The sequence below is a fragment of the Sinorhizobium kostiense genome, from assembly GCF_017874595.1.
GTDB lineage: Bacteria > Pseudomonadota > Alphaproteobacteria > Rhizobiales > Rhizobiaceae > Sinorhizobium > Sinorhizobium kostiense.
This window is the reverse complement of record NZ_JAGILA010000004.1, coordinates 226,307-283,801: the sequence shown is the minus strand read 5'-3', so window position 1 is coordinate 283,801 and position 57,495 is coordinate 226,307. Positions and strand designations below refer to the sequence as shown.

At 63.1% G+C, this 57,495-nt stretch carries 48 protein-coding genes, 1 other RNA gene and 1 pseudogene (2 of these 50 only partly in view); 14 read left to right on the top strand and 36 right to left on the bottom strand.

Going from position 1 to position 57,495, the window contains the following annotated elements; translation table 11 throughout:
• The 4 genes from J2Z31_RS16635 to panC all read right to left on the bottom strand — a co-directional run.
• On the bottom strand, positions 1–18 hold the start of the coding sequence (locus J2Z31_RS16635) for an AzlD family protein (protein ID WP_209602681.1). It extends 294 nt beyond the left edge of the window; 18 of the gene's 312 nt are visible here — the first part of the coding sequence; the start codon lies at positions 16–18; its stop codon lies off the left edge, out of view.
• A 3-nt stretch (positions 19–21) separates the two neighbouring features.
• Entirely contained in the window at positions 22–738 is a 717-nt protein-coding gene (locus J2Z31_RS16630) for an AzlC family ABC transporter permease (RefSeq protein WP_209602680.1), read from the bottom strand.
• 200 nt (positions 739–938) lie between these two features.
• Complete coding sequence (gene panB / locus J2Z31_RS16625; RefSeq protein WP_209602679.1) at positions 939–1,760, bottom strand: 3-methyl-2-oxobutanoate hydroxymethyltransferase; 822 nt, start codon at positions 1,758–1,760, stop codon at positions 939–941.
• A 2-nt stretch (positions 1,761–1,762) separates the two neighbouring features.
• Positions 1,763–2,638 carry a pantoate--beta-alanine ligase gene (gene panC, locus J2Z31_RS16620; protein ID WP_209602678.1) on the bottom strand — a complete coding sequence of 292 codons (876 nt, stop codon included), beginning with the start codon at positions 2,636–2,638 and terminating at the stop codon, positions 1,763–1,765.
• A 292-nt stretch (positions 2,639–2,930) separates the two neighbouring features.
• Between panC and J2Z31_RS16615 the strand changes: the two genes are divergently transcribed.
• Positions 2,931–3,338 carry a VOC family protein gene (locus J2Z31_RS16615; RefSeq protein WP_209602677.1) on the top strand — a complete coding sequence of 136 codons (408 nt, stop codon included), beginning with the start codon at positions 2,931–2,933 and terminating at the stop codon, positions 3,336–3,338.
• A 226-nt stretch (positions 3,339–3,564) separates the two neighbouring features.
• Here J2Z31_RS16615 and ligA read toward each other — a convergent pair whose 3' ends face one another.
• From ligA to J2Z31_RS16490, 25 genes are all read right to left on the bottom strand, one after another.
• The gene (gene ligA / locus J2Z31_RS16610) at positions 3,565–5,718 is read right to left on the bottom strand and encodes an NAD-dependent DNA ligase LigA (RefSeq protein ID WP_209602676.1); all 2,154 of its coding nucleotides are present in this window, start codon (positions 5,716–5,718) and stop codon (positions 3,565–3,567) included.
• Positions 5,719–5,813: 95 nt separating this feature from the next.
• Positions 5,814–7,487, bottom strand: a complete 1,674-nt coding sequence (recN, locus tag J2Z31_RS16605; protein ID WP_209602675.1) for a DNA repair protein RecN — start codon at positions 7,485–7,487, stop codon at positions 5,814–5,816.
• Positions 7,488–7,578: 91 nt separating this feature from the next.
• Complete coding sequence (locus J2Z31_RS16600) at positions 7,579–8,445, bottom strand: outer membrane protein assembly factor BamD (protein ID WP_209602674.1); 867 nt, start codon at positions 8,443–8,445, stop codon at positions 7,579–7,581.
• A gap of 347 nt (positions 8,446–8,792) precedes the next feature.
• Positions 8,793–9,746, bottom strand: coding sequence for a UDP-3-O-acyl-N-acetylglucosamine deacetylase (gene lpxC / locus J2Z31_RS16595; protein ID WP_209602673.1), 954 nt, complete (start codon positions 9,744–9,746; stop codon positions 8,793–8,795).
• A 309-nt stretch (positions 9,747–10,055) separates the two neighbouring features.
• Positions 10,056–11,813 carry a cell division protein FtsZ gene (ftsZ, locus tag J2Z31_RS16590; RefSeq protein ID WP_209602672.1) on the bottom strand — a complete coding sequence of 586 codons (1,758 nt, stop codon included), beginning with the start codon at positions 11,811–11,813 and terminating at the stop codon, positions 10,056–10,058.
• 100 nt (positions 11,814–11,913) lie between these two features.
• Positions 11,914–13,245: a cell division protein FtsA gene (ftsA, locus tag J2Z31_RS16585; protein ID WP_209602671.1), complete on the bottom strand. Its 1,332-nt coding sequence runs from the start codon at positions 13,243–13,245 to the stop codon at positions 11,914–11,916.
• Entirely contained in the window at positions 13,242–14,177 is a 936-nt protein-coding gene (ftsQ, locus tag J2Z31_RS16580; protein ID WP_209602670.1) for a cell division protein FtsQ, read from the bottom strand. The genes ftsA and ftsQ overlap by 4 nt, the downstream gene beginning before the upstream one ends.
• Complete coding sequence (locus J2Z31_RS16575) at positions 14,165–15,091, bottom strand: D-alanine--D-alanine ligase (protein WP_209602669.1); 927 nt, start codon at positions 15,089–15,091, stop codon at positions 14,165–14,167. Before J2Z31_RS16575 ends, ftsQ begins: the two co-directional genes overlap by 13 nt.
• Before the next feature lie 310 nt (positions 15,092–15,401).
• Positions 15,402–16,376 carry a UDP-N-acetylmuramate dehydrogenase gene (murB, locus tag J2Z31_RS16570; protein WP_209602668.1) on the bottom strand — a complete coding sequence of 325 codons (975 nt, stop codon included), beginning with the start codon at positions 16,374–16,376 and terminating at the stop codon, positions 15,402–15,404.
• Positions 16,363–17,787, bottom strand: coding sequence for a UDP-N-acetylmuramate--L-alanine ligase (gene murC, locus J2Z31_RS16565; protein WP_209602667.1), 1,425 nt, complete (start codon positions 17,785–17,787; stop codon positions 16,363–16,365). Before murC ends, murB begins: the two co-directional genes overlap by 14 nt.
• Complete coding sequence (murG, locus tag J2Z31_RS16560; protein ID WP_209602666.1) at positions 17,784–18,917, bottom strand: undecaprenyldiphospho-muramoylpentapeptide beta-N-acetylglucosaminyltransferase; 1,134 nt, start codon at positions 18,915–18,917, stop codon at positions 17,784–17,786. The genes murC and murG overlap by 4 nt, the downstream gene beginning before the upstream one ends.
• Positions 18,918–18,920: 3 nt before the next feature.
• Entirely contained in the window at positions 18,921–20,075 is a 1,155-nt protein-coding gene (ftsW, locus tag J2Z31_RS16555; RefSeq protein WP_209602665.1) for a putative lipid II flippase FtsW, read from the bottom strand.
• Between the two features lie 76 nt (positions 20,076–20,151).
• Positions 20,152–21,543: a UDP-N-acetylmuramoyl-L-alanine--D-glutamate ligase gene (murD, locus tag J2Z31_RS16550; protein WP_209602664.1), complete on the bottom strand. Its 1,392-nt coding sequence runs from the start codon at positions 21,541–21,543 to the stop codon at positions 20,152–20,154.
• A 6-nt stretch (positions 21,544–21,549) separates the two neighbouring features.
• Complete coding sequence (mraY, locus tag J2Z31_RS16545; protein WP_209602663.1) at positions 21,550–22,650, bottom strand: phospho-N-acetylmuramoyl-pentapeptide-transferase; 1,101 nt, start codon at positions 22,648–22,650, stop codon at positions 21,550–21,552.
• Positions 22,651–22,886: 236 nt separating this feature from the next.
• A complete protein-coding gene (locus J2Z31_RS16540; protein WP_209602662.1) occupies positions 22,887–24,314 on the bottom strand; it encodes a UDP-N-acetylmuramoylalanyl-D-glutamyl-2,6-diaminopimelate--D-alanyl-D-alanine ligase in 1,428 nt (475 codons plus the stop codon).
• 1 nt (position 24,315) lies between these two features.
• On the bottom strand, positions 24,316–25,773 hold the full coding sequence (locus J2Z31_RS16535; protein WP_209602971.1) for a UDP-N-acetylmuramoyl-L-alanyl-D-glutamate--2,6-diaminopimelate ligase: 1,458 nt from the start codon (positions 25,771–25,773) through the stop codon (positions 24,316–24,318).
• Positions 25,774–25,839: 66 nt separating this feature from the next.
• The gene (locus tag J2Z31_RS16530) at positions 25,840–27,588 is read right to left on the bottom strand and encodes a peptidoglycan D,D-transpeptidase FtsI family protein (protein ID WP_209602661.1); all 1,749 of its coding nucleotides are present in this window, start codon (positions 27,586–27,588) and stop codon (positions 25,840–25,842) included.
• A complete protein-coding gene (gene ftsL / locus J2Z31_RS16525) occupies positions 27,588–27,971 on the bottom strand; it encodes a cell division protein FtsL (RefSeq protein ID WP_209602660.1) in 384 nt (127 codons plus the stop codon). The genes J2Z31_RS16530 and ftsL overlap by 1 nt, the downstream gene beginning before the upstream one ends.
• A 6-nt stretch (positions 27,972–27,977) precedes the next feature.
• On the bottom strand, positions 27,978–29,003 hold the full coding sequence (gene rsmH, locus J2Z31_RS16520) for a 16S rRNA (cytosine(1402)-N(4))-methyltransferase RsmH (RefSeq protein ID WP_209602659.1): 1,026 nt from the start codon (positions 29,001–29,003) through the stop codon (positions 27,978–27,980).
• A gap of 14 nt (positions 29,004–29,017) precedes the next feature.
• Positions 29,018–29,458 carry a division/cell wall cluster transcriptional repressor MraZ gene (mraZ, locus tag J2Z31_RS16515; RefSeq protein ID WP_209602658.1) on the bottom strand — a complete coding sequence of 147 codons (441 nt, stop codon included), beginning with the start codon at positions 29,456–29,458 and terminating at the stop codon, positions 29,018–29,020.
• A gap of 453 nt (positions 29,459–29,911) precedes the next feature.
• An RNA gene (gene rnpB, locus J2Z31_RS16510) (RNase P RNA component class A) lies at positions 29,912–30,312 on the bottom strand.
• Between the two features lie 67 nt (positions 30,313–30,379).
• Positions 30,380–31,567 (bottom strand): NAD(P)/FAD-dependent oxidoreductase, encoded by a 1,188-nt coding sequence (locus J2Z31_RS16505; RefSeq protein WP_209602657.1) that lies wholly within the window; start codon positions 31,565–31,567, stop codon positions 30,380–30,382.
• A 181-nt stretch (positions 31,568–31,748) separates the two neighbouring features.
• On the bottom strand, positions 31,749–32,279 hold the full coding sequence (locus J2Z31_RS16500; RefSeq protein WP_209602656.1) for a lytic transglycosylase domain-containing protein: 531 nt from the start codon (positions 32,277–32,279) through the stop codon (positions 31,749–31,751).
• A gap of 226 nt (positions 32,280–32,505) precedes the next feature.
• Positions 32,506–33,267, bottom strand: coding sequence for an N-acetylmuramoyl-L-alanine amidase (locus tag J2Z31_RS16495; protein WP_209602655.1), 762 nt, complete (start codon positions 33,265–33,267; stop codon positions 32,506–32,508).
• Positions 33,264–33,971: a J domain-containing protein gene (locus J2Z31_RS16490; RefSeq protein WP_209602654.1), complete on the bottom strand. Its 708-nt coding sequence runs from the start codon at positions 33,969–33,971 to the stop codon at positions 33,264–33,266. Before J2Z31_RS16490 ends, J2Z31_RS16495 begins: the two co-directional genes overlap by 4 nt.
• 435 nt (positions 33,972–34,406) lie before the next feature.
• Here J2Z31_RS16490 and J2Z31_RS16485 point away from each other — a divergent pair, with 435 nt between their 5' ends.
• Complete coding sequence (locus tag J2Z31_RS16485; protein WP_209602653.1) at positions 34,407–35,621, top strand: pyrophosphate--fructose-6-phosphate 1-phosphotransferase; 1,215 nt, start codon at positions 34,407–34,409, stop codon at positions 35,619–35,621.
• A gap of 292 nt (positions 35,622–35,913) precedes the next feature.
• Entirely contained in the window at positions 35,914–36,888 is a 975-nt protein-coding gene (locus J2Z31_RS16480; protein ID WP_209602652.1) for a lytic transglycosylase domain-containing protein, read from the top strand.
• 91 nt (positions 36,889–36,979) lie between these two features.
• On the opposite strand, the gene J2Z31_RS16475 is transcribed toward J2Z31_RS16480, so the two are convergent.
• Positions 36,980–38,347 carry a serine hydrolase domain-containing protein gene (locus J2Z31_RS16475; protein WP_209602651.1) on the bottom strand — a complete coding sequence of 456 codons (1,368 nt, stop codon included), beginning with the start codon at positions 38,345–38,347 and terminating at the stop codon, positions 36,980–36,982.
• Positions 38,348–38,547: 200 nt separating this feature from the next.
• On the opposite strand from J2Z31_RS16475, the gene J2Z31_RS16470 reads away from it, so the two are divergent.
• From J2Z31_RS16470 to J2Z31_RS16445, 6 genes are all read left to right on the top strand, one after another.
• Positions 38,548–39,798, top strand: coding sequence for a DUF3419 family protein (locus tag J2Z31_RS16470; RefSeq protein WP_209602650.1), 1,251 nt, complete (start codon positions 38,548–38,550; stop codon positions 39,796–39,798).
• Positions 39,795–40,466 (top strand): class I SAM-dependent methyltransferase, encoded by a 672-nt coding sequence (locus tag J2Z31_RS16465; RefSeq protein WP_209602649.1) that lies wholly within the window; start codon positions 39,795–39,797, stop codon positions 40,464–40,466. The genes J2Z31_RS16470 and J2Z31_RS16465 overlap by 4 nt, the downstream gene beginning before the upstream one ends.
• 288 nt (positions 40,467–40,754) lie before the next feature.
• Positions 40,755–41,540 carry a glycoside hydrolase family 25 protein gene (locus tag J2Z31_RS16460; RefSeq protein ID WP_209602648.1) on the top strand — a complete coding sequence of 262 codons (786 nt, stop codon included), beginning with the start codon at positions 40,755–40,757 and terminating at the stop codon, positions 41,538–41,540.
• A gap of 114 nt (positions 41,541–41,654) precedes the next feature.
• A complete protein-coding gene (locus J2Z31_RS16455; RefSeq protein ID WP_209602647.1) occupies positions 41,655–42,857 on the top strand; it encodes a lytic murein transglycosylase in 1,203 nt (400 codons plus the stop codon).
• 112 nt (positions 42,858–42,969) lie between these two features.
• Entirely contained in the window at positions 42,970–43,908 is a 939-nt protein-coding gene (locus J2Z31_RS16450) for a DMT family transporter (protein ID WP_209602646.1), read from the top strand.
• 857 nt (positions 43,909–44,765) lie between these two features.
• Entirely contained in the window at positions 44,766–44,996 is a 231-nt protein-coding gene (locus J2Z31_RS16445; RefSeq protein ID WP_209602645.1) for a DUF1127 domain-containing protein, read from the top strand.
• 149 nt (positions 44,997–45,145) lie between these two features.
• Here J2Z31_RS16445 and metF read toward each other — a convergent pair whose 3' ends face one another.
• From metF to J2Z31_RS16425, 4 genes are all read right to left on the bottom strand, one after another.
• Positions 45,146–46,090 (bottom strand): methylenetetrahydrofolate reductase [NAD(P)H], encoded by a 945-nt coding sequence (gene metF, locus J2Z31_RS16440; protein WP_209602644.1) that lies wholly within the window; start codon positions 46,088–46,090, stop codon positions 45,146–45,148.
• Positions 46,091–46,092: 2 nt separating this feature from the next.
• Entirely contained in the window at positions 46,093–47,115 is a 1,023-nt protein-coding gene (locus J2Z31_RS16435; RefSeq protein WP_209602643.1) for an ArsR/SmtB family transcription factor, read from the bottom strand.
• A gap of 496 nt (positions 47,116–47,611) precedes the next feature.
• Positions 47,612–49,261: an energy-dependent translational throttle protein EttA gene (gene ettA, locus J2Z31_RS16430; protein ID WP_209602642.1), complete on the bottom strand. Its 1,650-nt coding sequence runs from the start codon at positions 49,259–49,261 to the stop codon at positions 47,612–47,614.
• A gap of 123 nt (positions 49,262–49,384) precedes the next feature.
• The gene (locus tag J2Z31_RS16425; RefSeq protein ID WP_209602641.1) at positions 49,385–50,155 is read right to left on the bottom strand and encodes a ribonuclease T2; all 771 of its coding nucleotides are present in this window, start codon (positions 50,153–50,155) and stop codon (positions 49,385–49,387) included.
• 193 nt (positions 50,156–50,348) lie between these two features.
• On the opposite strand from J2Z31_RS16425, the gene J2Z31_RS16420 reads away from it, so the two are divergent.
• From J2Z31_RS16420 to J2Z31_RS16410, 3 genes are read left to right on the top strand one after another with little or no spacing between them, the layout of a single operon-like run.
• Positions 50,349–51,293, top strand: coding sequence for an alpha/beta fold hydrolase (locus tag J2Z31_RS16420; protein WP_209602640.1), 945 nt, complete (start codon positions 50,349–50,351; stop codon positions 51,291–51,293).
• The gene (locus J2Z31_RS16415) at positions 51,290–52,240 is read left to right on the top strand and encodes a DMT family transporter (RefSeq protein WP_209602639.1); all 951 of its coding nucleotides are present in this window, start codon (positions 51,290–51,292) and stop codon (positions 52,238–52,240) included. Before J2Z31_RS16420 ends, J2Z31_RS16415 begins: the two co-directional genes overlap by 4 nt.
• 45 nt (positions 52,241–52,285) lie before the next feature.
• Positions 52,286–53,932 carry a thiamine pyrophosphate-binding protein gene (locus J2Z31_RS16410; protein WP_209602638.1) on the top strand — a complete coding sequence of 549 codons (1,647 nt, stop codon included), beginning with the start codon at positions 52,286–52,288 and terminating at the stop codon, positions 53,930–53,932.
• 129 nt (positions 53,933–54,061) lie between these two features.
• On the opposite strand, the gene J2Z31_RS16405 is transcribed toward J2Z31_RS16410, so the two are convergent.
• Positions 54,062–54,400, bottom strand: a complete 339-nt coding sequence (locus J2Z31_RS16405) for a TIGR01244 family sulfur transferase (RefSeq protein WP_209602637.1) — start codon at positions 54,398–54,400, stop codon at positions 54,062–54,064.
• Positions 54,401–54,472: 72 nt separating this feature from the next.
• Positions 54,473–55,308 (bottom strand): annotated as a pseudogene (locus J2Z31_RS16400) (DUF4432 family protein).
• Positions 55,309–55,572: 264 nt separating this feature from the next.
• Here J2Z31_RS16400 and J2Z31_RS16395 point away from each other — a divergent pair.
• Complete coding sequence (locus J2Z31_RS16395; RefSeq protein WP_209602636.1) at positions 55,573–56,991, top strand: L,D-transpeptidase family protein; 1,419 nt, start codon at positions 55,573–55,575, stop codon at positions 56,989–56,991.
• 145 nt (positions 56,992–57,136) lie between these two features.
• Positions 57,137–57,495 carry the 5' end (the start) of an NAD(P)/FAD-dependent oxidoreductase gene (locus tag J2Z31_RS16390; protein ID WP_209602635.1) on the top strand. The gene runs 931 nt beyond the window's last position, so only the first 359 of its 1,290 coding nucleotides appear in the window; its start codon is at positions 57,137–57,139; its stop codon lies off the right edge, out of view.

Below are 57,495 nucleotides of genomic sequence, written 5' to 3'. Positions count from 1 at the left end.
GTGCTGGCTTGCGTCCATGGCTCAGTTCCCCTGCTCCACCGGCTCGCCTTCTGTCTCTGCCCGCTCGCTCGGAAAGCAGGCGGCGAGCACGACGCCGGCGAGTGCGCCGATGCTGACATGCCATGGAGAACCGACAAAATGTATCGCGGCGACGGATGCGACCGCGCTGGTCGCCACGACCGGCAGGAAACGGTCCCGCTTACGGAAGCCGAGCACCAGCCCGAGGAAGTAGATCGGCAGGAGCACGTCGAGCCCGATCGCTTGCGGATCGCCGACCATCTGCCCGAAGACCGCCCCGATCGCCGTGGTGACAAGCCAGAGGAAATAGATGATCAGCGCGAAGCCCAGATACCAGGAAAAAGTCACCGGAAGGCCGCGCTCCGCCCGCCTTTCGCTCTCGGCATATTGCGGATCGATCAGCAGGAAAAAGGCGAAGAACTTCTGAAGGGGCGTGTAGTGCCGGATGTGCCTGGCGATCGAAGCCGAATAGAGCACGTGTCGGAAGTTGACGGCGAAGATCGAAAGCACGATCAGCCACGGCTGGACGTTGTTGCCGAAAAGCTCGATGCCGACCATCTGGCTCGCGCCGGCATAGACCGTGGCGCTCATGAACACCGCATCCGCGATGGAAAAGCCGTTATCGACCGCCAGCGCTCCGAACAAGGCGCCAAAGGGCGATGCCGCCACAATGACCGGGAAGCCCTGGCGCAAGCCCTCGCGGAAATCGCCGTTGTTCATGAGTATCCTCCCCGTCGGGCCCGATGCCTGCTTCGTCGGGACAGATAGGGGTTGCCGTCGGCCACGACAATTCAATTGCGCTGATACAAAGATCGATTCTGCTGATGGCTGCACCAAAGCGGCGCGCGTCTTGTCAGACGCGCAAGCTCGGGTCAGACCTGGTCAGACCCGAGAAGGGGGCAGGATTGCGATCGCGCCGCTCAGCGCTTCACCTGGAACGTATGCTCGATGCCTGGGAAAGTGCGCGCCCTCACCTCTTTCGCATAATCCTCCGCCGCCTTGGAGATTGTCGGGGCGAGCTCGGCGAAGTGCTTGACGAAACGCGGCTTGAAATCGTTGAAGAGCCCGAGCATGTCGTCGGAGACGAGGATCTGGCCGTCGCAGGCGGGCGACGCGCCGATGCCGATCGTCGGGGCGCGCAAGGTTGCTGTGATCTCGCGAGCGACCGGCTCCACCGTGCCCTCGATGACGATCGCGAAGGCGCCGGCGTCATCGATCGCCTTGGCGTCACGGCGAATCTTCGCCACTTCCTTGTCGTTGCGCCCGACCGACCGGTAACCGCCGGTCGTATTGACGAGCTGCGGCATCAGCCCGACATGGCCGAGCACCGGAATGCCGCGGCTGACGAGGAAATCGACGGTCTCCGCCATCTCCGCCCCGCCCTCGAGCTTGACCGCGCTGCAGCCGGTTTCCTTCAGCACGCGCGCCGCGCTGCGGAAGGCCTGCTCCTTCGATTCCTGATAGGAGCCGAAGGGCAGATCGACGACGACGCAGGCGCGCTCTGCGCCACGCATCACCGCCTGCCCATGGGCGATCATCATGTCGAGCGTCACCCCGACCGTGGTGTCGAGGCCATAGAGCACCATACCGAGCGAGTCGCCGACGAGCAGGAAATCGACGTGCGGATCGAGGAGCCGCGCGATCGGCGTCGTGTAGGCCGTGAGGCTAACGATCGGGCGCTCACCCTTCAGGGCTTCGATATTGGCGGGACTGAGCCGCCGTTTCGTGGTCTGGACGCTCATTGTCAGGCAACCTTTGCTAAACGGGCGGTTTTCGGAGCGATCACGCGATTGTCGAGCAGCTTCGTCGTGCCGAAGCGGACGAAGAGGAGAAGGAGAACCGGTTTGTCTGCGATAGTACCGATCGGCTCGAGCGTCTCCGGGTCGCGCAGCGCCACCACCTCAGGGCGCGCGAGCGGCTCGCTCGAGAGGAATTCGGTGACGCCTTTCTCCACTGCCGCCGGGTCGGTCAGGCCGCTCGCGATCAACCGCTCGGCTTCTTCGAGCGCCTTCGGCACGATTGCCGCCGCGCGGCGCTCCTCGGCGGTGAGATAGACATTGCGCGAAGAACAGGCGAGACCGTCGGCCTCGCGCACGGTTGGCACGCCGACGACCGCCACCGGCTGCGCCAGGTCTTCCACCATGCGGCGGATGATCTGCAACTGCTGGAAGTCCTTCTCGCCGAAATAGGCGCGGTCGGGCTGGACGATATTGAAAAGCTTGGTGACGACGGTCGCAACACCGGCGAAGTGCCCCGGCCTCACCGCCCCTTCGAGCTCGGAGCCGAGCTTCGGCAGGTCGACGACGGTCTCCATCGGCCGCGGATACATGTCGGAAACGCCGGGCGCAAAAAGGAAATCGACACCGCTCTCCTCAAGCATTCCCTCGTCGCGTGCAAGATCGCGCGGATATTTGGCAAGATCCTCGCTCGGGCCGAACTGCAGCGGATTGACGAAGATGCTGGCAACGACCACGTCGTTTTCGCTGCGGGCGAGGCGCATGAGCTCCATGTGACCGACGTGGAGATAGCCCATGGTCGGAACCAGCCCGATCGATCTGCCGGCCCGGCGATGTTCGGCCAGCGCAGCCCGCAGCTCGCTGATGGTGCTGACGGTTTTCATCTCGGACCCTCCAATCCGCCGGGGCTGGAAAGACGCAGCCCCGCCTCGCTGATATGGCCAGTAGCCGGCCCCGCGAAAAGGCAATTGCACAAATTTTGGCTGCCATGCTCTATCTTGTGCGGCGCAAAAACACAAATGGAATTGCCGGAAAGCCCCCGAGCCTTGTCCGGCAGCTTTGGACGTCCGAGGGCTTGAAAGCCATTGCCTCCGCGCCAGATAAATTCTCGCCGCCTGTCGGCACGCGGCGCCTGCTTTCGTCCTTGGCCAGTCTCACAATCACGAGGAAAAACTCATGCGCATGATCTTCGTCAATCTGCCGGTCAAGGACCTGAAGGCCTCCCGCGCCTTCTTTTCCGCTCTCGGCTTCACCTTCAATGAGCAGTTCTCCGATGACACCGCCGCCTGCACGGTCATCGACGAAAACATCTTCGTCATGCTTCTGACCGAGCCGAAGTTCCGCAATTTCATCACCGGCGAGATCAGCGACACCGCCAGGGGCACCGAGGTGATCACCGCCCTTTCCGCTTCGAGCCGCCAGGAGTGCGACGACATGCTCGAAAAGGCGCTTGCGGCGGGCGGCAAGCCCTGGAAGCCGGCGATCGACTACGGCTTCATGTACGGCATCAGCTTCCAGGATCCCGACGGCCATGTCTGGGAATTCATGTGGATGGACATGTCGGCTGAACAGGCGGGTGAGTAGCAGCGGCCGAGCCCACAAGGGGAGATCGGCAAGCGGCACGAACGGTGCCCCTCGGAAGGCTCTGCATTTGCCAAGCCTCACTATCGTTCGATCAAACCATCACGAGTCGATCTCCCCCCTTTTGTGGGGGAGATGGCCGGTCCACCCTCCGCAGTTGCTGCGGAGGACGGGCAGGCCAGAGCGGGTAGCGCGTCCGCCCAAGGCTGATGCCCTGTGCCGACAGGAACTACCCGTCGATCAGCGTCAGCCACTCGTCCTCGTCCATCGTCTTGATGCCGAGCTCTCGCGCCTTGTCGAGCTTCGAGCCGGCACCCGGGCCGGCGACGACGATATCGGTCTTCTTCGAAACCGAACCCGCGACCTTGGCGCCTAGGCTTTCGGCCCTGGCCTTCGCCTCGTCGCGCGTCATCTTTTCGAGCGAGCCGGTGAACACCACTGTCTTGCCGGCAACGGGACTGTCCGTGGAGACCGGGATTTCGGCGCTTTCCGGCGTCACCTCTTCAAGGAGGCGCGAGACGACCTCGAGATTGCGCGGCTCCTTGTAGAACTCGACGATGGCCCGCGCGACGATTTCTCCGATGCCGTCGATTCTGTTGAGCTCGTGCCAGGCGTCCCCCGAGAAACTGCCGGCCCCGACCATAGCCGACCCGAAACGCTCGTAGCTGCCATAGGAGCGCGCCAAGAGCTTCGCCGTCGTCTCTCCGACATGGCGGATGCCGAGCGCATAGATGAAGCGGTGGAGCGCGATCGAGCGGCGGGCATCGATTGCGTCATAAAGCTTGCGCACGCTGACCTTGCCGAAGCCCTCGATGTTCTCGAGCTTGGTCAGCGAGGCTTCCTGCCGGCGCTCCAGCGTGAAGATTTCGGGCGCGGTACGGATCCGCAGGTTCTCGTCGTCGCTTTCGAAGAAGAACTCGATCTGCTTCGCGCCAAGCCCCTCTATGTCGAAGGCGTTGCGCGAGACGAAATGCTTCAGGTGCTCGACCGCCTGTGCGCGGCAGACGAAACCGCCCGTGCAGCGGCGTACCGCGTCGACCTTGCCGGTCTTCTCGTTGATGTCGCGCACCGCATGGCTGCCGCAGACCGGACAAGTCGTCGGGAACCTGTAGGTCTCCGCCGCCTCTGGCCGTTCGTCCATGACGACATCGACGATCTGCGGGATGACGTCCCCTGCCCGCTGCACGACGACCATGTCGCCGATGCGGATATCGCGACCTTCCCGGACCGGTTCGCCATTGTTGCCGACGCCGCGGATATAGTCCTCATTGTGCAGGGTCGCATTGGTGACGACGACGCCTCCGACGGTGATCGGCTCCAGCCGCGCCACCGGCGTCAGCGCGCCGGTGCGGCCAACCTGGATGTCGATGCCCTTCAACCGCGTGAAGGCCTGTTCGGCCGGGAACTTGTGCGCCGTTGCCCAGCGTGGGCTGCGCGAGCGATAGCCGAGCCGGGTCTGCAGGTCGAGCCGGTCGACCTTGTAGACGACGCCGTCGATATCGTAGTCGAGATCCGGGCGCTCGCGCTCGATATGATGGTAGTGCTCGAGCAGCTCGTCAGCCGAAAACAAGCGGCGCATCAGCGGATTGACGGGGAAGCCCCAGGCCTTGAATGCTTCGACCATGCCGAACTGGGTGTCCGCCGGCATTTCCGACATCTCGCCCCAGCCATAGGCGAAGAATCGGAGCTTGCGGCTCGCCGTGACTTTGGCGTCGAGCTGCCTCAGCGAGCCCGAGGCCGTGTTGCGTGGATTGACGTAGAGCGGCTTGCCCTGCGCGGCCATTTCGGCGTTGAGCGCGGCAAAATCCGACTTCGCCATATAGACCTCGCCTCTGATTTCCACGACATCCGGCGCATCGGCGGCAAGCGTCTGCGGGATCATGCGGATCGTGCGGATATTGGCGGTGACGTTCTCCCCCGTGGTCCCGTCGCCGCGCGTTGCCGCCGTCACGAGCCGGCGGTTCTCGTAGCGGAGCGACATCGATAGGCCATCGATCTTTGGCTCGGCGGTAAAGGCGATCGAGTGGTCGGGGAGCAGCCCCAGAGAGCGGTAGACGCTCGCCACGAAGTCGCGAGCGTCCTCGTCGGAAAAGGTGTTGTCGAGCGAGAGCATCGGCCGCGCATGGACGACCGGCTGGAATGTAAGCGACGGCGCCGCTCCGACCCTTTGCGACGGACTGTCTTCGCGCAAGAGCGCCGGAAAGTGCGCCTCGATGAGATCATTCCGCCGCTTCAGCGCGTCGTAGTCCGCGTCCGAAATCTCCGGCGTATCCTTGCCGTGATAGAGCATGTCATGGCGGGCGATCTCTGCCGCGAGATACGCGAGTTCCTCCGCCGCTTCCCTTTCGCTTAATTCATCGACAGGTTTCTGAATGCTCGACATGCGCCACGACTCCGAAATGGGAGTCGTCTTATAGCAAAGATCAACGACGGGAAGAGCAGTTCCCTCGCGTTTTCAACCTGTTTGCGCTGGAAGGATCAGCCGTTGCCCGCCAGCAACCTCGCCGCAGCCGCCCGCGCCTCCTCGGTGATCGAGGCGCCGGCCAACATGCGGGCGATCTCCTCGGTGCGCGCCTCGTCGTCCATGCGGGCGACGCGCGTGGCGATCATTTCCGCTTTTTGCGCCGACGGGCCCTTGGAGATCAGGAGGTGCGTCGCCGCGCGCGCGGCGACTTGCGGGGCATGGGTCACGGAAAGCACCTGGACGGTCCTGGAAAGCCGCTTCAGCCGCTGTCCGATTGCGTCCGCCACCGCACCGCCGACGCCGGTGTCGATCTCGTCGAAGACGAGCGTCGGCGCCGAACCGCGATCGGCAAGCGCCACCTTGAGCGCCAGCAGGAAGCGCGAAAGCTCGCCGCCCGAGGCGACCTTCATGATCGGTCCCGGCCGCGTCCCCGGATTGGTCTGGACGTGGAATTCGACGACATCGATACCGTCAGCGCTCGGCGAAGCCGGATCGCTCGCCACATCGACCATGAAGCGCGCACGCTCGAGCTTGAGCGCCGGCAGTTCCTCCATGACCGCAGCCGACAGCGCTTGTGCCGTATTGTGGCGCTTTTCCGAAAGCCCGCGAGCCGCCGCGTCGAATGCGGTTTTCGCCTCCAGCACATGGGCTTCCAGGTGCTTTAGCTTCTCCTCGCCGGCATCGAGATCGGCAAGGTCGGCGATCATGCGCACGGCGAGTGCCGGCAGCTCGGTGACGGGCACCGAGTATTTGCGGCTGGCGGCGCGTAACGCGAAAAGCCGTTCCTCTACGCGTTCCAGTTCCTTCGGGTCGAATTCGGTGTTGCGCAGCGCTCGCTCAACTGCCATCTGCGCATCGGATAGCTGGTTGAGCGCGCCGTCCAGGAGCTCCACGGTTTCCTCGAGCAGCCCCGGAGCTTCATGGCTCTTGCGCTCGAGCCGCCGGACCAGCGAGGCAATCAGCGGCACCGGCGACGCATTGCCGTTCAGGAAATCGGAGGCCTCGCTGATGTCGCCGGCGATGCGCTCGACCTTCATCATCCGCGCCCGCGCTTCCGCCAGCTCGTCCTCTTCACCGTCGCGCGGCGAAAGCGCTTCGAGCTCCTCGACCGAGGAGCGCAGGTAATCCGCCTCGCGCGCCGCCGCCTCGACCTTTTCACGGTGCTTCTTCAGGCTGCGCTCGGCATCCTTCCAGGCTCGATAGAAGCCCGCAACCTCGTCGGCCGCCTCGCTCGTGCCGCCGAAGGCGTCGAGCAGCGTGCGATGCGCATCGATGTCGACGAGCGCCCGATCGTCGTGCTGGCCGTGGATTTCGACGAGCAGCTGGCCGGCCTGCCGCATGAGTTGCACGCTGACCGGTTGGTCGTTGATGAAGGCCTTGGTGCGGCCGTCCGCAGATTGCACGCGGCGAAAGATGAGGTCGCCATCGTCGTCAATGCCGTTTTCACGTAAGAGCAGTCGCGCAGCGTGGCCTGCCGGCACGTCGAACACGGCCGTCACCTGGCCCTTGCCCTCGCCGTGGCGCACGAGCGAGCCATCGCCGCGGCCACCGAGCGCCAAGGAGAGGCTGTCGAGAAGAATGGATTTGCCCGCGCCGGTTTCGCCGGTCAGCACGGAGAGACCGGCGTCGAAATTGAGATCAAGCCGTTCGATCAGGACGATATCGCGGATCGAGAGCTGCGCGAGCATCCGGTTTCAGGTCTTCCTAGTTGTTCCAGCAGAAATGTGTAGCGGTCTTGCGGTCGCAATTGCGTAAAAACAAAGGGGGGCGCCGAGGCTATCAGGCACCGATGAGCTTCTTGCCGGCGCGCGCGATCCAGGACGTGCCGCTTTCGCGCGGTTCAAGACCGCCCGACTGAAGCAGCTTGTAGGAACCGGCATACCACTTGCTGTCGGGGTAGTTATGTCCGAGAACTGCCGCCGCTGTCTGGGCCTCCGTCGTCACGCCCATGGCGTAATAGGCCTCGACCAGGCGCGCCAAAGCCTCTTCCACCTGGTTGGTATTGGAATATTGCTCGACCACGACGCGGAAGCGCGAAATAGCGGCGAGATATTCCTTGCGCTCCAGATAATAACGGCCGACCTGCATTTCCTTGCCGGCCAGCTGGTCGCGGGCAAAACGGATCTTCGCCTGCGCATCGTCGACATATTCGGAATCGGGGTAGTTGTCGACGACCGCCTGCATCGCCTCGATCGCTCTCGTGGCCGGCTTCTGATCCTGCGTCACCGCCGGGATCTGCTTCGTATAGGCGAGACCCTGGATATATTGCGCATAGGCCGCATCTTCCGACTGCGGGTAGAGGTTCAGATAGCGGTTGGTGGAGTTGATCGCCTCCTGGTATTGGCCGTTGCGGTAGGAAACGAACGCATTCATCACCAGCGCCTTGCGCGCGTATTCGGAGAACGGATGCTGCCGGTCGATCGCCTCGAACTTGCGCGCCGCTTCCGTGGTCTTGCCGGCATTGAGGTTGGCGAGACCCTGATTGTAAAGCACATCCGGCGGATCCGTTTCGGCGGTGAGCTTGGTGATATCGATATCCTTGTCGTTCTGGCAGGCGGTGATCAGGCTGCTGCCGGCGACCGTCGCAAGAACGACGGCGACCATGCGCACGGTTTTTCTCATCTCAACAGAAACTGCAAGAACCATCGGATATTCCCGTTTCACCTACGGCCCCGCACGCTTACCAGACGCGCAAAGATCGCTGTAGCACTTCAACTTGCTGCATGATTCCTTAATTCTTTCGCGAATTAGGGAATCATGCAGTCGCGGTCGGCAACCGCCAGACTTGCGCGTTTTAGAGCAAGTTGCCTCAGGACCGCAACGTCATGATCGGCAATTCATGCAAATTTGTGGCGTTCCACAGTGCGCCCTCGTCTTTTCAGACGCAGACGGCGGCTGCTGATGCAATCTGCTCCTCCATCTCCTCACCGGAAGGGATCAAGAAAAAGCCGGCCTTTCGGCCGGCGACTGGAGAAGCAAGTAAGCTGAGTTCGTCACGCCGACCAGGGCGCAAAACCGGTCGCGGCAACCGCGACCATGTCCCGCGAACGGGTACGCTGACGCTGCGTCGCCGTTTCCACGACTTCATAGGCCGTTGGATCGCTGAGCAACGCCTTCAACGCATTGGCGTTCATCTTGTGGCCGCCGCGATAGGAGCGGTAGCAGCCGAGGAACGGCGCACCCGCGAGCGAGAGGTCGCCCACCGCATCGAGGGTTTTGTGGCGAACGAACTCGTCCGGATAGCGGAGACCTTCGACATTGATGACCGTGTTGTCGTCCGAGATGACGACGGAGTTTTCCAGCGACGAGCCAAGCGCGAAACCGCCCGCCCAAAGACGCTCGACATCGCGCATGAAGCCGAAGGTGCGCGCGCGGGACAGTTCGCGCTTGAATACGTCCGGCGTGATGTCGCCCTTCCAGGCCTGCCGGCCGATCAGCGGGCAATCGAAATCGATCTCCACCTCGAAGCGCATACCGTCATAAGGCGTGAACTCCGACCAGGAGGCGCCAGACTCGACGCGAACGGGCTTCAGGATGCGGATGTACCGGCGCTTCTCCACAAGCGCCCGGATCCCGGCCTGCTCGATGGCTTCGATGATGGGCTCGGAACTGCCGTCCATGATCGGCATTTCCGCGCCGTGGACCTCTATCAGTAGGTTGTCGAGGCCGAGCGCATAGATCGCCGCCATGACATGTTCGATGGTCGCGATGGACGTTGCCGGCGAGAAGCCGAGAACGGTACAAAGATCCGTGTTGCCAACCTGCGACGAGACGGCCCTGTGTTCGCTGACGTGCTCCCCCGCGAGAACACGCTGAAAGACGATGCCGGCATCGGCCTCCGCCGGATGGAAGGTGATCTCCACCTCGGCGCCGGAGTGCACTCCAATCCCCTTGAGCGTTACCGGGCTTGCAATCGTCGTCTGGAACCCGAGCAGTTCAATTCCCATTCTCGTCGTCACTTTCGATCAACGGCCAAACGGCCAAATTCTTGTGGGGATGCAGCGATATCCAGCACGACCTGCCGCTATCACGCCCCGGAAACCTCTAACCAACAGCGCCCGATCGAATCGCATGCGCTCCCTTTGCGAGGGTGAAAATAAAGTTTCGGAGGCACCATTCCAAATCACTGTTCGTTTCGCTTTGTTACGCAATACAAATGCGCACAACACAATCGGTAATTCCTTGAAAAACAAGGCGCAACTGAAAATGCCCGGGCTAGAGCCCGGGCATCGGCAAGGGAAGGAACGTCGTTCTAATCAGTTCGATTGACGACGCAGGAACGCCGGGATCTCGAGCTGATCATCGTCGTGCGAGCGCATCTGCGGCGTGACGCGACCATGGTCGTCAAGCTGGCCGCGGCGCGGCGCGTACACACTCGCCTCCGGCGAGAGCGGCCGGCGCTGCTGCGAGGCGGCACTCGGTGCGGAAGCCGTCATGTCAGCCGACACGCTTTGGTTGGCGTCCCTTTCGCGCAGGCCAAGCGAGCTGGTGATCCGATTGAGGAGACCCATCGGCCCGCGTTCTTCCTGCATCGGAGCCGGCTGGGCACGATGTTCCAGCTCGGCTTTTACGACCGGCGGGAAATCCTCGACCTTGGGCATGCGAACCGGCTCGGCATGCTGGCGCATGACGGGCGCCGGTTCCTGACGCATCGGATGCGGCGCCGCCTGGGCCTGCACCGGTGCTTCTGCCGGCCGCTGTGCCGGAACTGCCTGACGCGCTACGGGTGCGGCTTCCACCGGAGCGGTCCCGGCAAAGAGCTTGCTTTGCGGACGAAACTCCTCCTGCGGCTGCTGGACAGGTGCTGCGATCTCGGCGCGGGTGGCGATGTCGAGCTCCCGCTCCATTTCCGCCTCGCGGATCGCAAGCGCCACCTGGTCGACCGACCGGACCGGCTGCGGCGCGGCCTGCTGCATCGGCTGCGGCTGCGGTGCAGGCTGCTGGGGCACGACCGGCTGCGGCTGCGCCGCAACCGCGGCGGACGGGCGAACGACCGGCTTCGGTGCTACCGGACGAAAGTCGGCCGAGCGACCGGAAACCTCCGCCACGCCACGGTCGATACCGGTGGCGACGACCGATACGCGGATCAAGCCTTCGAGTTCCTCGTCGAAGGTCGCGCCGAGAATGATGTTGGCGTCCGGATCCACTTCCTCGCGGATGCGCGTCGCGGCTTCATCGACCTCGAAGAGCGTGAGGTCGCGGCCGCCGGTGATGGAAATGAGCAGGCCTTGTGCACCCTTCATCGAGGTCTCGTCGAGCAGCGGGTTGGCGATCGCTGCTTCCGCGGCGGCCATGGCGCGGCCTTCGCCCGAAGCCTCGCCGGTGCCCATCATGGCGCGGCCCATCTCACGCATGACCGAGCGGACGTCGGCAAAGTCGAGGTTGATCAGGCCTTCCTTGACCATGAGGTCGGTGATGCAGGCGACGCCCGAATAGAGGACCTGGTCGGCCATGGCGAAGGCGTCCGCAAAGGTCGTCTTGTCGTTGGCGATGCGGAAGAGGTTCTGGTTCGGGATGACGATCAGCGTATCCACCGACTTCTGGAGGTCGGCAATGCCCTGGTCGGCGATGCGCATGCGGCGCCCGCCTTCGAAATGGAACGGCTTGGTGACCACACCGACGGTCAGGATGCCTTTGTTGCGGGCGGCCTGGGCAACGATCGGGGCGGCACCTGTGCCGGTGCCGCCGCCCATGCCGGCGGTGACGAAGCACATATGCGTGCCGTTCAGGTGATCGATGATCTCGTCGATGCACTCTTCGGCGGCTGCCCGGCCGACTTCCGGCTGCGAGCCTGCGCCAAGGCCTTCGGTGACGGCGACACCCATCTGGATGATCCGTTCTGCCTTGGTCATCGTCAGCGCCTGCGCATCCGTGTTGGCGACGACGAAGTCGACGCCCTGGAGGCCCGCGGTGATCATGTTGTTGACGGCATTGCCGCCGCCGCCGCCGACGCCGAAGACCGTGATGCGGGGCTTCAGCTCGGTAATGTCCGGCTTCTGCAAGTTGATGGCCATTTTACCGTTCCTTCTCTTTCCCTGGCCGCCTTGCCGAGCCGGCCAAATCCTTCAAAACTCAAACTCTTGCTCCGCCCGGCGCCCTGCCGCTGGCGAAGCCTCAAAAGCTTTCTTTCAGCCATTGCCCCATGCGGGCGATGCGACTGTTGCCGCCGCCGAAGGCCGAGAGCATGCCGCCGTGGCTGGCATGAGTCTCGAGATCTGCGACCTGCGGATAGATCATCAGCCCGACGGCCGTGGAAAAGGCCGGGCCCTTGGCGGCAGCCGGCAGGCCCGAAACCCCGAGCGGCCGCCCGATGCGGACATTGCGCGCCAGGATTCGCCGCGCCGCTTCCGGCAGGCCGGTCAACTGGCTGGCGCCGCCCGTCAGCACGATCCGCTTGCCCACCACCGGACTGAAGCCGGAGCGCTGGATACGATCGCGGATAAGCTCCAGCGTCTCTTCGATCCGGGCGCGAACGATCCGCGAAACGAGCGCACGCGGTACGTGGGTCGGCTGGTCGCGATCGTCTTCGCCGATTGGCGGAACGGAGACCATGTCACGTTCGTCGGCGCTGTTGGCGAGCGCCGAGCCGTGCACGACCTTGAGCCGCTCCGCGTCCTCGATACGCGTCGAAAGACCGCGCGCGAGATCGGTGGTCACGTGATGTCCGCCGAGGCTGACAGCGTCCGCATGGACCAGCTTGCCGTCGGCAAAGACCGAGATCGTAGTCGTGCCGCCGCCCATGTCGATCGCCGCGCAGCCGAGTTCGACCTCGTCGTCGACGAGCGCCGCAAGACCGCTTGCATAGGGCGTCGCGACCATGCCTTCGACCGAAAGATGCGCACGGTTGACGCAAAGCTCGAGGTTCTTGAGCGCCGAACGCTCCGCCGTCAGTACGTGCATGTCGACCCCCAGCACGTCGCCGAACATCGCCAGCGGATCGCGAATGCCGCGCTCGCCGTCGAGCGAGAATCCGGTCGGCAGCGAGTGGAGGATCGCCCGATCCGCACGCTGCGACTGCTGGCCGGCGGCTGCGAGCACCTTCCTGAGATCGCTCGCATCGACCTCCTGGCCACCAAGGTCGATCGTTGCCGTATAGACGTCGCTCTGCAGGCGGCCGGCGGAAACGTTGACGATCATGCTGTCGATCGTGAGACCAGCCATGCGCTCGGCAGCGTCCACTGCAAGCCGCACGACGCTTTCGGCCGCATCAAGATCGGCGATCACGCCGTTCTTCACGCCGCGCGACTTTTGATGGCCGATGCCGATGATCTCGATGTTGTGGGTGCGACCGGGAAGAATCTGGCTCTCGGCCCGTGGCGTCAGCCGGCCGATCATGCAGACGACCTTGGTCGAGCCGATGTCGAGCACGGAGACGACGTGGGCGCGCTTCGAAGGAAGCGGCCTCAGACGCGGAAGGCCGAAACTCGAGGAACCGAACAGGCTCATATCCGCCTCTCCTTCTCCTGCGCCTTCAGCATCTTCTCCCTCGCCTTCAGTGCGACCTCCCGGCGCGCGACCGCCTCCGGGGTCAACTGGACGGTCGTACGATCCTCAAGCCTCAGATCGACGGCGGCGATGTCGCGCTCGAGCAGTTGATGCCCCTCTTCCATTTCGGCCAAAACCTTCATCGCCCGCGCAACGTCCTTCTCGGGCAACTTGACGACGATGCCGTTATCGAGACGCAGGTCCCAGCGCCGGCCCGCCACGCGCACGAAAGCCCTCACGCGCGAGCGGAATTCCGGCCAGCGAGAGAACTCATCGTAGAAGGCCGCGGCCGCCGTCTCGGCATCGCGGCCGACAAAGAGCGGCAACGCGGCGAACTTGTTGTCGCGCAAGGGCGCGATGACGCTACCGCTGCGCTCGATGAGCGACAGGTCCGATCCGTGCTGCCAGATACCGAAGGCCTGGCGTTCGGTGAGGTTCACCTCGATCGTGCCTGGATAGACCTTGCGCACGGTGACGTTTTCGACCCACGGCATTTGGCCGATCAGCCTGCGCGCCTCGGCAATGTCGAGCGCCACCAGCGAGGTCGTACCGTCCAGACCGAGCTGCTGGAGAATATCTATCTCGGACGTCTGCTCGTTGCCGGAGACGCGCACGTCCTCGATTGCAAAGCCGGCCGCCGTCGTCGATGCCTGCGCGAAATCCTGCGTGTGGCCGCCGAGTGACATGCCATAGAGACCGGTCGCCAGCAGGAAGGCGGCCGCGGAGAATGTGCCGGTATGAGCCGGCAAGCGAACGCGACCGGTGCCGAGACCCACCAGGAAGCGCACACTCTTGCGCAGCGGACGCGGCAATACGAATGCCTCGTCCGCCTCGGCCGGAGCGCCGAGCGGGCGACGAACCCTTCTGCCCCTTCTGCCCCTCAGCGCAAGCACGATGCGTCCTCCACCATCCACTTAAGAAACTCACCAAACCGAAGGCCCGCATGCTGCGCCATTTCCGGCACCAGAGAAGTCGGGGTCATCCCCGGCTGGGTGTTGATTTCCAGCCAGATCACCTCGCCCTCGCCGTCGCCGCGATCATCGAAACGGAAGTCGGAGCGGCTGACGCCGCGGCAGCCGATTGCCTGATGCGCCTTCAATGCGAGTGTTTGTATTTTTTGGTAAATATTTGGTGAAATCTCAGCCGGAATGACGTGTCTTGAGCCGCCTTTTACGTATTTGGAGTCATAGTCGTAGAAGGCATGGCCCTGGGGAATGATTTCAGTCACTCCGAGCGCCACGTCGCCCATCACGCCGCAGGTCAGCTCGCGGCCGGAGACATAGCGCTCGACCATGATCCGGTCGCCATAGCGCCACTCGCTCGAGGTAACCACCTGCGGCGGATGCGACTGATCTTCCTTGACGATCACGACGCCGAAACTCGAGCCTTCGCGCACCGGCTTCACCACATAGGGCGGCTTCATCGGATGCTCGCTGCCGAAGTCGTGGCGATCCATGACCAGCGCTTCGGCGACCGGAATGCCGGCAGCCTCGGCGACGTGCTTGGCCAGGGCCTTGTCCATCGCCAGCGCCGAGGCAAGCACGCCAGAATGGGTGTAGGGGATCTCCAGATATTCCAGGATGCCCTGGATCGTTCCGTCCTCACCGAAGGGGCCATGGAGGGCATTAAAAGCGACATCCGGGCGTAATTCCGCCAGCACCGCAGCGACATCGCGCCCGACATCGACTCGCGTGATGCGATAGCCCTCGGCCTCCAGGGCATCCGCGCAAGCCGCCCCGGATGACAGGCTCACCGGCCTCTCCGAGGAAAACCCGCCCATCAGGACAGCAACATGCTTGCCGCTCATTCAAACCCCCAAACAATACGCCACTATCGCGAAGCTTGCTTGCGTCTGGCTGAATCAGCCCCGAGTCGCGAGATCGCCGCGTAGGGCCACTACAACGACATTATGGTTAATGAACCGTTTACTTTGGTTAACTCTTGTTGCGGTGCCAGCCGGCTCCCGCGCGTGCAGAATCAACCGATAACAGCCGTCAAGGCTGAATCGGCGCTTTCTAAGGCAGGGGCGAGAAATGTGCCGCGAGGCGGTTCCGCGGGCGTCGGCACACGCAGAAGGCCGCGAGCGTCATCGCGGCTTTTCGGACGAGTAGCTCGGATCAGGCCGTAGCGCGGCCGAGGAATTCCTTGATCTCGTGGCCCGGCATGAAGTTGCCGACTCGTTTGATCTCCCATTCGAGCTTCACGCCGGAATGCTCCATCACGCGGGCACGCACCGTCTCGCCGAGATATTCGAGCTCGTAGCCGCTCGCCTGGCCGGTGTTGATCATGAAGTTGCAATGCAGCGGCGACATCTGGGCGCTGCCGATCATCATGCCGCGGCAGCCGGCCTCGTCGATCAGCTTCCAGGCGGAATGGCCTTCCGGATTCTTGAAGGTGGAACCGCCGGTCTTTTCGCGGATCGGCTGCACCGTCTCACGATGCTGGCGCACTGCGTCCATGTCGCTGCGGATCTTCGCCTTGTCCTCCGGATAGCCCTCGAAGATTGCATGCGTGAAGATCAGGTCCCCGGCCGCATCCGAATGGCGATAGGAGTAGCCCATGTCGGCATTGCTGAGCACATGTTTCTTGCCCTGCCGGTCGACGGCGTGAACTTCGACGACGCGGTCGGTCGTCTCGCCGCCATTGGCGCCCGCATTCATGCGCAGCGCGCCGCCGATCGATCCCGGAATGCCGTAAAAGAAGTGAAAGCCGCCAATGCCGTGGTCGAGCGCCATGGCCGCGATGTTCTTGTCGGGGCAGATTGCGCCGGCCTTGATGCGGTTCTCGCCGACGAGTTCGAGGTCACCGAAGCCTTTGGCCGACAGCCGGATCACGATGCCGGAAATGCCGCCGTCGCGCACGAGCAGGTTGGAGCCGACACCGACAACCATGACGGGCACGCCCTTCGGAACGAGCTTCAGGAACGCGATGAGATCGTCCGTGTCATGCGGCTGGAACATGAGCTCGGCAAGCCCGCCCGCGCGAAACCAGGTCACGCGGTCCATCGGCGCGTCAGGCGTGATGCGGCCGCGAATTGCGTCGACGCCGCTTCCGAGCGCCTCCAGGATCTTTTGACCGTTAACCTGCTTCATGCTCAATTCCTGAAATTTCCGCGAGCTCCCTGGGCAGGGCCGCGGCCCAATTGGTAATGCTGCCAGCCCCCAAGAGAACCACAAAGTCGCCCGGCTGCGCAATCTTGGAGACGATCGGCGCCAGCGTTTCCTGTGCGGAGAGATAGCGCGCGTCACGGTGACCGGCTGCCTTGATGCTGCCGACGAGCGCTTCGGAGTTGACGCCCTCGATCGCTTCCTCGCCCGCCGCATAGACCGGCGCGATCAGGACCGTGTCGGCATCATTGAAGCAGGAGGAGAAATCCTCGAACAGGCTCGACAGGCGCGAGTAGCGGTGCGGCTGGTGAACGGCGATGATGCGACCGCGGCAAGCCTCGCGCGCCGCCCGGAGCACCGCTTTGATTTCAACGGGGTGATGACCATAGTCGTCGAAGATGCGCGCCCCGTTCCATTCGCCCGTCAGCGTGAAGCGGCGCTTGACGCCGCTGAAGGCGGCGAGCCCACGAGCGATGGCCTCCGGCTTGATGCCGAGGCGCTGCGCGACGGCGACCGCCGCCGTGGCGTTCGAGACGTTGTGCCGGCCCGGCATCGGCAGCCGCAGGTCCTTGAGTTCGATCACCTGGCCGGTGCGGCGGCGGCGAATCACCACGTCGAAGACGGACGTGGCGCCGTCCATGCGGATATTGTGATAGCGCACGTCGGCTTGCGGATTCTCGCCATAGGTGATGATCTTGCGGTCCTCGATCTTGCCGACCATCCCCTGCACCTCCGGGTGGTCGAGGCAGAGCACGCCGAACCCGTAGAAGGGCACGTTCTCGACGAACTGCCGGAAGGCCGCGCGCACCGCATCGAAATTGCCGTAGTGATCGAGATGTTCCGGGTCGATATTGGTGACGATAGCAATATCGGCGGGAAGCTTCAGGAACGTGCCGTCGGATTCGTCCGCTTCCACGACCATCCACTCGCCCGCGCCCATGCGTGCATTGGTGCCATAGGCGTTGATGATGCCGCCGTTGATCACGGTCGGGTCAAGGCCACCGGCATCGAGCAGCGCCGCGACCATCGAGGTCGTCGTCGTCTTGCCGTGCGTGCCGCCGATGGCGATCGCGTTGCGGAAGCGCATCAGTTCCGCAAGCATCTCCGCACGCCGCACCACCGGCAGGGACTTCTCGCGCGCGGCGATGAGCTCCGGATTGTCCTTCCTGATCGCGGTCGAAACGACGACCACCTCGGCATCGCCGAGGTTTTCCGCCCTGTGGCCAACCGAGATCTGGATGCCCTTCTCGCGCAGCCGTTGGACATTGGCGTTGTCGGCCTGATCCGAGCCCTGGACGCGATGGCCGAGATTGTGCAGGACCTCGGCTATGCCGCTCATGCCGATGCCGCCGATACCGATGAAATGTACGAGCCCGATCGTCGTCGGCATTTTCATGAGCGTGTTTCCTTGAATTTCGCGACTGTCGAGCCGCTGGCAATAGCCTCTACCAGGGATGCAAGCAAGCGCGCCGCCTGCGGCTGGCCGGCCTCGCGCGCATTCGCCGCCATTTGGGCAAGCGTCTCCGGGTGGTTGATGGCGTCCGTAAGAATGCTCGCGAGCCTTTCGGCGCTGAGTTCCGACTGCGCGATCACGCGCGCCCCGCCTTTGGCCGCGAGAGCCGCCGCATTCGCCGCCTGGTCGTGGTCGAGCGCATAGGGATAGGGCACGAGGATTGCCGGACGGCCGATCACCGAAAGCTCCGAAACGGTGGAGGCGCCGGAGCGGCAGAGGACGAGATGCGCCGAAGCGATCCGCGCTGCCATGTCGGTGAAGAAGGGCGAGACCTCGGCGGCTACTCCAAGTCGTCCGTAGGCGGCAATGACCTCATCCTTGTCTTCCAGGCGCGCCTGCTGCGTGACTTTCAGCCTGCGACGTTCTTCGTCGTCGAGCCGGCTGATCGCCTGTGGCACAGCCCTCGAGAAATATTGCGCCCCCTGGCTGCCGCCGAAGACGACCAGATGGAATGGCTGATCGCCAGGGGCGGAATAGGCTGCCTCGGCCGCCTCGAGCACCGCCGGGCGGACCGGATTCCCGGTCGTGACCGTCTTTGCGGCAAAGGCACCGGCGCCTTCCGGCAGGAAGCCGCCGGCAATGGCTCTTACCCTGGAGGCAAGCAGCCTGTTCGCGCGGCCCATGACGGCATTCTGCTCATGGATGATCGATGGAACGCCCATCTGCGTCGCGGCAAGCAGCGGCGGCACGGTCGGATAACCACCGAAACCAACGATCGCCTTAGGCTTCAACCGGGTGATCAGACGCCGCGCCGCCCTCAGACCCGTCCAGAGTTTCAAGATCGACCGTGCCAGCTTGATCGGGTTTTTCGATCCGATCGTCGCCGAAGGCACGACATGAATCTCCTCGGCCGGGAACTTGCCGGCATAGCGCTCGGCGCGATCGTCGGTCACCAGGTGTACGGAATAGCCGGACGCCTTCAGTTCATGCGCCAAGGCTTCCGCCGGAAAGAGGTGCCCGCCGGTTCCGCCGGCGGCAAGTAGGACGATGCCCCTGTCGGTACTCTTGTTCATATCCTACTCCGCCGGCACCCCGACGCCCGATCGAAAGAGGCTGCGCTCGACCGCGCGTTTCTCCGGTCGGTGCCGTGTCAAGGCGAGGATGAACCCGGCCGTCACGCAGATCGCCACCATCGACGATCCGCCGTAGGAAATCAGCGGCAGGGTCATGCCCTTGGCCGGAAGCAGCTCGAGATTGACGCCGATATTGATCATCGACTGGATGCCGACCTGCAGCACGAGGCCGGCCACGGCAAACCGGTTGAAATCGTTGCGTTCACGAAAGGCATGATTGAGCCCCCGCATCACCAGGAACGCGAAGATCACCACGAGCACCATGCAGAAGACGATGCCGAACTCTTCCGCCGCCACGGAGAAGACGAAGTCGGTGTGGCTGTCGGGGATGATCCGCTTGACCACGCCCTCGCCCGGGCCGCGGCCGAACCAGTCGCCCCGGATGATCGCCTGCCGCGCCGTATCCACCTGGAAGGTATCGCCCTCGCCGGTCAGGAATCGGTCGATTCGGCCGGCGACATGCGGCAGCATCGTGTATGCGACGAAGAAGCCCCCCATCCCTACGCCCGCAAGCACGATGATCCACAGCCACGGCATGCCGGCCATGAAGAACATGCCGCCCCAGACGGTTGCGGTCAGGATCGTCTGTCCGAGGTCGGGTTGCGCGACCAGCAGAGCGCCGACGATGCAGAAGAGCAGGATCGAAAGCAGGTTGCCGGGGATCTCGGGTTGCTTGGCGTGCTCGGCGAAAAGCCAGGCGCAGACGACGACGAAGGCGGGCTTCATGAACTCAGAGGGCTGGATCGAAATGCCGGCGATCGAGATCCAGCGGAGCGAACCCTTCACCTCCTGGCCGACGAAGAGGACGAGAACCATCAGTCCGAGCGAGATCGCGAGCAGGATGATTGCCGCGCGCCTGACCTGCCGCGGCGTCAGAAAGGATATGCCGATCATTACGGCAAGGGACGGCAGGAGGAAGAGTGCATGACGCTTCACGAAGTGGAAGCTTTCGAGGCCGATCCGCTCGGCGACCGGCGGACTTGCCGCGAAGGAGAGCATGAAGCCGACGCCCATCAGGAGGATGAAGGTCGCCAGGAAGAGCCTGTCTATCGTCCAGAACCAGTCGGCCACTGGGCCACGTTCGGCTCGGCTTACCATCTGTCTGTCCCCTTTTCCGGCGCCCGCGCGCCCTGTCCAAAACCGCCCGACTGCCGCTGTTCCTTTTGCGCGGCCGTCAGATGAGCATGGTCACGCCTTCGAGCGCCGCCACATGGCCGACGAAGGCATCCCCCCGCACTTCGAAGTTCTTGTACTGGTCGAAGCTTGCGCAAGCCGGGGAAAGCATCACGGCCACAGGGCCTCCCCGCTCCCGCGCCGCGTCCGCCGCCGCACGCGCGACCGCCCTTTCCAGCGTCCCGGAGATCTCGTAGGGCACCGTATCGCCGAGCGTCGCGGCAAAGACCGGCGCCGCCTCGCCGATCAGATAGGCCTTGGCGATCTTCGGGAAGAATGGGGCCAGCGAGGTGATACCGCCCTCCTTCGGCAGGCCCCCGGCAATCCAGTAGATCCGGTCGTAGCTCGAAAGCGCCGGTGCGGCCGCATCGGCATTCGTCGCCTTGCTGTCGTTGACGAAGACAATCTCGCCGATTTTTGCGATCGGCTGCATCCGGTGCTTGAGGCCCGGAAAGCTCGCGAGCCCGTCGACGATGTGCTTCTCGTCGATGCCGACGGCAAGGCATGCCGCAACCGCCGCGGCGGCGTTTTGCGCATTGTGCGCGCCGCGCAAGGTCTGGATGTCGGCGAGATCGGCAAAAAGCGTGGACGTGCCGCCATGAGCACGCATCAGCCTGGCGCCTTCGGCGTAAATGCCATCGGCAAGCACGTGACGGCGAGAGATGCGCACGACCTTCGTGCCGGCTTGCTCGACGCGATCGGCGATCAGACTGGAGAAACTGTCGTCGACGCCGACAATAGCGGTGCGGCTGCCGGCTACCAGCCGCTCCTTGATGTCGGCATAGTGCTGCATGGTGCCGTGCCGGTCCAGGTGGTCAGGTGTCAGGTTGAGGAGGATGCCAGCCGTCGGTTCGATCGTCGGCGCGAGATCGATCTGATAGGAGGAGCACTCGACCACGTAGAAGCGCCCCGCCTTGGGCGGATCGAGCGTCAGCACCGCCGTGCCGATATTGCCGCCGAGCTGCGTGTCCCGCCCGCTTGTCCTGAGGAGATGCGCGATCAGTGCCGTGGTCGTCGACTTGCCGTTGGTGCCGGTAATCGCGATAAACGGGCAATCCGGTGCGTGCGAGCGGCGTTCGCGGACGAAGAGCTCGACGTCGCCGATGATCTCGACGCCCGTCTGCTGCGCAAGGTCGACGCTCCAATGCGGCTTCGGATGCGTCAGCGGCACGCCGGGCGAGAGGACGAGGGCGGAGAAGGCCCCCCAGTCGGCCTCACGTAGGTCGAGCGTCGCGACGCCGGCCGCGGCGGCTTTTTCGACGCTGTCGGGGTTGTCATCCCATGCGGTGACGTCCGCTCCACCGGCAACAAGCGCCTGAGCCGTTGCCAGTCCGGAACCGCCCAGGCCGAAAAGTGCGACCTTCCTGCCGTTGAATGTGGTGACCGGAATCATTGTCGCTCACCTGAGCTTGAGGGTGGAAAGCCCAACCATCGCGAGGATGACGGCGATGATCCAGAATCGGATCACCACCTGGCTTTCCGTCCAGCCCTTCTTCTCGAAATGGTGGTGGATCGGCGCCATCAGGAAAACGCGGCGACCGGTGCGCTTGAACCAGAAGACCTGGATAATGACCGACAGCGTCTCGATGACGAAGAGGCCGCCGATGATCACCATGACGATCTCGTGCTTGGTCGCGACGGCCACGGTACCGATCAGCCCGCCGAGAGCGAGCGAACCGGTATCACCCATGAAGATCGCCGCTGGCGGTGCATTGAACCACAGGAAGCCGAGGCCGGCGCCGATGACCGCGCCGAGAATGACCGCGAGCTCGCCGGTACCGGGCACGAAATGGATCTGCAGGTAGTTGGCGAAGACCGCATTGCCGGCGAGATAGGCGATCAGGCCGAAGGCGGCCGATGCGATCATCACCGGCCCGATCGCAAGCCCGTCGAGACCGTCCGTCAGGTTCACGGCATTGCCCGCGCCGACGATCACGAAGCCACCGAACAGCACGAAGAAAAAGCCGAGATTGAGCATCAGGTCCTTGAAGAAGGGAAACGTCACTGACGAGCCGAAGGTGGAGCCGGCGCTGCCTGCGGAAAGCGCCGCCCGCATCATGAAATAGACGGCGATCGAGGCGATCACGAATTCGATGCCAAGCCGCGCCTTGCCCGAAAAGCCCTTGTCCGATTGCTTGGTGACCTTGAGATAGTCGTCGTAGAAACCGATCGCCCCGAAGCCGAGCGTCACGAGAAGCGTCGACACGACATAGACGCTCGAAAGGTCTGCCCAGAGCAGCGACGAGCCGACGATGCCGGCGAGGATCATCAGGCCGCCCATGGTAGGCGTGCCCGCCTTCTTGAAATGCGTCTGCGGTCCATCGGCGCGGATCGGCTGCCCCTTACCCTGGCGGATGCGAAGCGAATCGATGATTGTCGGGCCGAAGAGAAAGACGATCAAGGCGGAGGTGAAGAGTGCTGCGCCCGTTCGGAAGGTGATGTAGCGAAAGAGGTTGAAGAATTGAAAGTGGTCCGCCAGTTCCACGAGCCAGATCAGCATTAAGGGACCTTCCCCAAAGATTGGAATCGGGCGTCGCCCGAACAGAATCATCTGACGAACGATACCCGCTTGCATACGACTATGTCAGGCCATTTCCCCCTGGCCTACTGCATGTCTCCTTACATCGACCTCGATTTAAGGACAAAGCCATGCAGCGATTCAAAGTGCTACAGCGACGTTTGCGTGTCGCTCGGCGCTATAGGATTTCAATCCACCGGGACCGGTGGTGTCACCAGCTACGCTTCCGTCGCGGCCTCCCCGGGGTAGGCATCGAGAAACGCTTCGACGATTTTCGCGCAGCCCGTGCCCTTGGAGGACTTGACCATCACCACGTCGCCTCCGGCGGCCGCGGCGACAGCGTAGGGGATGAGATCGCCTACCGCTTCGCGGTAAACGACGGAGATTTCCCCCGGCAGGGCGTCGCGCAAATGCGCCATCTGGGGACCGGCGAGCCAAACGTCGCTGATCCCCGCCTCGACGATCGGCGCCGCCAAAGCGGCATGAACCTCCGCCGCATGCTCGCCCATCTCGAGCATGTCGCCGAGGATCGCGATGCGGCGGCCGCCGGGTGCCGGCTCGGCGTCGCGCAGAAGCGCGATGGCTGCCTGCATCGACGCCGGGTTGGCGTTGTAGCTCTCGTCGATCAGCGTCAGATACCCGCCGCTGACCCTGAGGCGATGCCGTAAACCTCTGCCCTTTTCCGGCTGCATCGTCGCAAGCGAGGCGACGACGCGATCGATGTTCGCCCCGGCGAGCTCAGCCGCGGCGATCACGGCCAGGGCATTCTCGGCGATATGCCGACCGGGGGCGCCGATCGCCACTTCCAGCGTTCTGCCGCCAATGCCCGCCCACAGGACGGAGCCGACCGCCGCGCCGGCAAATTCGACGAGACGATACTCGGCCTTGGGACTGGCGCCGAAGGAATGGATGTGACTGACGCCCGCCGCAGCCGCCGCCTGCTCCAGCAGTCCAAATTGCGGAATATCGCCGTTGATGACCGCGTGGCCACCACTAACCACGCCTTCGAAGATCTCGGCCTTGGCCGCGGCGATCTCGTCGAGACTTGCGAAATTGCCGAGATGGGCAGCGGCAACGCTGGTGACGACCGCGACGTGCGGGCGCACCATCCGCGTCAGCGGGCGGATTTCGTTGGCATGGTTCATGCCGATCTCGAAGATGCCGAAATCGGTCGTCTCCGGCATGCGGGCGAGCGTCAGCGGCACGCCCCAATGATTGTTGAAGGAAGCGATGGACGCATGGACGCGCCCGAGCGGTGACAATCCGTGGCGAAGCATCTCCTTCGTCGTCGTCTTGCCTACGGAACCCGTGACGGCGATGACCTTCGCGGCGCTGCGGTCGCGCGCCGCGCAGCCGAGCCGGATCATCGCTTCGAGCACGTCGTCGACGACGATCATCGGCGCAATCAGCCGCCCGAGCGCCGGGATCTTCGCCTCACTGACCACGAGCAGCGAGGCGCCGTTCGCAAGCGCGATCCCGGCATAGTCGTGGCCGTCGACGCGATCGCCCTTGATTGCAAAGAATGCCTCGCCCGCGCCGATCGTCCGGCTGTCGATCGAAATGCCGACGATGCCTTCGGGCAAGGTGCCGACCGGACGGCCGTTCATGGCGGCCAGAAGATCGCTGCTTGTCCAGAGCCAGGTCAAATCAAAGCCCTCCGAGCGCCTTCATCAGTTCCGCATGGTCCGAGAACGGCAGGGTCACGGAACCGATCGTCTGTCCCTCTTCATGTCCCTTGCCGGCAACGATCAGTGTGTCGCCGCTCCTGAGCATCGCGACGGCAGTGCGGATCGCTTCGGCACGATCGCCGATCTCGGTCGCTCCCGTGGCACCGGCCATGATCTCCGCACGGATGACCTCCGGCACCTCCGAGCGCGGATTGTCGTCGGTTACGATGACGACATCGGCAAGCCGGCTGGCGATTTCCCCCATGATCGGGCGTTTGCCCCTGTCGCGGTCGCCGCCGCAGCCGAACACCAGAATGACCCGCCCGGTGGTGAATGGGCGCACGGACTCGAGCACGTTTTGAAGCGCATCCGGCTTGTGGGCGTAGTCCACATAGGCGAGCGCCCCGTCCTTCGTGTGGCCGACGAGTTCCAGCCGGCCGGAGGCGCCCTCAAGTCTTTCGAGTGCGGCGAAGGCGGCCTTCGCCGGAATGCCGGTGGACATCGCGAGGCCGGCGGCGACAAGGGCGTTCGCGACCTGGAAGTCGCCGGCAAGCGGCACGTGAATCTCGAAGATGTCGTCGCCGACATGCACCTCCGCCGACTGCTTGTGACGGAAATGCTCGACGCGCTTCAGACTGATGTAATCGCCGTTGCGCCCGACGGTGCGCACGTCATGGCCGGCATTGCGCGCCGTGGCGATCGCCTCGCCGGACCATTCGCCATCGGCAAAGATCACCGCCGGAGAGCCTTTCGGCAGCAGCGTCGTGAAGAGCCGCATCTTCGAGGCCATGTAATGCTCGACCGTCGGATGATAGTCCATGTGGTCGCGACCGAGATTGGTGAAGGCCGCGGCGGCGAGCTTGACCCCATCGAGCCGGTTCTGGTCGAGCCCATGGCTGGAGGCTTCCATGGCTGCATGGGTGACGCCCGCATCGGCCAGTTCGGCGAGCAGCCTGTGCAGCGAGACCGGCTCGGGAGTCGTCAGCGAGCCGTATTCGGTCCGCCCGGGAGCCACGACGCCCGTCGTGCCGATCATCGCCGCCGAAAAGCCGGAATGCGCCCAGATCTGCCGCGTAAAGGCGGCGACCGACGTCTTGCCCGCCGTTCCCGTTACCGCGACCATCGTTTCAGGCTGCCGGCCGAAGAAGGCCGCGGCCGCCGCCGCGAGGAAGCGGCGCGGATCCGGCAGCGTTAAAATCGGGACCCCGGCCTGTTGGTGCGGTTCGCCGGCAACGACCGCTACGGCACCGCGCGATATCGCGTCGGCAATATAGACTGCTCCGTTCGCCTTCGTTCCGGCCACAGCAACGAAGAGATCGCCCGGCTTGACCTGCCGGCTATCAGCCGTGAGGCCGGTGACCTCGATATCCGCCGCATCACCGGTCAACTGTGCCGAGAGTTCCGGGAAATCCGTTCCCGCCAGGTCCTTGATCTTCATCAACTGCATGTCTCACATCGAAATCGATCCGCCCGCTGGCGAATCGCCCGTATTCTCATTTCACGGTCAATAAGACACAAGCAAGGCAGAACCGTCTTCTCCGAATTTCGGCTCGACGCCGAGAAGCGGCGCGGAGCGGCTGATAATGTCGCGCACCATGGGTGCAGCGTTGGAGCCTGCCGTCCGGCCACCGCCTTCGCCGGTCTTCGGCGCATCGATGAATGTCAGCACGATGTATTTCGGGTTGTCGATCGGGAACGCACCGAGAAAGGCATTGAAGTTCAGGTCGTTGGAATAGCGGCCATTGACGACCTTGTCAGCCGTGCCGGTCTTGCCGCCGACGTCGAAGCCTGGAACCAGCGCTCTTTTGCCTGAACCGGCAATGCCGTTCCAGCGCAAAAGATAGCGCATGTCTTCGCTGGTGCTTTTCTTGACGACCACGGTTGCGAGATCGTTCGCCTCCTCCTCACCGCGCGGCAGGAAGGTCGGCGGGATCAGCTTGCCGCCGTTGACGAGGGCGGCACCCGCGACGGCCGTCTGCAGCGGCGTCGTCGAGACGCCGTGGCCGAAAGCGATGGTGATCGAACTGATCTTCTTCCATTCGCGTGGCTGCGTCGGCGCCTTTACTTCAGGAAGCTCCGTCGGCAGCTTCGACAAGAGCCCGAGGCGCGTCAGGAACTCCTTGTGGCCAGGAATGCCGACGAGATCGGCGATCTTCGCCGTGCCGATGTTCGATGAATACTGGAAGATCTCAGGCACCGTCAGCACCCGGCGTTTGCCCTTGAAGTCCTTGATGGTGAAGCCGCCGATGCGAATCGGCGCTGTCGCGTCGAAACTGTCGTTGAGCGTCACCTTGCCGGAATCGAGGCCCATGGCGATGGTGAAGGTCTTGAAGGTGGAGCCCATCTCGAACGTGCCGTTCGACATTCGGTTCATCCAGCCCTCTTCGGCACCCTCTGCGGGCTTGTTCGGGTCGTAATCCGGCACGGAAGCCATCGCCAGCACCTCGCCGGTGTGGACGTCGAGCACGACGGCGCCGGCGGCGATCGCCTGATAATTCTTCATCCCGGCATCGATCACATCGCGCACGATGTTCTGGACGCGTATGTCGATCGACAACCTGACCGGCTCCAGCTTGGCGTCACTGGTCATGCCGATCGCCGCGAGATCGGCGAGCCCCTGGCTGTCGATATAGCGCTCCATGCCGGCAATGCCGCGGTTGTCGATATTCACATGGCCAAGGATATGCGCGGCGGTTGGACCGCCGGGATAGAAGCGGCGCTTCTCCGGACGGAAGCCGATGCCGGGAATGCCGAGCGCCAGGATTTCGCTCTGCTGCTTCGGCGTCAATTGCCGGCGCAACCACTGAAAGCGGGAGTCGGATTTGAGCTTGTGGTAGATCTCTCGCGCGTTGAGGTCCGGCAGCACCGTCGCCAGTTGCTCGACAGCTTCGTCGGCATCCACGATCTTGTGCGGCTCGGCGTAGAGCGACACGGTGCGGATGTCAGTTGCGAGGATTTCGCCATGGCGATCGAGAATGTCGGGACGCGAGGCCATCAGGTTATCGGCGCGACCGATAGAGGAAACCGTCTCCGGCTGCGCCATGCCGTATTGCACCAGTCGTCCGCCGATCACCGCGTAGACGATGCCGAAACTGGCGATGACGATCGCCACGCGGTTCTTGGCCTGGCTGGCGCTTTTCTTGCGCGTTCCCTGGAAGGCGACATTGAGGCGGGCCTCGGCCACCCGGTTGTTGCGGCCGGCTGAGAAATGGGCCTTGCTTTTCAGCACCATGATACGGGAGAGAAAGGACATCAGCGTGCCACCGAACCTGTCTTGATCCTATCGGCCTCGATCACCGCGGCAATACCGTCTTCGGCCTTACTGTCGGGCTCGGGCAGAGGCAGCTCCGCCCTCAGCATCGGCAGCTCCGAGGGTTGCGCGAGTTGGGTCGGCGGCGTCGGCGCGAGTTGCAGATCGGCGGCGAACACGGCAGCAAGCCGCTCCAGCCGGCTCGGCTGGGTCAGAAGCGCCCAGTCGGCCTTGAGCAGGTCGATCGTGTCCTCCTCGAGCTTGATCGCCGCATCCAGTCTTCGGATCTCTTCGAGCTTGTTCTCCGCCTGATGCTTGATCGTGTAGGTGACCGCCGCGGCCGCGGTCATGATGATGATCAGAACAATATCGAGCGTTCTCAGCATCGTTTCTCAGCTCCCCAGCTTCGTAAGGCTCGCCAGTTCCGGCAGGTTGAAGATCGACAGGTCGCTTCCCGGTGAGGGCGCCTGCGTGCGCATGCCGGCCCTGAGCTTGGCAGACCGGGCGCGCGGATTGCGGGAGGCTTCCGCTTCACTGGCCGCGATCATAGGCTTGCCGACTGGCGTGAAGGTTGCGGGACGCGCTGCCACCATCGGCAGATGGCGCGAGCCGCCCGCTTTGCCCGAGCGATCCTGAAAGAAGGCCTTGACGATCCGGTCTTCGAGCGAATGGAAGGTAACGACGACGAGGCGCCCGCCGGGTTTCAGCACGCGCTCGGCGGCGAAGAGCGCGCTGGCGAGTTCACCGAGTTCGTCGTTGACGAAGATGCGCAGCGCCTGGAAGACGCGTGTTGCGGGATGGATCTTGTCCTTGGCCTTGCGCGGCACCACCGTTTCGATGAGGCCCGCAAGGTCACGGGTCGTCTCGAACGGCTGCTCGGTACGGCGCTTCTCGATCGCCCGCGCGATCCGCCCCGCCTGCTTTTCCTCGCCGAGAAAGCCGAAGATGCGAATGAGATCGGAGACCTTGGCGCGATTGACCACGTCGGCAGCGGTGACGCCGGTCGCGGACATTCGCATGTCGAGCGGCCCCTTCTTCTGGAAGGAAAAGCCTCGCTCCGCCTCGTCGATCTGCATTGACGAAACGCCGATATCGAGCACGATGCCGTCGAGCCCGCCTTCCGGCGCATGTTCGGCCAGCTCGGAAAATCGGGAATGGACAAGCTTGAGCCGCCCCCCGGCAGCGGCGACCAATGCCTGGCCGGCGGCAATCGCCGTCGGGTCGCGGTCGAGCGCGATCACATTCGCTCCAAGATCGAGGATCGCAGACGTGTAGCCGCCGGCGCCAAAGGTTCCGTCAAGGATGGTCTTGTCCGGCGCAGGCTCGAGCGACCCGAGCACCTCGGCGAGCATGACCGGAATGTGGCGAACCGGTCCGCCATCGGCTTCAGAAGTCCTGTCGCCTTGATCCGCCACCATTCCGCCTCTCCGCACTAACCTGGGCGCAGCCCTCGTTGCTTTCGCCCTTCCCGGGCCTCCGCCTGCGCCCTCGCAAAGGCCTGCGGCTCCCAGAGCTGAAAATGATCGCCCCGACCGACGAAGGTCACCTCCGTCGAGATGCCGGTGAAGTCGCGGATGAAATCCGTCACCATCAGCCGGCCCTCGGAGTCGAGCTTCAAGAAGACGCCGCCCCCGTGAACGAGCAGCGACATCTGGTTGGCCGCATCCGAAAAGGGATCCTCGGCCGCCATCTGCTTCTCGAACCGCTCCAGAAGCTCCGGCCCTCCGACGCTGATCGCCGGAAAGACGAAGTCCTGAAAACAATATACCTCCCGCACACCCGCCTCCGAAAGCACGGCGCGGAAAGCCGAGGGTACGGAGACCCGCCCCTTGGCATCGATCCGGTTCGTAGCATGCGACAAGAAGCGGTTCATGACGCGAAACGGCCGCCCCCGATTGACGGGCCACAGTCATTGGCCCGCACAGACAACTGCCTGCGCACGCAAAAGACCCCCGCCAGGCGCGAACGCGCCTGCCTGAACCTTCGACGGAAGGAACCCTGGAATTTCGCGGTGACGGGCCACGACGCGGCCCTTGCGCAGTACCATTATGGGATAACATGGGACCATATGGGCGTCAATGGGAGAAGCTCGCAATGAGCCCTCCGGATGAACAAATATTGATAGGTTGTTAAGTTTAACGAAGGGTTACGGCCGCACCATCAACGCCTTGGAATCCTGAGCAAATACGGCTGCGGATACGGTCGGTGCGGCTGACCGTCGCGAGGGTCGGAAGCGATCGCCGCAGTCAAATTCTGCGGACGCGATTCCTTGACGCGAGAATCGGGCGCCCTGCTGCAGAAGCTGCGTTTTGGAAATGTGAGGAAAATCGCCAGTTGGCCTGTAAGCCGGGTTCTGTATGGCCCCGCCTCCCGAAGGAAACGGAACGTGGCAGCCATTCATCTGGGACTACGCTTGCGCGCAGCCTCGTGCAACCCACCCGGATGACGCGCCTGGAAACCGGCTGGGCGCTTGCGCGCCCGTGTCATCCCTATTCGGTCTTGCTCCCGGTGGGGTTTACCGTGCCGTCCATGTCGCCATGGCCGCGGTGGGCTCTTACCCCACCCTTTCACCCTTACTCCGCGAAGCGGAGCGGTTTGCTTTCTGTGGCACTTTCCCTGGGGTCGCCCCCGCCGGACGTTATCCGGCACCGTGTTTCCGTGGAGCCCGGACTTTCCTCACCCTGCGGCCTTTCGGCGCTTGCGGGGCGCGGCTGCCCGGCCAACTGGCAGAGGCTCAATAACCGACCGAGCCGTCAAGCGCCAGAAGAATCGCGCTCCTGACCTTTGCCTCGGTCTAGCGGAATGCGACAGCGAAATCCGTCCCGTACTCGCTCGCATCCAATCGGCCACTCATCACGAGCGAAGCGCCAAGCCTGCCGATCTCGTCGGAACTCTTGGCAGCCTGCCCGTTGCCGCCCGTCAGAACGGCGATGCGATCACTCGCAAAGCCGATATAGGGATAGCCGTGGCGGGTGAACGACGTGACGCAAGGCGCGAAATGCGTCGACACCGGTCTGAAGTTCGGGATCACCTCTTCAAGCAGCCCACCCATGTGCGCCGCCGCCTCGGCACTGGCGCCACTGCGGAACCAGTCCCGTACTGCCGCTTCGCTGGCAAGCACCCGATCGGCCGGATCGCCGCCGATCTTGATGTAGTGTTTGCCATCGGCATAGGCAACCGGCGGCAGCAGATAATAGCTCCTCTCCTGCTCCGGCGCCGCCACGATCAAGGACGGCATACCCTCGAAGTCGCGAAGATCGCCGTCGCCCACTCGGGCAAAGAGAACGGTGCGCGCCTTCACCGCAAGATCGATCGGCCGCGGCAGGAGGGCCGTGGAAAGCGAGAATCCGCCCGCTGCGATCAGTGTGCGTCCCGCTCGAGCGACGGTCCCGCCTGCGGTCACTACACGTACTTGATCGGCGTCTTCCGCGACGGAGATCACCTCGGAACGGATGACCCGCGCACCGGATTTCTCCGCCGCAACTGCCTGAGCCTGAACCAGCGCCCGCGGGTTGACGTAGCCGGCCCCCTTCGCCTCGTGGATGCCGGCATGGCCATTCGGGAACCGAAACCAGGGAAATTGCTCGCGAAGATCGTCCTGACGGATAAACGGCGCATCGATCCGAAGTCGGTCCCGGGCGCGCTCCACCCTCGCGAGATAATCGAAATCGCTCTCCGGACCCGGCGCCGCAATCAGGCAGCCGACCTCGAAATAGAAGTCGATGCCGCTCGCTTCGGAGATTTCCGGGTAGCGGTCGATCGACCGGCGGGCAAGCCGCGCCCAGACCGGATCATTGTCGATCGTGCGGTTGATCCGGGCGTTGTCGTAATGGCTGGCAAAGACACCGCCGTGATTTGCCCAGTCGTCCGGCTCGTCCGGGCCGACAAGTGCGACGCTCGCGCCCGAGAGGCTCAAGTGACGCGCCGCCGCCGCGCCCATCATGCCTTTGCCTACGACGACGAAATCAAAGCCTTCCGACATGCGTTTCCCAGCTCGGTTGCAACGCTGCGGCAATAGCACGACATCCGGGCAACGGCACAGATGCGCACCGGAAAAATTGGCCGGAACGCTATACCTGTCCGGCTATGTCCCTGGATCCGCAAGGCGCCAGGAAATGGAAATCGCAACCGCCCGGTCGGAGAAACGCCCTCGTCATCCCCCGCTAGTTGAGAATGCTCTGAACCTTGCCGCAGTAGGCCTTCGAAATGGGGTTCATCCGCTTCGCGCCGTGCCCGGCATTGTATTTCAGCACCGTGCCACAGGTCGTGCCGCCGGAAAGCTCATGCGCCTTGGCGAGATACTTCATGCCGAACTTGATGTTGGTTTCCGGATCGAAGAGGCCCTTGGTGGTCCCGGAATAGCCCATCATGCGGGCGGTGGCTGGCTTGATCTGCATGAGGCCGATCTCACCTGCGCGACCACGCGCCTCTGCGTCGAAATTGCTTTCGATCCTCACGATGGCATGGGCGAGGTCGGCAGGAACGCCAAATTGCTTGGCGTAGGATTGGATAAGAATGGTGTATTGCGACCCGCGCAGGGAAAACGAGGGTGTCGGAAAGCCCGTCGTCCTGGTCACGGACTGAAGCGACGAGGTCTTGATGGTTTTGTCGACACCCCCTGCATACGACGTACCCATCCCGGCGATGGACATGCCGAAGCATGCCGCCACCGCAGCAACAGACGATCTTCTCATGTAGATTGGAGTCTCCGGTCTGGGGAACTGATCGGACGGCGCACCCCACCGCCACGACCGATTTCCCGATCGTTTTTATTGACAAGGACGCCACGCACCCGGCGCCGTTTCCTTGCGGTTGACGCGGCGAAAAAGACCTAGCCATCATGGTAAACATGTGGCAACGCCAAAAAATAGGATAAAAAATTGCAGATGGCGCTAATTTAGGGCGCGCTGATATCGCCCCCTAGTCGCCGAGATTCGGCAGACTGACGAGCAATCGGTGAAGCGTATCGATGGTAGAAACGTCGGCGATTCCATCCACCCGAGATTGCCGGAAATGCCGCTGGAAAGCGGCCACCGCGCCCTCGGTCTGTTCGCAGAACAACCCAGTGATTTCAACGGCATAACCGTAGATCGAGAGCATCGATTGCAGGGCTTCCACGGGCTGTCCCCGGTCGCCCCGCTGAAAGTAGCGTCCGCCGCCGACGGGTGCCGGATCGACCCAATGTCCGACCCCGCGGCGAAAAAGCACATCCCAGGGAAATTTTTCCCCCGGATCGACCTTGCGAATCGGCGCGACATCGCTATGCGCGAGTACTCTTTGCGGGGCGATTTGCCAGCGTTCGCCACAGTCCCGACACAATTCGACGACCGCCTCGACCTGCCGTTCCGGAAAGTCCGGCAGCCCTCCCGGGTGCCCCGGATTGGCGATCTCTATTCCGATCGAACAGGAATTGATGTCGGTCTCGCCTTTCCAGAAGCTCTTGCCGGCGTGCCAGGCGCGCCGCTCTTCGGCGACGAGCTGGTCGATCCGTCCGTCCTCATGCACGAAATAGTGGCACGAGACCTGGCTTTCCTCACGACAGAGCCATTCGAGCGCTCCGGCCGAAGTCTCCATGCCCGTGTAATGGAGGAGGATCATATCCGGCCGGCGGCCGCCGACGCGCTCCCCATGGTTGGGCGATGGCACGAAACGGGCGCCAGCGAAATCGCAGCTCGGGGTCATGCGGCGCGACGTTCTCTCTCGATCGCCTCATAGGCAGCGTTCAACGCCGCCATGCGATCATTGGCGATCGCATGAAACTCCTCCGGAACCCCGCGCGCAACCAGCATGTCCGGATGGTTCTCGGAAACGAGCACTCGGTAGCGTTTGCGGATGTCGGCGAAATCATCCTTCGGTGAAACGCCGAGGACCTGATAGGGATCGCGATCGTCGGCATGCACGTGACGCGCCATGATGCCTTGAAACCGCGCCTCGTCCATCTGGAAGATTTCGGCCACCCGCATGAGGAAAGCAAGCTCCTTCTCATGGACGGCACCGTCGGACTTTGCGATGTGGAAGAGGCCGTCGACGATGTCCTCGAGAATTGGGCAATTGCGCTCGCAGGAAGAGCAGAGCGAGGCCATCTTCTCCGCATAAGCTTCGAACCCGGCGACGTCCTGGCGCGCTAGATTGTAAAGACGCGCCACGTTCTTCGCCTGATCCGCGGGAAACCTGAAGATATCGCGGAAGGCCGCGACCTCCGCCTCGTTCACGATGCCGTCGGCCTTCGCCATCTTTGCAGAAAGGGCGATCATGGCAACCGAGAACGCAACCTTCCGGCGGGTTTCCGGATCGCCCTCGAAGAGGGTGCGGACCCCCTCGACCACGCCTGTGAGCGCATTGCCGGTTACCGTGATGATCTTGAGGAGATTGTCCCAGAATGACATGAGTGCGGTTGTTCCCTGTCCACCACGAGCATGGTCAGATGTGGTAGCGAATTGCAAGCGGCTGTGGCGCAAAACGTGGTGGAATGACGAAATCGTGAAGGCCCTCAATAAATGATGGGGCCGTAAATCGCAACCGAATTCGCGTTCCCCCGATGCACGCAAGGGTCGAGCCATGAATTCGCCCCATGCAGCGCTTCAACTTTAAAGGTGTCCACAGCCCTTCATTTTATTTCCGTCGGAATTGCGCTACTGCATGTGTCCTTAAATCAACCTCGATTTAAGGACAAAGACATGCAGCGATTCAACGTGCTACAGCGACCTTTGCGCCTCTGAGACGCGCGGCGCTGTAGACCGATGATAGACTTTGACCGAGGCAAAGATTTGAACGCGGTCCTTGCGACCGATCGCCCGATGTCGAAATCCCATGGAGGAAACATGGCCAAGAAGAAAGTCGCAATGCTGACGGCAGGGGGTCTCGCGCCCTGCCTTTCATCCGCTGTCGGCGGACTCATCGAACGCTACACGGATATCGCGCCCGATTACGAGCTCGTCGCTTACCGCTCCGGTTATCAGGGCCTGCTTCTGGCCGACCGCATCGAGATCACCAAGGAGATGCGCGAGAAGGCGCATATTCTGCATCGCCACGGCGGCTCGCCGATCGGCAACAGCCGCGTGAAGCTCACCAATGCCGCCGATTGCGTCAAGCGTGGGCTCGTCAAGGAAGGAGAAAACCCCCTTCGGGTCGCGGCGGAACGGCTTGCGGCCGACGGCATCAACATCCTGCACACGATCGGCGGCGACGACACCAATACGACGGCGGCCGATCTTGCCGCCTATCTCGGCGCCAACGGCTACGACCTGACCGTCGTCGGATTGCCGAAGACGGTCGACAACGACGTGGTACCGATCCGTCAAACGCTCGGCGCCTGGACGGCCGCCGAATACGGCGCCCGCTTCTTCGACCATGTAAGCAACGAGCAGAGCGCGGCGCCTCGCACCCTCGTCGTCCACGAGGTGATGGGCCGCCATTGCGGCTGGCTCACGGCCGCGACGGCACGTAGCTACATACGGATGGCCGAGGGCAAGGAATATGTCGACGGCTTCATGATGAACGGGCAGTTGAAAAACATCGATGGTCTCTACCTGCCGGAGATGAAGTTCGACCTTGAGGCTGAAGCGGAACGCCTGCGGCAGGTTATGGACCGCGCCGGCTTCGTCACGCTGTTCGTCAGCGAAGGCGCTTGCCTCGACGCGATCGTCGCCGAGCGTGAGGCTGCCGGCGAGGCGATCAAGCGCGACGCCTTCGGCCACGTGAAGATCGACACGATCAATGTCGGCAACTGGTTCTCCAAGCAGTTTGCAGCGCTGCTCGGCGCCGAACGTTCGATGGTGCAGAAATCCGGCTATTACGCCCGCTCGGCTCCCGCCAACGGGGACGATCTGCGGCTGATCCAGAGCATGGTGGATCTGGCGGTCGAAAGTGCCCTCAACAAAGTCTCCGGCGTCACCGGCCACGACGAGGATCAGGGCGGTCGTCTGCGCACCATCGAGTTTCCCCGCATCAAGGGCGGCAAGCATTTCGATACTTCGGCAACGTGGTTCGGCGAAGTAATGGATGCAATCGGCCAGAATTGGCAGCCGGCGGATTAGAATACCGTCTCGGTGATGCCCCTCACGCTAACCCTCGCCCCGCCTGCGGGGAAGGGCTAGCAGATTCAAAGCGCTACAGCGACCTCTGCGCGTCTGATAAGACGCGCGGCTCTGTAGCATGAAGGGTATTCCCACGCTCCGGCGGATCATCCGATCCCTGATCGGACGCTTTGGTTGAAGCTCGCCGGCCTTGCCGCAACCGGCAGCATAGGTTAAGGGAGATTCAAGCGCAGCGGCTGGCAGCCGCGGATTTGTGAGGGGCTACGGGGCCCGGAAGCACGAAAGTGACAGCATGGCGAAGATCCGTATCCCCCTTTCGAAACAGGCACTTGCTGCTACTGCACTGGTTTCCCTCGCATTTGCCTCCGGGTGCTCCACGGTTGAGCATACGTCGCTCGAAGAACTGACCGCCGTGCAGACTGTTACCCCCATCCCGAAGCCGGGCACGGAAATGACGGCCTATGCGCTGCCGACACCGGCAGGCACGGCGGCTGAAGCTTCGGCCGCGCTCGCCTCCGAGGCAAAGCCGCCGGCTGCGGAAGCAACGACAGCCGCCGCGGAAGGCAACTCCGTTTCGGCAACGGACGCGACCCTCGCCTTTGCCGCGCCCCAGACGGCAGCGGTACCGACGGCGAAGCCTGCACAGGCTCTGGAGGCGGCAATGGCGGGCGCTTCTTCAGCTGCAGCCCCCAACGGTTCGGCGAGCGCTGAACCGTCCGGCCCGGTCCTCGGCATCGCTGCCGCATGGGAATCGGATTTCGACACGGGCGAGCCCGTCGGCCTTGAGACACTTGTCGCCAAACGCATGATCGTTCCGACGGAGCGGCCGAAGACGGGCGTTATCGGCTCTGCGGTCGGGGCGGTCGCGGAGATCATTCCCGATTCGCTGAAGCTTAATAAGGCGCCGACAAGCTCCCGGCCGGAGCTCGACCGGCTGATCGAGCACTATGCCGAACTCAACGGGCTTCCGCTCGAACTCGTGCATCGCGTCGTCAAGCGCGAGAGCAATTATAATCCCCGCGCCTACAGCAGGGGCAATTACGGCCTCATGCAGATCCGCTACAACACCGCCCGGGGCCTTGGCTACGATGGGCCGCCCGAGGGCCTGTTCGACGCGGAGACGAACCTGAGATATGCGACGAAGTACCTGCGCGGAGCCTGGATGGTCGCCGACAACCAGCACGACGGCGCCGTGAAGCTCTATGCCAGCGGCTACTATTATCACGCCAAGCGCCGTGGCATGCTCGACGAGCTCGGCATCCGGTAAGTTTGCGGCGGTAACCCCCTCTGGCCTGCCGGAGGGGTAGAGCACCACCCCCGCCTATTATGTGTCTTAGGCCAAGCAGAGATCCATGCGCTCAATCGAGCGCATCGATGATCCGCGCGTTCAGCGCCTGCACATTGTAGCCGTCGATCCAAGGCGTGAGGCCGAGCCGGACGACGGCGAGACGAAGCGACGGGACTATCATGATCGCTTGTCCGTCATGCCCGAGCATCCAGAAGCTGTCCGCCGGGAAGTTGCCCTCCCCGGCCCCTACGCCGTTCGCCGTAAGCCAGACCTGGGCCGAACCGTAATCGCCGGCGGAAGCGCGCGACGGGGTTCGCATGAAGGTCACATAGCCCTCGGGCAGCAGCGCCCTGCCCTTCCAACGTCCCCCCTCCAGCAGGAACTGGGCAAAACGCGCCCAGTCCTGTGCCGTCGCATACATATAGGAAGAGCCGACGAAGGTGCCGCTCGCATCCGTTTCCAACACCGCGCTCGTCATTCCGAGCGGACCGAAGAGCGCCTGTCTCGGATAGGCAAGCGCCGCCGCCGGATCGTCGAACGAACGCATCCAGAGCCGCGACAGAATGCTGCTGGTACCGCTCGAATAACGGAACTGCGATCCGGGCGCCGCTTCAAGCGGCTTCGATGCGGCGAAGCCCGCCATATCGCTTTCCAGAAAGAGCATCCGCGTCACATCGGTGACGTCTCCGTACTCCTCGTTGAAGGCGAGCCCGCTCTGCATCGCCAGGAGATCGGAAAGCTTGATTTCGGCACGCTCGTCGCCGCTCCATTCCGGCAACAGGTTCTTCTGCTCCGGATCCATGCGCCCCTCGCCGATGCGCAATCCGACGAGCGCCGCCGTAACGGTTTTCGTCATCGACCAGCCGAGCAAGGGCTTGTCGCGGCCGAAGCCGGGGCCGTAGCTCTCCGCGACCAATCGGCCATTGCGGACGACGGCGATTGCCCGGATGCCTTCACCGGCGAGCGCCGGGTCCTCGATGATCGCCTGGATGCTCGGATCAATCTCCGCCCGACTTCCCTCCGGCCAATTGGCATCCGGCTGCTGTGTCTTGGGCGCCGCGGCGGTGCCGCCGCCTTCCGCTGCCGGGCTCGCGACAGCCTGAAAAGCGCCATCCTGCCCGCTGGTGCAGCCGTATCCGGGCCGATAGACGGCGCGACGGGGTGCCGCAAAGCCGAATATGCGCGCCGTGACACTCCGCTGAGCACGGTCCACCGAGACGCTGACGAACTTGAGCAACGGGTGCCCCGGAGCCTGAACGTCCTCGGCAAGGACGTCATGCGGGTCGCGACCGGCAAGGAAAACATTGGAACAGGCGATCTTTGCCGCGTATCCGTCGCCCACTTTCAAGAGCTCCGGCGGATACAGCGCGAGCCACCCGGCGGCGGCCGCCGGTAGCGCAATGGCAAAGACCCCGAGTTTCTTCGACAAAGCCCTCATGCTTCCTCCTGTTCCAACAGGAAATCAGGATTTCGGAGAAAGGAAAAGCCCCATGGATCACCTATAGCGCCGCGCGTTTGCCGGACGCGCAAAGGAGAACGCAGTAGGAGATTGAAACGCGAGCGATGCACAGCCTTCCCGTCATCAAAGTGTAGTCGAGTCATTTTAGAAGCGGCTCAGTTTCAACTGGATGGCAGATAATGACCGAACTCGCCCCCGATGCCGGCTTCGGCAGGAAGAATGCGAAGCTGAAAAGTGCGCTCCACCAGCACAAGGCCCTCTCGCTCGCAGGCCTATCGGAGCGCCTGTTCGGGCTGCTCTTCTCCGGCCTCGTCTACCCCCAGATCTGGGAGGATCCGATCGTCGACATGGAAGCGATGCGGATCCGCCCTGGACACCGGATCGTGACGATCGGCTCCGGCGGCTGCAACGTGCTGACCTATCTTTCCGCCGCTCCGGACCGGATCGACGTCGTCGACCTCAATCCGCACCACATTGCGCTCAACCGGCTGAAAATCGCGGCTTTCCGTCACCTGCCGTGCCACAAGGACGTGGTGCGGTTCCTCGCCACCGCCGGCACGCGCTCGAACTGCCAGGCCTTCGACCTGTTTATCGCGCCGAAGCTTGACGCGGTGAGCCGCGACTATTGGAGCGGCCGCGACTTGACCGGTCGCCGCCGCATCGGCGTCTTCGGCCGGAACATCTATCGCACCGGCCTGCTTGGCCGTTTCATCGCCGCCAGCCACATTCTAGCGCGGCTCCACGGCGTCAATCCGGCGGATTTCGTCCAGGCGCGCTCGATGCGCGAGCAGCGCCAGTTTTTCGACGACAAGCTCGCCCCGCTTTTCGATCGGCCGGTCATCCGGTGGCTCACCGGCCGCAAGAGCTCGCTCTTCGGGCTCGGCATTCCGCCTCAGCAGTTCGATGAACTCGCAAGCCTCACCGAAGAGAAGTCGCTCGCCGCTGTCCTGCGCCATCGGCTTGAAAAGCTGACCTGCCATTTTCCGCTTCGCGAGAACTATTTTGCCTGGCAGGCGTTCGCGCGGCGCTACCCGCTGCCGCACGAGGGCGACCTGCCGCCCTACCTGCAGGCCTCGCGATACGAGACGATCCGTGACCACGCCGATCGCGTCGTCGTCCATCACGAAAGCCTGACGGAGCTGCTTGCCCGCAAGCCTGCTTCGTCGGTGGACCGTTACGTGTTGCTCGACGCGCAGGATTGGATGAGCGACCGGCAGTTGAACGATCTCTGGAGCGAAATCACTCGCACGGCGGATGCGGGCGCCGTGGTGATCTTCCGCACGGCCGCCGAAGCCAGCATCCTCCATGGACGCGTTTCGCCCGCACTGCTCGACCAGTGGCACTACGACGCCGAGGCTTCGCGGAAACTCGGCGCCAACGACCGTTCGGCGATCTACGGCGGCTTCCACATCTACCGGAAGAAGGCATGAGCGCCGTGCAGGTCGCTGAGAACAATCACGCCCGGCTCATGGACCGGATGTACCGGTATCAACGGTACATCTATGATGCCACCCGGAAATACTACCTGTTCGGGCGCGATACGATGATCCGCGAACTTGAGGCGCCGCCCGGCGCCTCAGTCCTGGAAGTCGGCTGCGGGACCGGTCGCAATCTCGCCCTGATCGGCGATCTCTATTCGGGGGTACGCCTCTTCGGCCTCGACATTTCGGCCGAGATGCTGGCAAGTGCCCGCGTAAAGCTAGGCCGGAAGGACCGGCCGGCCGCGACCCTCATCGTCGCCGACGCCACGAATTTCAGCGCTGCCGATTTCGGCGAAAGCGGTTTCGACCGCATCGTCATTTCCTATGCTTTGTCGATGATTCCCGAATGGGAAAGAGCCATCGATGCGGCAATTGCGGCCCTTAAGCCCGGTGGCTCGCTGCACATCGCCGATTTCGGCCAGCAGGAGGGGTGGCCCGGCGGCTTCCGTCGCCTCCTCCAGGCATGGCTCCGGCGATTCCATGTCACCCCGCGCGAAATGCTCTTCGACGTCCTCCGCCGGAACGCCGAGCGCCAGGGGGCGGCACTTCAGCTGAAATCGATCGGCAGAGGCTATGCCTGGCTTGCCGTCTACCACCGAAAGGCTGCGGTCGAATAGGCCCGTTGGCCCGTGCGGTCCCTACAGCGCCGAGCCTCGTATCAGGCGCGCAAAGATCGCTGTAGCACTTTGAATTGCTGCATGCCTTTGTCCTTACACCGAGGTCGATCTAAGGAGACATGCAGTAGCCTGTTCTCGTTGTAGACATGACTACAATTATGACTTGAGCTAACGCAATTTTTACGATGATATGATGAAAAGGAGGGCACGCCTCCGTGGGGGACATCGCAAAAACATGGAAGCCATTGCGTGAGGCAGGATCGTCTTTCGTCTCCAAACGGAACCCTCATGCGCCGGCTTCTTCTGGCCCTGCTGCCAATCGCGACCCTTCTGTCCGCCTGCTCGTCCACCGATTACGATCTCGTGAATACGGCCTCCATACCGCCGCGCTTCCACGATACCGACCCGCAGGACTTTGGCGGGCGTACGCCGCACCGCCACAGCATTCACGGCATCGACATCTCGAAGTGGAATGGCAATATCGATTGGGCGAGGGTCAAGAATTCCGGCGTGTCCTTTGCCTTCATCAAGGCCACCGAGGGCAAGGATCGGCTCGATGCCCGGTTCAACGAATATTGGCCGCAGGCTCGCGCCGCCGGAATTGCCTACGCACCCTACCATTTCTACTATTTCTGCTCGACCGCCGACGCTCAAGCCGACTGGTTCATCGCCAATGTGCCGAGGAGCGCTGTTCATCTGCCGCCGGTGCTCGACGTCGAATGGAACGGGGAATCGAAGACCTGTCGCTACCGCCCTTCGCCGGAAACCGTGCGCGCCGAAATGAAGCGGTTCATGGACCGGCTTGAAGCCCATTACGGCAAGCGCCCGATCATTTACACCTCGGTCGACTTCCATCGCGACAATCTCGTCGGCGCGTTCAACGACTATCACTTCTGGGTTCGCTCAGTCGCCAAACACCCCAAGGATATCTATGTCGACCGCCGCTGGGCCTTCTGGCAGTACACCAGCACCGGCGTCATTCCGGGGATAGACGGCCATACGGATATCAACGCCTTCGCCGGTTCCGCCAAGAACTGGCAGAAGTGGGTCGCTGCCGTCTCGCAGGCAAGATAGGCGCAGCTTTCTTCATTCCGTCATAAAGCTCTGGAAAGGCATTGGCGGATTTGCTCCAGGACAGATTGCGAAGACCGGCTGCTTCGACGGTGGCAGCCATGGAAAGGATCTCAGATGCGCAAGACCCTTCTCTCCCTCGGACTGCTCGCGCTCGCCAGCACCTCGGTACTGGCGCAAACCCAGGCCGAGACAAGTGCGCCTGTCACCTGCGGCGGTGATCTCCGGGCCTTTCTTGAAGGGGTCAAGGTCGAGGCCGTCGCGCGCGGCGTTCCCGCCGAGGACGCCGATCGTGCGCTTGCGGGAGCTTCCATCGACAACAAGGTTTTGAGCCGCGACCGCGCCCAAGGCGTCTTCAAGCAGACCTTCACGGAATTTTCGAAACGTACCGTCAGCAAGGCCAGGCTCGATATCGGCGCGCAGAAGATGCGGGAATATGCCGAGGTCTTCGCACGCGCAGAACAGGAGTTCGGCGTGCCGGCACCGGTAATAACCGCATTCTGGGCGATGGAGACGGACTTCGGCGCGGTCCAGGGCGACTTCAACACGCGCAATGCCCTGGTAACCTTGGCGCATGACTGCCGCCGCCCGGAAATGTTCCGGCCGCAGCTTCTCGCCGCGATCGACATGGTCAAGCACGGCGATCTCGACCCTGAGACGACCACCGGCGCCTGGGCCGGCGAGATCGGCCAGGTACAAATGCTGCCGGAGGATATCATCGCCTATGGCGTCGACGGCGATGGCGACGGCCACGTCAATCTCAAGAAGAGTGCGCCGGACGCCATCCTGACCGCGGCGAGGTTCATACAGAGCCTCGGCTTCAAGGCCGGGCAACCCTGGATACAGGAAGTCATCGTTCCCGATCAGCTTCCCTGGGAAAAGACCGGACTTCAGCCGGGCATGACGGCGGGCGACTGGTTTGCCCTCGGTGTAAAGCCGCGCGACGGCAATACCGCCCACACCTCGCTGGAGTCCTCCCTGGTGCTGCCGCAGGGCCGCAAGGGCGTCGCCTTTCTCACCTATCCGAACTTCAACATCTATCTCGAATGGAACCAGTCCTTCATCTATACGACTTCGGCTGCTTATTTCGCCACGCGTCTCGCCGGCGCGCCGCCTTATCAGTCCGGGAATCCGGACCCTGGGTTGGGTGACGCGGAAATGAAGGCGCTTCAGGAAAAGTTGCAGGCGCTCGGCCACGACGTCGGCAAGATCGACGGCATTCTCGGCGCCGGCACGCGCACGGCCTTGCAGAAGGAACAGTTGAAGCTCGGCCTTCCTGCCGATGGCTGGGCGACTCCGGAAGTGCTCGACGCGCTCTGAAGCCAGAGCGCCTCAGACAGTGACAAGAAGCGGGTGGCAATGCTCGCTTTCGCTTGCTACCGCATGTCTCGCCTCAAATCGACCGATGCCGCCCCAATCAGAGCAGGCACCCATGCTTTCATCCGAAAACAGCGTACACACCAGCATGAGTTTGCGCCTTTGGACGCTACTGATGCTGCTTGGCCTTATCTGGGGTGGCTCCTTCTTCTTCGCGCGCGTCGCCGTCGCCCATGTGCCGCCTTTTACCCTGGTGCTTTTACGTGTCGCTCTCGCCGCTCTTGCCTTGCACCTTTACCTGCGTGGCCGTCATGGGCTCTATTCTGCCCTCTTCACGCGCTGGCGGGAATTCCTGCTGATGGGTCTCATCAACAATGCGATCCCGCACGCCTTCATCTTTCTCGGTCAAACCCATATCGGTGCCGGCCTCGCCGCCATCCTGAATGCGACGACGCCCGTTTGGACGGTGCTGATCGCCAATATGGCGACCGAGGACGAGAAGCTGAACGCGGCCAAGATCAATGGTTGCCTGCTCGGGCTTGCCGGAACGGTGGTGCTGATCGGACCGGGTGCCTTGCTGGACGTCTACGGCCGGAGCGGCAATGTGCCGCTCTGGGCGCTGGTGCTGCCAGTGCTCGCTGCGGTCAGCTATGGCTTTTCCGCTATCTATAGCAAGCGGTTCCGCGATCTCGCGCCGCCGGTCACGGCCGCTGGACAGTTGACCGCCTCGACGCTCCTCATGCTGCCGGTCGCGCTCTTCGTCGATACGCCCTGGACCCTGCCCGCCCCGCCTCTTTCAGCTCTTTTGGCCGTTCTTGGACTCGCCCTCGTATCCACCGCCTATGCCTATATCCTCTACTTCCGGATCATCGCGGAGGCGGGCGCCACCAACACGTCACTGGTGACGTTACTGGTTCCGCCGAGCGCAATCCTGCTTGGATTTCTCTTTCTTGGCGAAACGCTGCAGCCGGTCGACCTCGCAGGAATGGCTTTGATCGCATCGGGTCTCGTCCTTCTCGATGGGCGAGTGCTCAAGCCGCGCCGGTCGAGCTGAGTGAATCGACAGACGGCTGCCAGCCGCCGGCACATTCACGAGACGTTACAGCCATTCATATTAACGCCGCGGCAGTAAATATGAAAAAAATGTGGCGACCAATTTGTTTGTAGGAAATCAAGCGCTTACGCCTGTGAATTGGCGAAGGCTGCGGGCCTGCTTTCGCGCTGCAGCACAAGTTTTGCTTTGAAGCGCCGTGATTTCACCCTATGTTTTAGCCGTCAACGCAGGGAGGATCATCCTATGGGACTAACACATTCGTTGAATGTCCTCATGATCAGTGCAGCGTTCGCATTCGTGGCCGTTATGATCTTCGTCTGATGAAAGGCCGCTGAAAGTCCAGTCCGAACATCCATCTAGCAGCAACGATGAGAGGCAGGCCGCTCCGAGAGCACCCGGTCTAAACGCTGCAATGAAGATGATGCCCATGAGCGCCGTAGCCGTTCATGGGCTTTTGTTTGGAAACCGATTGGCCTCACCGCGGCGCTGTTGCCCTCCCGCCACAATTCCTGCCCGTCTCCTACAATTCGCAATTGCAGGCTTGCTCTTCAGCCGAACTCGTGTAAGCTGGCAAAGCTTGCTATTCAAACAGAGGAGGCGTGAAATGAATACAGTTCTCGTGTCTGTGCGCCTCTCTGGCGGAACGGCTCTCACGGCTTCGATGTGCCATATGTATTGGCCGAGCCGATTTGCCTTCTAGGGCCTCTGATCCCTGGATTTCCGCTGTTTGGCGTTTTCCCATTTTGATCTGACGTGATCGGCTGACGAAGCGACCACTCGCGATTCCGTCTCCGCATCTGCGCGTCTTTCGACATCGAGAGGACCTGGCCACATCGTTGTGCCGGGAGAGAAACATCATGCGTGAAGCACAATTTCTAGTTGATAACCCAGCGGCGGCGATCGATGAGCTGTTCCGGAAATTCGGCGTCTGGAAAACCGCGCAAGCGCTGCTCCTGGCCGCCTGGAGGCGCCGTCAAACGCAGAACCACATCTCGCATCTGCCGAATCGCATGCGCCGCGATATCGGCCTTCCCGAGAGTGAGGACATGCTGGACGTCCGGTTTCCCATGTGGGATGTCCGACTATGAGCAGGGCACGGTGGCGCGCACTTACGCCGCGCCACCCCTTCTCGGCGCGCACAGTTCAACGCATGTCCCTGTCCCTGGATAGTTGGATTCGAGGATACAGGGGGCGTGGTCCCATCCGCTCGGAGGCGCGCTGTGTAATGCGGCGCGCCTTAACCCGCCGCGGCAGTCCTGCTCGTCTGCCGCTCCACTGCCGCTTGTTGGCCAATGCCCCCCGTCCGGGCGCAGCCAACGAGATCACAGACGGCAGCAACGAGCGGCGAGCGGTTCATGGTGTAGATGTGAAAATCCTGCACGCCCCGCCGGGCGAGGTCGACGATCTGCTCTGCGGCGATATGGCTTGCCTCCGTGAACCGCTCCTCCGGCTGATCGTCAAGATGAGCGAGCCGTGAGACGACTGCCTCCGGAACCCTGGCGCCGCACAGCCCGGCAAACTTCATCACCTGCGCGAGGTTGTTGATCGGGAGGACGCCCGGAACGACCGGGATGCCGATGCCTGCGCGCCGCAACCGTTCGAGGTAACGCTCGAAATCGTCATTGTCGAAAAAGAACTGGGTAATTGCCCGTGTCGCGCCATTGTCGACCTTGCGCTTCAACATGTCGATGTCGGCTGCGACATCCGCGCTCTCGGGATGTTTCTCCGGGTAGGCGGAAACCGAAATCTCGAAATCGCCGCGGGCTCTAAGCGCCTTCACCAGTGCTGCGGCATTTTCATAGCCGCCCGGGAAAGGCTGGTAGGCGCTACCGACGCCGCCCTGTGGATCGCCCCTCAGCGCCACGAAATGGCGCACGCCGCAGGCGACGAATTCCTCAATCACCGCATCGACCTCGGCCTCGGGCGCGCCGACGCATGTCAAATGTGCGGCTGTGTTCTTGAGCCCCATCTCGCCGATCATCCGCTTGACGGTCGTCAGCGAGCGGGCCTTGGTCGATCCGCCGGCGCCATAGGTGACGGTCTGGAAGGCCGGAGTGAACACGGAGAGATCCGCCACCGTCCGAAAGAGCTGTTTCTCCATCTCTTCGTTCTTCGGCGGGAAATATTCGAAGGAGAGCCTGAGGGTGCCGCGTTCGGCAGGGTAAAGCGTCCGTGCATTCATTCTCAAAGTCCCCCCACCTGAAGACGCTGGCGCGGCATGTCGGTGATGCTGTCGGCGGCACGCTCATCGCGGGCCAGCCAGATCGTTACCGTCAGTTTTCCTTCGTCAGAGCCTTCCGGCGCGAGGTCCGTCGTCGTCTCGAGCGCGAGACCGGCCTGCTGCAGCCAATCCTCCATCATCTGGTGCGAGAACCCAAGACGCGCATGCGCATGCTCGTCGCGCAGATATTCGAGCCCATGGGGGGCGAAGTCGATGATCACAAGCCGGCCGCCCGGCGCAAGCATGCGCGCGGCCTCCGCGATTGCCGCTTCCGGCTCGTCGAGATAGTGCAGAACCTGGTGGATCGTGACCAGGTCGAAGGATTGGCCGTCGAGCGGCAGGTTGAAGATGTCACCATGGCGAATCGACGCCTTGGTGATGCCTGCCCTGTCGAGGTTCGAGCGCGCCACCGCCAGCATGTCGCGGCTGGCGTCGACGCCGATACCGCGCCGGTAGATTCCCTCGAAAAGCTGCAGAATGCGGCCGGTGCCGGTGCCGAGATCGAGCAGCGTGTCGACCGGCTCCTCGCCCACCATCGCCTTCAGCGCCGCCTCGACATCGCCCTCGCTCACATGCAGGCGCCTGAGTTCGTCCCACTCCGCGGCATTGCGGCTGAAATAGGCCTGCGCCTTCTCGGCGCGCGCCCTCTTCAAGGTCGCAAGCCGCTTCGCGTCCCTGCCAAGAATGGCATCATCGGGAGCGGCCGCCGCGAGCAGTTCACGCACCAGCGCGACGCGCCCGCCCTCCTGCCGCAGCCGAAAATAGGCCCAGGCGCCCTCCTGGTAGCGGTCGATCAGCGCGACCTCGGCCAAGAGCTTCAGGTGCCGCGAAATGCGCGGCTGGGACTGGCCGAGGATTTCGGTGAGATCGGTTACGGTCAGGTCGCCGGCAGCGAGCAACGCCAGAAGTCGCATCCGCGTCGGCTCGCCCGCCGCCTTCAAGACGTCTACCAGGGCATCCAAGCCAAGCATTTCGCGATCAACCATCATCACCCTCATCAACACATAAAGATATCTTTATGTGAAATGTGGGTGGCGCGCAAGCGATATTGCGCGGAGAGGCAGTGCGATGACGTAGGCAGGACAGGTGGCTTCGGACTGCCATGCGTGAGCGCCCCTCGGACCAGCCGACCGGCCGTGAAGCGGCAGCGAGGCGGACACCAATCTCGCATAAAGCCATTCGAGCGGCAGTCCCCTTGTCGCGCTGGTGGAGGCGCGGGCGATGACGAGCATCTTCCGCGCCGACGGATTTCGGCAAACACGACTCACAGGAATGAGTCACCGGGGCGTCCGGCACCCCCAGGCGGCGCGTACCCGGTTCCCTTGGCAGCGGCTGGAGGCGGCCTCAGGCTCTTGTGCAATGGCGATCCGAGCGGCAGTCGCCGCCCGTATTCATCCTTGCAGGCACCGCAAGGCACGAGCCGACAACCCCATCGCGCCGCCTGCAGGGATCGACTGCTCCGCGTCCGGTCGCGCCACCGACTTAACGCGTCAAGCGCTTGTAGGTCACGCGTTTCGGATTGACCGAATCCGGGCCCAGGCGGCGGATCTTGTCCTTCTCGTAATCCTCGAAGTTGCCCTCGAACCATTCGACGTGGCTGTCACCCTCGAAGGCCAGGATGTGGGTCGCCAGGCGGTCGAGGAACATGCGGTCGTGGCTGATGATGACCGCGCAGCCGGCGAAGTTTTCGAGCGCGTCCTCGAGCGCCGCGAGCGTCTCTGTGTCGAGGTCGTTGGTCGGCTCGTCGAGCAGCACGACGTTGCCGCCGGATTTCAACATCTTGGCGAGGTGAACGCGGTTGCGCTGGCCGCCGGAGAGCGTGCCGACCTTCTGCTGCTGGTCGCCGCCCTTGAAGTTGAAGGACGAGCAATAGGCGCGCGAATTGACCTCGTGCTTGCCCAGCTTGATGACGTCGTTGCCGCCGGAGATCTCTTCCCAGACGGTCTTGTTGGGGTCGAGTGCGTCGCGGCTCTGGTCTACATAGGCGAGCTGCACGCTGTCGCCAATCCTGAAGGAGCCCTCATCCGACTGTTCCTGGCCGGTGATCATGCGGAACAGCGTCGTCTTACCGGCACCATTCGGCCCGATGACGCCGACAATGCCGCCGGGCGGCAGCTTGAAGGTCAGACCCTCGATCAGGAGCTGATCGTCGTAGCCTTTGGAGATATTGTCCGCCTCGATCACCACCTGACCCAGCCGTTCACCGACCGGAATGATGATCTGCGCGTCACCAGGGCGCCGTTCGGCGGCTGCCTTGACGAGCTCGTCATAGGCGCGGATTCGCGCCTTGGATTTCGCCTGACGCGCCTTCGGGCTGGAGGCGATCCACTCCTGCTCACGGCCGATCGCCTTCTGGCGGGCGGCCTCCTCGCGACCCTCCTGCGCCATGCGCTTCGCCTTGGCTGCGAGATAGGCGGAATAGTTGCCCTCATAAGGAATGCCGCGACCGCGGTCGAGCTCGAGGATCCAGCCCGTGACGTTGTCGAGGAAGTAGCGGTCGTGCGTGATCATCAGCACGGCGCCCGGGTATTCGCGCAGGTGCTTTTCGAGCCAGGCGATTGTCTCGGCATCGAGATGGTTTGTCGGTTCGTCGAGGAGCAGGAGGTCCGGCTGCGAGAGCAGCAGCTTGCAGAGCGCGACGCGACGCTTCTCACCGCCCGAAAGATTGTTGACGTCGGCGTCGCCCGGCGGGCAACGCAGCGCGTCCATCGCCATTTCTACCTGACTCTCGAGATCCCAGAGGTTCTGGCTGTCGATGATGTCCTGGAGCTTTGCCCCTTCTTCCGCCGTCTCGTCGGAATAGTTCATCATCAGCTCGTTGTAGCGGTCGAGGATCGCCTGCTTGGCGGCAACACCCTCCATGACATTTCCCAGCACTGTCTTTGCGGGGTTGAGCTGCGGCTCCTGCGGCAGGTAGCCGACGGTTGCCCCATCGGCGACCCAGGCTTCGCCGGTATATTCATGGTCGAGCCCGGCCATGATCCTGAGAACGGTGGATTTGCCGGCGCCGTTCGGCCCGAGAATGCCGATCTTGGCGTCCGGGTAGAAGGAGAGATGGATGTTTTCCAGGACCTTCTTGTTGCCATAGGCCTTGTTGAGCCCGGCCATGTGATAGATGAACTGACGTGCCATAAAAGCGAATGCTCCGCGTCGAGATGGGGGAATTTGCCCGCTATGTAGGCGAATTATGGTGGCGGGGCAATCCGCAAAGGTTTTGCCCACGCCAATCCCGTCTCTCGCGGCGTGACGTATCGATCAGCCCTTCCCAGCCGCGTCCACGATCCCGCTCGAGCATTTGAACTCGGTCGAGCCCGCCGCCTGGATCAGGCTTTTCAGATCCGCCTTGCCGGCCAAGTCGCCGGAAAGCCCGATGGTGAACCCCGTGATCACGCTTCTCCCGGCAACCGTCTGGCAGCGCATGCGCACGCGGTCGCCCGCGCCAGCCCCGAAGCTCGTGTCGAATGCCGCCTTGATCTCCTTTTCTCCGAGCTCCGAGCCGACCTTGCCGGCAAAGAGCGCTCGCACAGCGGAATCGTTCAGCTGGTCAAGCAAACGGAGCTGAAGGGCGAAATAATCCTCGGCATTGGCCGCCTGGCAGGTGCCGCTGCGCAGCCATTGATGGCGATCGAGGCCGGACTTCACCCCCGGCATCGCGACCAGCAGGCGCGCGGCAGTCTCATCCGCGACCGCGAGTTTTGGCAGGTCGAGCCAGTCGCCCTTGCGATCGCGCGCCTTGAGCTCTGCCTCGACGCCGCAATAGCTTTTCTTGAGCGGCCAGAGGCCGTGGAGCGAAAAATGCGTCGCGTCGAACCGCTCGGCGGACTGGTCCGCGCACTCCTTGCGCGTTGGCCGCGTCTCGCAGAAACCCGGCTGCCAACTGACCGCCAGAACATATTCCGTTCTGCTCGAAGCTTCCGCCGCGCCTTCTTCAGCTGGCGCCTCCTCTGCCGCGGCAAGGGACGCCAGTCCCAGCCCCAATGCAAATCCCGCAACCCTTACCAGATACATCACTGCCCGCACTGCCATGGTGGCCTCCGTTTGAAAACAAATCAGGAACAAACAAACAACAAAAGCGGGAAAATTGCAACCCTGATGATCAGTTGCGGATTCGTTCTGATCTCATGCACAACGAGCAACAAGCGGCGATTGCCTTTGGCGAGCAAATCGATTTGATATGCCTACGGCATTCGGCCGATGGTGAAGTGTTCGGGAGCATGGCATGTTCGGGCAGGTGAGCACGCTTCAGAGCCCGACTGGCGCAGCACTCGCCTGGCGGCATTGTCCCGCCGCGGTCGATCCATTGGGCATTCTTCTGATCAGCCATGGCCTCGCCGAGCACTCCGGTCGATACGGCCGTTTTGCCCAGGCAATGGCTGCCCGCGGTTTCCACGTCTACGCGCACGACCATCGCGGGCATGGGCGAAGCCGCGCGCCCGACGCCCAGCTCGGCCTGTTTGCCCATCGCGGCGGCGCCGAAAAGGTCATCGCCGACCTCCGCGCAGTGCGCGAGATGGCCGTCGACCGCCATCCTGGTCTGCCGGTCATCCTCTTCGGCCACTCGATGGGCGGACTGATTGCACTCAACGCCGCTGAGACCGACCCCGAGCTCTACGACGCCCTCGCGGTCTGGAACTCCAATTTCCGGCCGGGCGTTCCCGGCCGCGCCGGGCAGGCAGTCCTTGCGATCGAGAAGGCGTTGAAAGGCTCGGACGTGCCGAGTCTCCTCATGTCGCAACTCACCTTCGGCGCCTGGGCTTCGGCCATTCCGGAACGAAAGACCCCTTTCGACTGGCTGTCCCGCGATCGAGAGGAGGTCGCGAGATACGTCGCCGACCCGCTTTGCGGCTTCGATGCCACCGTTTCGCTCTGGATCGACATCTTCAGCCTTGCCTTTGCCGGCGCGCAAACAGGCCGGCTGACGCGGCTGCCGGCGCACCTTCCCGTTCACCTCGTCGGCGGCGGCGCCGATCCTTCCACCGGATCCGGTGCCGTCGTGCGCTGGCTCGGCGATCGGATGAGGGTGCGCGGAATGACCGAGGTCACGGTTGTCATCCACGAGGACATGCGCCACGAGACATTGAACGAAATCGGCCGCGATCAGGCGACGGAAGACCTCGCCGCCTGGTGCCAGAGGGCCGTCGGCGCGAAGGACACGACATCATGAACGACATCGCCCTTCGCGGATTTTCGACCGATCAGCGCGTCAGCTACGGATTGACGCTGATGGTCGTGTCGGTTTTGGTCTCGCCGGCGATCGACATTCTCGCCAAGTTGGCGATCGCCACCGTGCCGGCTGCCGAGATCACGGCCGCTCGCTTCCTGTTGCAGGTCATCTTCATCCTTCCGATCGCGGTCGCCCGGGGCAGGCTGTTCGATCTCACCTGGAGGAAGAGCGCACTGCATGCGCTGCGCGGCGGTCTTTTGCTGCTGACGATGCTTTCCTTCATCACCACGCTGAAGGTCATGGAGGTTGCCGATGCCATCGCCATCTTCTTCGTCGAGCCGATCATCCTCACCATTCTCGGCAGCATTTTCCTGAAGGAGGCGATCGGATGGCGCCGCTACACGGCCTGCGCCGTCGGTTTCCTCGGCGCGCTCCTCGTCATCCAGCCGAGCATGCAGGAGGTCGGCCCGATCGCGCTCCTGCCGATCGTCGCCGCTTTCACGCTTGCGGTGTTCCTGCTCGTCACCCGCATGGTCGCGCAAAACGAGGATCCCTGGTCGATGCAATTTCACGCAGGCATCTGGGGCGGACTTTTCTGCCTGGTGATGCTCGCGCTGGGCGAAGGCACGGGCTCGAGCGTCTTCGACCCCGTATGGCCGGATGGCCGCGTCTGGGTCTATCTCGTGGGCGTCGGAATCACCGCGACGATTTCCGGCGTGCTCGCCGTCTATGCCTACCGCGCCGCGCCGGCCTCGGTTCTTGCACCGCTGCAGTATCTGGAGATCGTATCGGCGACGATCCTCGGCTGGCTCGTCTTCGGCGACCTTCCGGACGCGCTGAAATGGCTCGGCATCGCGATCATCATCGCCTCGGGGCTCTATATCATATGGCGCGAACGCAAGCTGCAGAAGTCCGCGAGCGTGCCGCCGGTCTCGCCGGCGATTTGAAGGCGCGGCTTTGAAGAAATGGCAAAGCAATCGGGAGGAGTTCGGATGAAGACGGGTGGACAATTGATCGTCGAGGCACTGGTCGCCAATGGCGTGAAGCGCGTTTCCTGCGTGCCGGGCGAAAGCTATCTGGCTGTGCTCGACGCTCTCTACGACACCGAGATCGACGTCGTCGTCTGCCGGCAGGAGGGAGGCGCGGCGATGATCGCGGACGCCTGGGGCCGGCTGACCGGCGAGCCCGGCATCTGCATGGTCACTCGCGGTCCCGGCGCTACCAATGCGTCGGCGGGGCTCCATGTCGCCCGGCAGGATTCGATTCCCCTGATCCTCTTCGTCGGCCAGGTGCAGCGCGATGCGCGAGAACGCGAAGCGTTCCAGGAAATCGAGTATCGGCGCGCCTTCACCGAAATCGCAAAATGGGTAGGCGAGATCGACGACCCGGCGCGCATCCCGGAATTCGTTACCCGTGCTTTTGCGATGGCCACCTCCGGCCGCCCCGGCCCGGTGGTGCTGACCCTGCCGGAGGATATGCTCACTGAAAGCGCCGAAGCCCCCGCCGCGCGCCCTTACCAGCCGGTCGAAAGCCATCCGGGAGCGAGCCAGATCGACCAACTCGCGGCGCTTCTTGCCGAAGCAAGACGTCCGCTCGCCATTCTCGGCGGCACCCGCTGGACGGCCGAAAGCGTCGCCGGATTCCAACGGTTTGCCGAGCGCTGGCATCTTCCGGTCGGCTGCTCCTTCCGTCGGCAGATGCTATTCGATCACCTGCACCCGATGTATGCGGGCGACGTCGGCATCGGCATCAATCCCGCGCTCGCCACGGAGATAAAGGGCGCCGATCTTCTCCTCTTGATCGGCGGACGGTTCTCGGAAATGCCTTCGTCCGGCTACACGCTTGTCGACGTGCCCTATCCGAAGCAGACGCTCGTGCATGTCCATCCCGATCCGAGCGAGCTCGGCCGCGTTTATCGCCCGTATCTGGCGATTGCCGCCAGCCCCCGCGACTTCGTTGCCGCCCTCGGCACCGTGAGCCCCGCTACCGAGCCGGGCTGGTCCGCCCGCACCGCAGCGCTGCATGACTCCTATCTCAGATGGTCGACGCCGCCGGAAACAGGCCCGGGCGACGTTCGCATGGGCCCGATCATGAATTGGATCGAAGCGAACACGGCCCCCGACACCATCTTCGCCAACGGCGCCGGAAACTACGCGACCTGGCTGCACCGCTTCCACCGCTTCCGCGGTTACGGAACTCAGGCGGCGCCCGCCTCCGGCACGATGGGTTACGGCCTGCCGGCGGCGGTGGCGGCCAAGCATCTGCATCCCGACCGAGAAGTCATCTGCTTCGCCGGCGACGGCTGCTTCCTGATGCATGGACAGGAATTCGCAACCGCAATCCGGTACGGATTGCCGATCATCGTGCTTGTCATCAACAATGGCATTTACGGGACGATCCGCATGCACCAGGAGCGCGAATATCCCGGTCGCGTAAGCGCCACGGACCTCACCAATCCGGATTTTGCCGCACTTGCCCGTGCCTATGGCGGTCACGGGGAAATCGTCGAGCGAACGGAAGAATTCGCCGACGCCTTCCTGCGGGCGCGCGCCAGCGGCAAACCGGCGATCATCGAGATCAAGCTCGACCCGGAGGCGATCACGCCGACGCGCACGCTCAGCGAAATTCGGAACGGGTGAAAAATTTCCAAACGGCTACTGCCGATTGGGTGTCCGATCTCATGAGGACTCCGGCCGTTGCTCAGGCTCGATGAGATGCGGCTCGTTCATGTCGAAACCGCCCGTTGTCGCTTTGTGGGCGAACGGTCCTCAGCCTCGGATATGCAAGGTCTGCTGATAGACGGCGGTGGAGCGGGCGCCGGAGCGGCAATAGCCGAGCATCGGCCGCGGGAATTCGTCGAGGGCGTCGACCATGCGGGTGACCGCGTCGGCGGTCACACCCATCGGACCGACGGGAATATGAGCGATTTCCAGCCCAAGCTCCTGGGCACGCGCGGCGATCGCGTCGAAAGTCGGCTGGTCGGGCACTTCGAAATCCGGACGGTGGCAGACGATGGATTTGAATCCGAGCGCCTTGATCTCGTCGAGGTCTTCGACCGTGATCTGGCCCGAAACCGAATATTCATCGTTGATCTGGCGGATGTCCATGATGGCGGTTCCTCATGACTATTTTGCCTTGGTGTAGGCCGGGCACCGGGCGGCGTCAATCGTGAAGCGGGTTCAAGCTACGCGAAGCGCGAGGCCATAATCTCGCGACTGGCCGGGTTCCATGCAGGCGAGTTCGCCGCCTGCGCAGTGCTGCGGCCGTTTGGCGAGCCGGTGCGAGGCCGGCTCGATGCTGATGACGTCGGCGCCGCCGCGCTGGCAACGCCACATCTGCAGGAACGGCAGCGTGTCCGTCCGGAATCGGACATGTAGGCTGCGGCCTTCGAGCCCCGGCAGCGGGCCAAGCGCGACCTCCCCCATCCATCCTGGCTGGCGACAGCCGGTATGCAGAAATGTGCGCTCTCGCCCTCACCGAAGCGCCAGGGCTGCGAACCGCCCTCCACCGATAGAGCTTCGATCCGCGTCTCCGCTCCGAGCAGCCGGCCGCCAATATTGATGTGATACATCATCATCGGCGCGAAGCCTGTGGCTCCGATATTGAGGACACGATCTTGAAGCCTCACGCAATCCGGCTCGACCTGCCAGCAGCGCTCTATCGCCGCCCTGCCGCCGCAGGCGAGATCGACTTCGGTGATGCCGGTGCATCGGAAACCGTTTTGAGAGATTTCCGCGCGGCTGACCGGAGTCCCCGAAAGCGAACCATGCAGCGGATAGCAGGCGCCGTCGCCGCCTCCGTCCACCGGCTCCGGATGGCGAATGTGATCGGGACCGCAGGTGAAGAGAAACCCGGCAAGCGCCCGGTCGATTCGCCGATCCCCGTTGGGCGGGATAGCCTCACCCGGCGACAGGTCGACTCCGGTAACGACGAAGGCGGCGATGTCGAGCGCCGAAGATCGGTCGAACAGGAGGTAGCCGTCCGCGCGGTCGTCCGCGTCAAGCCTGGTCTTCATGCGCACCTCTTTTGTTGCCCACGGAATTAGATCAGAGGCAGGCCAACATAGCTCGACCCTCTTCGGTGCCTTCGACGTGAACCAATCGGAATAAAAGCCGTTATGGATTCAAGGAGGTTGAATGGGCGCGGTGAAAGCCAGCCGAGATCGCTGTTGCGCGGCCGGAAAAGCCTGCATACTACGATTTAAGGGATTGTTCATGATGATTTCACTTTTTTCACATTAACGTCGAAATCCAAATGTACCGCCGCAGAGCAGCCAACCATGACGACAGGTTCTTTCGTGACATCAGCGACCCGCATCGGCCTTTCGCTTATCGCCGCAATCGGCCTTATCGCCGTGGAGCTCGTGCCTGCACGCGCGCAGGAGGGTTACGGCGGTTTCTGGGACGAGCCGGACGTTCTGCTGGTGACGCCTGAAGGCGACATCCTCGACTACATTCCGGATGGCGGCGAAGTCCGCGCCATGCGCGACCGTCGCGGTCGCACGGTCCTGGTCGACCCTTGGGGCAATGTCGTCGCCACGGTGGTGCCGAATGACGGCTATGCCGTCCGCCGCCGCGGATATGGCGCCGATGTCTATTCGAACCGGCGCGACCCGGAATACGGCTATTCCGAGCCAGGCGAATATACCGGAACCGTTCCCGGATACCGTGACGCGACGCCTGCGCCGGTGGAGCGCGAGGACCTTCCGAACAGCCTGCCTTCGCTTGGCGACGAGCAGGCCGCCTACGATCCGCAATACGAAGATCCTCTGCGGCAGCCAATGCCGCCGGCGGCACCGGTGACCAACAAGTCGAAGGCGGAAATCACAGCTCTGCAGGTCTTCCTCGACCGGGAAGGGTTCTCGCCAGGCGTGATCGACGGCAAGATGGGCTCGAACGTCACGAAGGCGATCGAGGCCTGGCAGCAGGCGACCGGCGAAACACTGGACCCGAACAACACCGAGGACATTCTCGAGCGGCTGCGCTTCAGCGGTGGCCTGCCGATCACCACCTACACCATTACAGCCGCCGATGCGGCCGGTCCCTATGTCGCCTCGATCCCGGAAGACTATGCGCACAAGGCGCTTCTTCCGCATCTCTCCTTCACGTCCACCGCCGAGATGCTCGGCGAGAAGTTCCACATGGACGAGAACTATCTGCGCGAGCTCAATCCGGGTGTCGATTTTTCGATCCCCGGCACCACGATCAAGGTCATCAACCCCGGCCCGAACAAGACGGGCAAGGTGGCACGGGTCGTCGCCGACAAGGGGCGCAAACAGGTTCTGGCCTATGACGAGGCGGACAAACTCATTGCTGCCTATCCGGCGACGATCGGTTCCGCGGATACGCCCTCGCCGTCCGGCACCGTGACCGTCGAACGGATCGCCTTCAATCCCGGTTATACCTACAACCCGAAGATCAATTTCAAACAGGGCGCCAACGACAGGATCCTGGAATTGCGGCCGGGACCGAACGGACCGGTAGGCACTGTCTGGATCGCGCTTTCGAAGCCAACCTACGGTATTCACGGAACGCCGGACCCGTCCAAGATCGGCAAGACCCAGAGCCATGGCTGCATACGCCTTACCAACTGGGATGCGACCGAGCTCGGCAAGATGGTGAGCCCCGGCGTTACGGTCGAGTTCGTCGACGAGGCCGGGGCGCCGACTTCCGTGGATGTTCTCAGTCGCTATCAATAGCACGCTTACGCCCGATTGAGGCGGAGCCCCTCGGGACGCCCGACATCGTCGGCCTTCATGACTTCATGAAACATTGTCATGAAAATCCTTGCCGCATTCGCTTTATCACAGGCGAACAATCCCGGCTGACAAAGGAATACCGGCAATGGCGACGGAGCGCCCTCTCCCCAATCTCTGGCATGCGACGGCACCGGCTGCTCCCGAGACCGGCCCCCTCACGGGCGACCGGACGGCCGATGTAGCGATCGTCGGCGGCGGTTTCACCGGTCTTTCGGCCGCCCTTCATCTCGCTGAATTGGGGGTGAAGGCCACCCTGGTCGAGGCACAGACGATCGGCCATGGCGGCTCGGGCCGCAATGTCGGGCTCGTCAATGCCGGCATGTGGGTGAAGCCGGACGATCTCGTCGCCACGCTCGGCCCGGCGGCCGGCGACCGCCTGCTTGCAGAGCTCGGCGACGGCCCGTCCTTGGTATACGAGTTGGTCGCAAAGCATGGCATCGCGTG

What these genes read in the sequence shown, in the direction of transcription:
- J2Z31_RS16630 (WP_209602680.1), bottom strand. Translation starts at nt 738, where the DNA reads ATGAACAACGGCGATTTCCGCGAGGGCTTGCGCCAGGGCTTCCCGGTC.
- panB (WP_209602679.1), bottom strand. Translation starts at nt 1,760, where the DNA reads ATGAGCGTCCAGACCACGAAACGGCGGCTCAGTCCCGCCAATATCGAA.
- panC (WP_209602678.1), bottom strand. Translation starts at nt 2,638, where the DNA reads ATGAAAACCGTCAGCACCATCAGCGAGCTGCGGGCTGCGCTGGCCGAA.
- J2Z31_RS16615 (WP_209602677.1), top strand. Translation starts at nt 2,931, where the DNA reads ATGCGCATGATCTTCGTCAATCTGCCGGTCAAGGACCTGAAGGCCTCC.
- ligA (WP_209602676.1), bottom strand. Translation starts at nt 5,718, where the DNA reads ATGTCGAGCATTCAGAAACCTGTCGATGAATTAAGCGAAAGGGAAGCG.
- recN (WP_209602675.1), bottom strand. Translation starts at nt 7,487, where the DNA reads ATGCTCGCGCAGCTCTCGATCCGCGATATCGTCCTGATCGAACGGCTT.
- J2Z31_RS16600 (WP_209602674.1), bottom strand. Translation starts at nt 8,445, where the DNA reads ATGGTTCTTGCAGTTTCTGTTGAGATGAGAAAAACCGTGCGCATGGTC.
- lpxC (WP_209602673.1), bottom strand. Translation starts at nt 9,746, where the DNA reads ATGGGAATTGAACTGCTCGGGTTCCAGACGACGATTGCAAGCCCGGTA.
- ftsZ (WP_209602672.1), bottom strand. Translation starts at nt 11,813, where the DNA reads ATGGCCATCAACTTGCAGAAGCCGGACATTACCGAGCTGAAGCCCCGC.
- ftsA (WP_209602671.1), bottom strand. Translation starts at nt 13,245, where the DNA reads ATGAGCCTGTTCGGTTCCTCGAGTTTCGGCCTTCCGCGTCTGAGGCCG.
- J2Z31_RS16575 (WP_209602669.1), bottom strand. Translation starts at nt 15,091, where the DNA reads ATGAGCGGCAAGCATGTTGCTGTCCTGATGGGCGGGTTTTCCTCGGAG.
- murB (WP_209602668.1), bottom strand. Translation starts at nt 16,376, where the DNA reads ATGAAGCAGGTTAACGGTCAAAAGATCCTGGAGGCGCTCGGAAGCGGC.
- murC (WP_209602667.1), bottom strand. Translation starts at nt 17,787, where the DNA reads ATGAAAATGCCGACGACGATCGGGCTCGTACATTTCATCGGTATCGGC.
- murG (WP_209602666.1), bottom strand. Translation starts at nt 18,917, where the DNA reads ATGAACAAGAGTACCGACAGGGGCATCGTCCTACTTGCCGCCGGCGGA.
- ftsW (WP_209602665.1), bottom strand. Translation starts at nt 20,075, where the DNA reads ATGGTAAGCCGAGCCGAACGTGGCCCAGTGGCCGACTGGTTCTGGACG.
- murD (WP_209602664.1), bottom strand. Translation starts at nt 21,543, where the DNA reads ATGATTCCGGTCACCACATTCAACGGCAGGAAGGTCGCACTTTTCGGC.
- mraY (WP_209602663.1), bottom strand. Translation starts at nt 22,650, where the DNA reads ATGCTGATCTGGCTCGTGGAACTGGCGGACCACTTTCAATTCTTCAAC.
- J2Z31_RS16535 (WP_209602971.1), bottom strand. Translation starts at nt 25,773, where the DNA reads ATGAAGATCAAGGACCTGGCGGGAACGGATTTCCCGGAACTCTCGGCA.
- J2Z31_RS16530 (WP_209602661.1), bottom strand. Translation starts at nt 27,588, where the DNA reads ATGTCCTTTCTCTCCCGTATCATGGTGCTGAAAAGCAAGGCCCATTTC.
- ftsL (WP_209602660.1), bottom strand. Translation starts at nt 27,971, where the DNA reads ATGCTGAGAACGCTCGATATTGTTCTGATCATCATCATGACCGCGGCC.
- rsmH (WP_209602659.1), bottom strand. Translation starts at nt 29,003, where the DNA reads ATGGTGGCGGATCAAGGCGACAGGACTTCTGAAGCCGATGGCGGACCG.
- mraZ (WP_209602658.1), bottom strand. Translation starts at nt 29,458, where the DNA reads ATGAACCGCTTCTTGTCGCATGCTACGAACCGGATCGATGCCAAGGGG.
- J2Z31_RS16505 (WP_209602657.1), bottom strand. Translation starts at nt 31,567, where the DNA reads ATGTCGGAAGGCTTTGATTTCGTCGTCGTAGGCAAAGGCATGATGGGC.
- J2Z31_RS16500 (WP_209602656.1), bottom strand. Translation starts at nt 32,279, where the DNA reads ATGAGAAGATCGTCTGTTGCTGCGGTGGCGGCATGCTTCGGCATGTCC.
- J2Z31_RS16495 (WP_209602655.1), bottom strand. Translation starts at nt 33,267, where the DNA reads ATGACCCCGAGCTGCGATTTCGCTGGCGCCCGTTTCGTGCCATCGCCC.
- J2Z31_RS16490 (WP_209602654.1), bottom strand. Translation starts at nt 33,971, where the DNA reads ATGTCATTCTGGGACAATCTCCTCAAGATCATCACGGTAACCGGCAAT.
- J2Z31_RS16485 (WP_209602653.1), top strand. Translation starts at nt 34,407, where the DNA reads ATGGCCAAGAAGAAAGTCGCAATGCTGACGGCAGGGGGTCTCGCGCCC.
- J2Z31_RS16480 (WP_209602652.1), top strand. Translation starts at nt 35,914, where the DNA reads ATGGCGAAGATCCGTATCCCCCTTTCGAAACAGGCACTTGCTGCTACT.
- J2Z31_RS16475 (WP_209602651.1), bottom strand. Translation starts at nt 38,347, where the DNA reads ATGAGGGCTTTGTCGAAGAAACTCGGGGTCTTTGCCATTGCGCTACCG.
- J2Z31_RS16470 (WP_209602650.1), top strand. Translation starts at nt 38,548, where the DNA reads ATGACCGAACTCGCCCCCGATGCCGGCTTCGGCAGGAAGAATGCGAAG.
- J2Z31_RS16465 (WP_209602649.1), top strand. Translation starts at nt 39,795, where the DNA reads ATGAGCGCCGTGCAGGTCGCTGAGAACAATCACGCCCGGCTCATGGAC.
- J2Z31_RS16460 (WP_209602648.1), top strand. Translation starts at nt 40,755, where the DNA reads ATGCGCCGGCTTCTTCTGGCCCTGCTGCCAATCGCGACCCTTCTGTCC.
- J2Z31_RS16455 (WP_209602647.1), top strand. Translation starts at nt 41,655, where the DNA reads ATGCGCAAGACCCTTCTCTCCCTCGGACTGCTCGCGCTCGCCAGCACC.
- J2Z31_RS16450 (WP_209602646.1), top strand. Translation starts at nt 42,970, where the DNA reads ATGCTTTCATCCGAAAACAGCGTACACACCAGCATGAGTTTGCGCCTT.
- J2Z31_RS16445 (WP_209602645.1), top strand. Translation starts at nt 44,766, where the DNA reads ATGCGTGAAGCACAATTTCTAGTTGATAACCCAGCGGCGGCGATCGAT.
- metF (WP_209602644.1), bottom strand. Translation starts at nt 46,090, where the DNA reads ATGAATGCACGGACGCTTTACCCTGCCGAACGCGGCACCCTCAGGCTC.
- J2Z31_RS16435 (WP_209602643.1), bottom strand. Translation starts at nt 47,115, where the DNA reads ATGGTTGATCGCGAAATGCTTGGCTTGGATGCCCTGGTAGACGTCTTG.
- ettA (WP_209602642.1), bottom strand. Translation starts at nt 49,261, where the DNA reads ATGGCACGTCAGTTCATCTATCACATGGCCGGGCTCAACAAGGCCTAT.
- J2Z31_RS16425 (WP_209602641.1), bottom strand. Translation starts at nt 50,155, where the DNA reads ATGGCAGTGCGGGCAGTGATGTATCTGGTAAGGGTTGCGGGATTTGCA.
- J2Z31_RS16420 (WP_209602640.1), top strand. Translation starts at nt 50,349, where the DNA reads ATGTTCGGGCAGGTGAGCACGCTTCAGAGCCCGACTGGCGCAGCACTC.
- J2Z31_RS16415 (WP_209602639.1), top strand. Translation starts at nt 51,290, where the DNA reads ATGAACGACATCGCCCTTCGCGGATTTTCGACCGATCAGCGCGTCAGC.
- J2Z31_RS16410 (WP_209602638.1), top strand. Translation starts at nt 52,286, where the DNA reads ATGAAGACGGGTGGACAATTGATCGTCGAGGCACTGGTCGCCAATGGC.
- J2Z31_RS16405 (WP_209602637.1), bottom strand. Translation starts at nt 54,400, where the DNA reads ATGGACATCCGCCAGATCAACGATGAATATTCGGTTTCGGGCCAGATC.
- J2Z31_RS16395 (WP_209602636.1), top strand. Translation starts at nt 55,573, where the DNA reads ATGACGACAGGTTCTTTCGTGACATCAGCGACCCGCATCGGCCTTTCG.